Annotated in this window: 47 protein-coding genes and 3 pseudogenes (2 of these 50 only partly in view); 14 read left to right on the plus strand and 36 right to left on the minus strand. The window is 68.1% G+C overall.

Going from position 1 to position 57,492, the window contains the following annotated elements; genetic code table 11:
- A protein-coding gene (locus LF41_RS14715; RefSeq protein WP_036171344.1) for an ABC transporter ATP-binding protein crosses the window boundary here: on the minus strand, nt 1-860 show its 5' portion. It extends 61 nt beyond the left edge of the window; 860 of the gene's 921 nt are visible here — the first part of the coding sequence; it begins with the start codon at nt 858-860; its stop codon lies beyond the left edge, outside the window.
- Between the two features lie 196 nt (nt 861-1,056).
- On the opposite strand from LF41_RS14715, the gene LF41_RS14720 reads away from it, so the two are divergent.
- Genes LF41_RS14720 through LF41_RS14735 form a run of 4 tightly spaced genes read left to right on the plus strand, consistent with a single transcriptional unit; the run spans nt 1,057 to nt 5,559 of the window.
- A complete protein-coding gene (locus LF41_RS14720) occupies nt 1,057-2,319 on the plus strand; it encodes an efflux RND transporter periplasmic adaptor subunit (RefSeq protein ID WP_036171347.1) in 1,263 nt (420 codons plus the stop codon).
- Nucleotides 2,320-2,355: 36 nt separating this feature from the next.
- A complete protein-coding gene (locus LF41_RS14725; RefSeq protein ID WP_036171351.1) occupies nt 2,356-3,045 on the plus strand; it encodes an ABC transporter ATP-binding protein in 690 nt (229 codons plus the stop codon).
- A gap of 11 nt (nt 3,046-3,056) precedes the next feature.
- Nucleotides 3,057-4,223 carry an ABC transporter permease gene (locus LF41_RS14730; protein ID WP_036171354.1) on the plus strand — a complete coding sequence of 389 codons (1,167 nt, stop codon included), beginning with the start codon at nt 3,057-3,059 and terminating at the stop codon, nt 4,221-4,223.
- A gap of 10 nt (nt 4,224-4,233) precedes the next feature.
- Nucleotides 4,234-5,559 (plus strand): ABC transporter permease, encoded by a 1,326-nt coding sequence (locus LF41_RS14735; protein WP_202594061.1) that lies wholly within the window; start codon nt 4,234-4,236, stop codon nt 5,557-5,559.
- Nucleotides 5,560-5,610: 51 nt separating this feature from the next.
- On the opposite strand, the gene LF41_RS14740 is transcribed toward LF41_RS14735, so the two are convergent.
- Genes LF41_RS14740 through LF41_RS14755 form a run of 4 tightly spaced genes read right to left on the minus strand, consistent with a single transcriptional unit; the run spans nt 5,611 to nt 8,215 of the window.
- On the minus strand, nt 5,611-5,853 hold the full coding sequence (locus LF41_RS14740; protein ID WP_036171356.1) for a DUF1272 domain-containing protein: 243 nt from the start codon (nt 5,851-5,853) through the stop codon (nt 5,611-5,613).
- Between the two features lie 9 nt (nt 5,854-5,862).
- Nucleotides 5,863-6,795, minus strand: a complete 933-nt coding sequence (rarD, locus tag LF41_RS14745; RefSeq protein WP_052116495.1) for an EamA family transporter RarD — start codon at nt 6,793-6,795, stop codon at nt 5,863-5,865.
- The gene (gene yedA, locus LF41_RS14750) at nt 6,792-7,727 is read right to left on the minus strand and encodes a drug/metabolite exporter YedA (protein ID WP_052116496.1); all 936 of its coding nucleotides are present in this window, start codon (nt 7,725-7,727) and stop codon (nt 6,792-6,794) included. Before yedA ends, rarD begins: the two co-directional genes overlap by 4 nt.
- Nucleotides 7,724-8,215 carry a DinB family protein gene (locus tag LF41_RS14755; protein ID WP_036171359.1) on the minus strand — a complete coding sequence of 164 codons (492 nt, stop codon included), beginning with the start codon at nt 8,213-8,215 and terminating at the stop codon, nt 7,724-7,726. Before LF41_RS14755 ends, yedA begins: the two co-directional genes overlap by 4 nt.
- A 135-nt stretch (nt 8,216-8,350) precedes the next feature.
- Between LF41_RS14755 and LF41_RS14760 the strand changes: the two genes are divergently transcribed.
- On the plus strand, nt 8,351-8,845 hold the full coding sequence (locus tag LF41_RS14760) for an Lrp/AsnC family transcriptional regulator (RefSeq protein ID WP_036171363.1): 495 nt from the start codon (nt 8,351-8,353) through the stop codon (nt 8,843-8,845).
- 7 nt (nt 8,846-8,852) lie between these two features.
- Here the strand turns inward: LF41_RS14760 and LF41_RS14765 are convergent, their stop codons facing one another.
- From LF41_RS14765 to LF41_RS14790, 6 genes are all read right to left on the minus strand, one after another.
- The gene (locus LF41_RS14765; protein ID WP_036171366.1) at nt 8,853-9,698 is read right to left on the minus strand and encodes a methylated-DNA--[protein]-cysteine S-methyltransferase; all 846 of its coding nucleotides are present in this window, start codon (nt 9,696-9,698) and stop codon (nt 8,853-8,855) included.
- Between the two features lie 82 nt (nt 9,699-9,780).
- On the minus strand, nt 9,781-11,967 hold the full coding sequence (locus LF41_RS14770; RefSeq protein WP_036171369.1) for a carboxy terminal-processing peptidase: 2,187 nt from the start codon (nt 11,965-11,967) through the stop codon (nt 9,781-9,783).
- A 199-nt stretch (nt 11,968-12,166) separates the two neighbouring features.
- Nucleotides 12,167-13,972, minus strand: coding sequence for a S41 family peptidase (locus LF41_RS14775; protein ID WP_036171372.1), 1,806 nt, complete (start codon nt 13,970-13,972; stop codon nt 12,167-12,169).
- A 23-nt stretch (nt 13,973-13,995) separates the two neighbouring features.
- Complete coding sequence (gene lipA, locus LF41_RS14780) at nt 13,996-15,003, minus strand: lipoyl synthase (protein WP_036171375.1); 1,008 nt, start codon at nt 15,001-15,003, stop codon at nt 13,996-13,998.
- The gene (gene lipB / locus LF41_RS14785; protein WP_052116497.1) at nt 15,000-15,659 is read right to left on the minus strand and encodes a lipoyl(octanoyl) transferase LipB; all 660 of its coding nucleotides are present in this window, start codon (nt 15,657-15,659) and stop codon (nt 15,000-15,002) included. Before lipB ends, lipA begins: the two co-directional genes overlap by 4 nt.
- Nucleotides 15,647-15,925, minus strand: coding sequence for a DUF493 family protein (locus tag LF41_RS14790; RefSeq protein ID WP_036171377.1), 279 nt, complete (start codon nt 15,923-15,925; stop codon nt 15,647-15,649). The genes lipB and LF41_RS14790 overlap by 13 nt, the downstream gene beginning before the upstream one ends.
- A gap of 125 nt (nt 15,926-16,050) precedes the next feature.
- On the opposite strand from LF41_RS14790, the gene LF41_RS14795 reads away from it, so the two are divergent.
- The 5 genes from LF41_RS14795 (at nt 16,051) to LF41_RS14815 (ending at nt 26,723) form a co-directional block, all read left to right on the plus strand.
- Complete coding sequence (locus LF41_RS14795; RefSeq protein WP_036171380.1) at nt 16,051-18,396, plus strand: winged helix-turn-helix domain-containing protein; 2,346 nt, start codon at nt 16,051-16,053, stop codon at nt 18,394-18,396.
- An 83-nt stretch (nt 18,397-18,479) separates the two neighbouring features.
- Nucleotides 18,480-20,948, plus strand: a complete 2,469-nt coding sequence (locus LF41_RS14800; protein WP_052116498.1) for a YadA-like family protein — start codon at nt 18,480-18,482, stop codon at nt 20,946-20,948.
- 53 nt (nt 20,949-21,001) lie between these two features.
- Entirely contained in the window at nt 21,002-22,819 is a 1,818-nt protein-coding gene (locus LF41_RS14805) for a S8 family peptidase (protein ID WP_036171382.1), read from the plus strand.
- A gap of 137 nt (nt 22,820-22,956) precedes the next feature.
- Nucleotides 22,957-24,996, plus strand: coding sequence for a hypothetical protein (locus tag LF41_RS14810; RefSeq protein ID WP_036171388.1), 2,040 nt, complete (start codon nt 22,957-22,959; stop codon nt 24,994-24,996).
- Entirely contained in the window at nt 24,987-26,723 is a 1,737-nt protein-coding gene (locus LF41_RS14815) for a hypothetical protein (RefSeq protein ID WP_152600045.1), read from the plus strand. Before LF41_RS14810 ends, LF41_RS14815 begins: the two co-directional genes overlap by 10 nt.
- Nucleotides 26,724-26,813: 90 nt before the next feature.
- Here the strand turns inward: LF41_RS14815 and LF41_RS14820 are convergent, their stop codons facing one another.
- The 8 genes and pseudogenes from LF41_RS14820 to LF41_RS14855 all read right to left on the minus strand — a co-directional run bounded on the left by LF41_RS14820 (nt 26,814) and on the right by LF41_RS14855 (nt 36,209).
- The gene (locus LF41_RS14820; protein ID WP_036171393.1) at nt 26,814-28,028 is read right to left on the minus strand and encodes a D-alanyl-D-alanine carboxypeptidase family protein; all 1,215 of its coding nucleotides are present in this window, start codon (nt 28,026-28,028) and stop codon (nt 26,814-26,816) included.
- Between the two features lie 81 nt (nt 28,029-28,109).
- Nucleotides 28,110-29,369 carry a septal ring lytic transglycosylase RlpA family protein gene (locus LF41_RS14825; protein ID WP_036171396.1) on the minus strand — a complete coding sequence of 420 codons (1,260 nt, stop codon included), beginning with the start codon at nt 29,367-29,369 and terminating at the stop codon, nt 28,110-28,112.
- Between the two features lie 83 nt (nt 29,370-29,452).
- Nucleotides 29,453-30,559 (minus strand): annotated as a pseudogene (mltB, locus tag LF41_RS14830) (lytic murein transglycosylase B); the annotation flags it as partial.
- A gap of 56 nt (nt 30,560-30,615) precedes the next feature.
- Entirely contained in the window at nt 30,616-31,728 is a 1,113-nt protein-coding gene (gene rodA, locus LF41_RS14835; protein ID WP_036171399.1) for a rod shape-determining protein RodA, read from the minus strand.
- A 65-nt stretch (nt 31,729-31,793) separates the two neighbouring features.
- Nucleotides 31,794-33,626: pseudogene (mrdA, locus tag LF41_RS14840) on the minus strand (penicillin-binding protein 2); the annotation flags it as partial.
- 10 nt (nt 33,627-33,636) lie between these two features.
- Nucleotides 33,637-34,122 carry a rod shape-determining protein MreD gene (mreD, locus tag LF41_RS14845; protein ID WP_036171402.1) on the minus strand — a complete coding sequence of 162 codons (486 nt, stop codon included), beginning with the start codon at nt 34,120-34,122 and terminating at the stop codon, nt 33,637-33,639.
- Nucleotides 34,122-35,120: pseudogene (mreC, locus tag LF41_RS14850) on the minus strand (rod shape-determining protein MreC); the annotation flags it as partial. The pseudogene mreC and the gene mreD, both read right to left, overlap by 1 nt.
- A 42-nt stretch (nt 35,121-35,162) precedes the next feature.
- Nucleotides 35,163-36,209: a rod shape-determining protein gene (locus LF41_RS14855; protein WP_036171408.1), complete on the minus strand. Its 1,047-nt coding sequence runs from the start codon at nt 36,207-36,209 to the stop codon at nt 35,163-35,165.
- Between the two features lie 237 nt (nt 36,210-36,446).
- On the opposite strand from LF41_RS14855, the gene LF41_RS14860 reads away from it, so the two are divergent.
- Nucleotides 36,447-37,379: a carbohydrate kinase family protein gene (locus LF41_RS14860; RefSeq protein WP_036171410.1), complete on the plus strand. Its 933-nt coding sequence runs from the start codon at nt 36,447-36,449 to the stop codon at nt 37,377-37,379.
- Between the two features lie 4 nt (nt 37,380-37,383).
- On the opposite strand, the gene LF41_RS14865 is transcribed toward LF41_RS14860, so the two are convergent.
- From LF41_RS14865 to LF41_RS14885, 5 genes are all read right to left on the minus strand, one after another.
- Complete coding sequence (locus tag LF41_RS14865) at nt 37,384-37,851, minus strand: aminoacyl-tRNA deacylase (protein ID WP_036171413.1); 468 nt, start codon at nt 37,849-37,851, stop codon at nt 37,384-37,386.
- Between the two features lie 75 nt (nt 37,852-37,926).
- Nucleotides 37,927-38,655 (minus strand): hypothetical protein, encoded by a 729-nt coding sequence (locus LF41_RS14870; protein WP_036171416.1) that lies wholly within the window; start codon nt 38,653-38,655, stop codon nt 37,927-37,929.
- On the minus strand, nt 38,652-39,623 hold the full coding sequence (locus LF41_RS14875) for an alpha/beta fold hydrolase (RefSeq protein WP_036171418.1): 972 nt from the start codon (nt 39,621-39,623) through the stop codon (nt 38,652-38,654). Before LF41_RS14875 ends, LF41_RS14870 begins: the two co-directional genes overlap by 4 nt.
- 3 nt (nt 39,624-39,626) lie before the next feature.
- The gene (locus tag LF41_RS14880) at nt 39,627-41,567 is read right to left on the minus strand and encodes a M1 family metallopeptidase (RefSeq protein WP_036171421.1); all 1,941 of its coding nucleotides are present in this window, start codon (nt 41,565-41,567) and stop codon (nt 39,627-39,629) included.
- 137 nt (nt 41,568-41,704) lie between these two features.
- Nucleotides 41,705-42,259, minus strand: a complete 555-nt coding sequence (locus LF41_RS14885; RefSeq protein ID WP_036171652.1) for a porin family protein — start codon at nt 42,257-42,259, stop codon at nt 41,705-41,707.
- 160 nt (nt 42,260-42,419) lie between these two features.
- Here LF41_RS14885 and LF41_RS14890 point away from each other — a divergent pair, with 160 nt between their 5' ends.
- Entirely contained in the window at nt 42,420-44,672 is a 2,253-nt protein-coding gene (locus LF41_RS14890) for a carbohydrate binding family 9 domain-containing protein (RefSeq protein ID WP_036171425.1), read from the plus strand.
- On the opposite strand, the gene ubiE is transcribed toward LF41_RS14890, so the two are convergent.
- Nucleotides 44,673-45,431, minus strand: coding sequence for a bifunctional demethylmenaquinone methyltransferase/2-methoxy-6-polyprenyl-1,4-benzoquinol methylase UbiE (gene ubiE / locus LF41_RS14895; protein ID WP_036171428.1), 759 nt, complete (start codon nt 45,429-45,431; stop codon nt 44,673-44,675).
- Nucleotides 45,432-45,509: 78 nt separating this feature from the next.
- Here ubiE and LF41_RS14900 point away from each other — a divergent pair, with 78 nt between their 5' ends.
- A complete protein-coding gene (locus tag LF41_RS14900; RefSeq protein WP_036171430.1) occupies nt 45,510-45,992 on the plus strand; it encodes a cupin domain-containing protein in 483 nt (160 codons plus the stop codon).
- A gap of 60 nt (nt 45,993-46,052) precedes the next feature.
- Here the strand turns inward: LF41_RS14900 and hslU are convergent, their stop codons facing one another.
- The 11 genes from hslU to LF41_RS14955 form a co-directional block, all read right to left on the minus strand.
- The gene (gene hslU / locus LF41_RS14905) at nt 46,053-47,396 is read right to left on the minus strand and encodes an ATP-dependent protease ATPase subunit HslU (protein ID WP_152600050.1); all 1,344 of its coding nucleotides are present in this window, start codon (nt 47,394-47,396) and stop codon (nt 46,053-46,055) included.
- A gap of 35 nt (nt 47,397-47,431) precedes the next feature.
- Nucleotides 47,432-47,971 (minus strand): ATP-dependent protease subunit HslV, encoded by a 540-nt coding sequence (gene hslV / locus LF41_RS14910; RefSeq protein WP_036171436.1) that lies wholly within the window; start codon nt 47,969-47,971, stop codon nt 47,432-47,434.
- Between the two features lie 201 nt (nt 47,972-48,172).
- Nucleotides 48,173-49,051 (minus strand): tyrosine recombinase XerC, encoded by an 879-nt coding sequence (gene xerC, locus LF41_RS14915; protein ID WP_036171438.1) that lies wholly within the window; start codon nt 49,049-49,051, stop codon nt 48,173-48,175.
- A gap of 18 nt (nt 49,052-49,069) precedes the next feature.
- Nucleotides 49,070-49,744 carry a DUF484 family protein gene (locus LF41_RS14920; protein ID WP_036171440.1) on the minus strand — a complete coding sequence of 225 codons (675 nt, stop codon included), beginning with the start codon at nt 49,742-49,744 and terminating at the stop codon, nt 49,070-49,072.
- On the minus strand, nt 49,741-50,604 hold the full coding sequence (gene dapF / locus LF41_RS14925; RefSeq protein ID WP_036171443.1) for a diaminopimelate epimerase: 864 nt from the start codon (nt 50,602-50,604) through the stop codon (nt 49,741-49,743). The genes LF41_RS14920 and dapF overlap by 4 nt, the downstream gene beginning before the upstream one ends.
- A 10-nt stretch (nt 50,605-50,614) precedes the next feature.
- Nucleotides 50,615-50,860 (minus strand): hypothetical protein, encoded by a 246-nt coding sequence (locus LF41_RS14930; protein WP_152600046.1) that lies wholly within the window; start codon nt 50,858-50,860, stop codon nt 50,615-50,617.
- 13 nt (nt 50,861-50,873) lie between these two features.
- Nucleotides 50,874-53,018, minus strand: coding sequence for a S9 family peptidase (locus tag LF41_RS14935; RefSeq protein WP_052116501.1), 2,145 nt, complete (start codon nt 53,016-53,018; stop codon nt 50,874-50,876).
- Between the two features lie 21 nt (nt 53,019-53,039).
- Nucleotides 53,040-55,175: a prolyl oligopeptidase family serine peptidase gene (locus LF41_RS14940; protein ID WP_036171448.1), complete on the minus strand. Its 2,136-nt coding sequence runs from the start codon at nt 55,173-55,175 to the stop codon at nt 53,040-53,042.
- 49 nt (nt 55,176-55,224) lie between these two features.
- Entirely contained in the window at nt 55,225-55,407 is a 183-nt protein-coding gene (locus tag LF41_RS14945; RefSeq protein WP_036171451.1) for a hypothetical protein, read from the minus strand.
- A gap of 60 nt (nt 55,408-55,467) precedes the next feature.
- A complete protein-coding gene (locus tag LF41_RS14950) occupies nt 55,468-56,373 on the minus strand; it encodes a patatin-like phospholipase family protein (protein ID WP_036171468.1) in 906 nt (301 codons plus the stop codon).
- Entirely contained in the window at nt 56,373-57,341 is a 969-nt protein-coding gene (locus tag LF41_RS14955; protein WP_036171471.1) for a helix-turn-helix transcriptional regulator, read from the minus strand. The genes LF41_RS14950 and LF41_RS14955 overlap by 1 nt, the downstream gene beginning before the upstream one ends.
- Before the next feature lie 49 nt (nt 57,342-57,390).
- Between LF41_RS14955 and LF41_RS14960 the strand changes: the two genes are divergently transcribed.
- A protein-coding gene (locus LF41_RS14960; protein ID WP_052116514.1) for a molybdopterin oxidoreductase family protein crosses the window boundary here: on the plus strand, nt 57,391-57,492 show its start. 2,781 nt of this gene lie beyond the right edge of the window; only the first 102 of its 2,883 coding nucleotides appear in the window; its start codon is at nt 57,391-57,393; its stop codon lies beyond the right edge, outside the window.

Genomic DNA, 57,492 nt, shown 5'->3' on the forward strand with positions numbered 1-57,492 from the left:
GCCAGGCCCGCTGCGCGGACTTCCAGCCCGCGCAGGTCGGCATCCAGCGCGAGCAGGCGGCGCACCACGTCTTCGGCGTGTTCGGTGCTGATGCACAGGCGGTCGCCTTCATGGGCGATCTCCACGACACCCGGCCACGCGCGGATGATGTCTTCCGGCAACTGCGTGTGGCAGCGCACGCGTTTCATCGCCACGCGCGCGCGCAGCGCATCGACGCTGCCTTCGCTGATGATCCGGCCCTTCGCCATGACGCACACGCGGTCGGCGAGCGCTTCGGCTTCTTCCAGGTAATGCGTGGTCAGCACCACGCCGTTGCCTTCGGCGACCAGGTGGCGGATCGCGGCCCAGAGTTTCCCGCGCGCTTCGATATCCATGCCGACGGTGGGTTCGTCGAGGAACAGCAGCTTCGGGCGCCCGCACAGCGCGAGCGCGAATTGCACGCGCCGTTGCTGTCCGCCCGACAACTTGCCGTACGGCCGCTTGAGCAGATCGGCGACGCCCGCCAGATCCGCGCTTTCCTGCACGCTGCGCGGCGCCGGGTAATAGCTGCTGGCCAGGCGAATCAGTTCGCCGACGCGCAAGGTCGCCGGCAGTTGCGCGTCCTGCAACATCACGCCGATATGGCGGCGGGCGGCGATGTCCTGCGGATCCTGTCCGAACAATTCGACCGTGCCGCCGTCGGCGCGCAACAGGCCCAGGAACAGGCCGATCGCCGTCGTCTTGCCGGCGCCGTTGGGGCCGAGCAGCGCGAGCAGCTCGCCGCCGCGCAGTTTCAGGTCCACGCCGTCCAGCGCGCGGACCTTGCCGTAGGACTTGCTCGCCTGGTGCAGTCTCGCAAGCGCGAGATCGGGGCCGGCCATGTCGACGCTCCTGGTGGATGTGGGACGGATGCTGCGCTTGCACAAGCGCGCGTCCCAGTCAGGGGTTTCATGGAAACGACATGACAGGCGTCAGGTGCGCCGGTGGGCCGCCTTCCGTACGCTGCGCCCCGTATCGAATGGCATCCGCCTGCCCGCTTGGTCACACTAGGCGCCTCCCCCCGTCCTTGGGTCCTCAATGTCCAACGCTTCCGCCGATCTGTTGAAGGAACTGCGCATCGACCGCAGTGCACCGCTGCCCGCGCCGAACAAGCGCAAGCGCTGGGTGTTCGTGGCGATCGGTGCGGGTGTGCTGGCGACCACGCTCGGTGCGTGGGTCGCGCTCGGCCGCGACAAGCCCATCGAGGTCAAGACGGCGGATGTCGTCGCGCTCGGCGACGGCGGCAGCGCGTCGGCCGCGGTGCTCGATGCCACCGGTTACGTCGTCGCGCGTCGCATGGCGACGGTGTCGGCGAAGATCACCGGCAAGGTGCGCGAAGTGCTGATCGAAGAAGGCCAGCATGTCGAAGCCGGCCAGGTGCTCGCGACGCTCGACCCGGTCGATGCGGATGCCGAACGGAATCTTGCGTCCTCGCAGGTCGGCGCCGCCGAAAGCCAGATCGCCGGTGTGCGCGCGCAATTGCGCGAAGCCGAAGCCAACGTCGTGCGCCTGAACGGCCTGGTGAAGCAACAGCTCGTCGCGAAGGCGCAATACGACCAGGCCGTCGCCGAACGCGATTCGTTGCGCGCGCAGTTGCTCACCTCGCAACGCAATGCCCGTGTCGCGGGCGATCGCCTGCGCATCGCCGACCAGGGCGTCGACAACACCGTCGTGCGTGCGCCCTTCGCCGGCGTGATCATCGCCAAGGCCGCGCAGCCGGGCGAGATCGTTTCGCCGATGTCGGCGGGCGGCGGATTCACGCGCACGGGCATCGGCACGATCGTGGACATGGATTCGCTCGAAGTCGAGGTCGAAGTCGGCGAAGCCTTCATCGGCCGCGTGCAGCCAAAGATGCCGGTCGAAGCCACGCTCAATGCGTATCCCGACTGGAGGATCCCGGGCGAAGTCATCGCCATCATCCCCGCCGCCGACCGCGGCAAGGCGACGGTGAAGGTGCGCGTGGCGATCAAGGTGAAGGACGCGCGCATCGTGCCGGACATGGGCGTGAGCGTGAGCTTCCTGGAACCGGGCGCCGACAAGCAGCAGGCGCAGCGGCCGCAGGGCGCGCTCTTGCCGACCAACGCCATCGCGCAACGCGACGGCGTCAAGGTGGCGTTCGTCGCGAGCGGCGACCCGATGGTCGTCGAGCAGCGCACGCTCAAGCTCGGTCGCGCGCTCGCCAACGGGCAGCAGGTGCTCGGCGGCGTCTCCGCCGGCGAGACCGTGATCCTCGACCCTCCCGCCACGTTGCAGGCCGGCGCGCGCGTCAAGCGCGCGCAAGCCGATACCGAACAGCAGTAAGCAGTCTCCATCTCCCCTTCGTCACCGGAGTACCGCATGACCACGCTCGTCAGCATTCGCAACCTGCACAAGACCTACCAGCGCGGCCCGGAAAAGGTCGACGTCCTCCACGGCATCCAGCTCGACATCGCCGAAGGCGACTTCATCGCGCTCATGGGCCCGTCGGGCTCGGGCAAGTCGACGCTGCTGAACCTGATCGGCGGCCTGGACTCGCCCACCGCGGGCGAGATCGATGTCGGCGGCAAGCGCATCGACCAGATGTCCGCGGGCCAACTCTCGCAGTGGCGCAGCGACCACGTCGGCTTCGTCTTCCAGTTCTACAACCTGATGCCGATGCTCACGGCGCAGCGCAACGTCGAACTGCCGCTGCTGCTCACCAAGCTCAATGGGGCGCAGCGCCAGCGCAATGCGGACATCGCGCTCCAGCTCGTGGGCCTGGGCGACCGCAAGGCGCACAAGCCGAACGAACTCTCCGGCGGCCAGCAGCAGCGCGTGGCCATCGCGCGCGCCATCGTGTCGGATCCGCAACTGCTGATCTGCGACGAACCCACCGGCGACCTCGACCGCCAGTCCGCCGAGGAGATCCTGCAACTGCTGCAGTTGTTGAACCGCGAGCACGGCAAGACGATCGTGATGGTCACGCACGATCCCAAGGCCGCCGAGTACGCGCGCCACACGCTGCACCTCGACAAGGGCACCCTCGTCGAACAGACGCAGTACGCCTGAGGGCCGACGCCATGAAATATCTGCATCTGATCTGGGCCGAGTTGTTCCGGCGCAAGACGCGCACCGTGCTCACCCTGTTGTCGATCCTGGCCGCGTTCCTGTTGTTCGGCCTGCTCAACGGCGTGCGTGAATCGTTCAACGACGCGGGCAAGAGCGTGGCGGGCGCCTCGCGCCTGCAAACCGGCTCGAAGCTCTCCTTCATCCAGACGCTGCCGCTGGCGCTGGACCAGCGCATCAAGAACGTCGACGGCGTCGACGCGGTGACCTACGCCAACTGGTTCGGCGGCGCCTACCAGGACCCGCGCAACCAGATCTTCAGCTTCGCGGTGGCACCGAACTACCTGGACCTGTATCCGGAGATCGCGGTCGATCCGGCGCAGCGCGAGAAGTTCAACAACACGCGCACCGGCATCCTCGTCGGCGAACAGCTGATGACGCGCTTCAAGTGGAAGGTCGGGCAGAAGATCCCGTTGCAGTCGACGATCTTCCCCAACCGCGACGGCACGAAGAACTGGGACTTCGAGATCGTCGGCACGATGGCGGCGAAGGACAAGAAGGCCGCCGGCTGGTACGACGGCCTGATCATCATGCAATGGAAGTACTTCGACGAATCCACGCCCTACAACCGCGGCGACGTGGGTTGGTACGTGGTGCGCGTCAAGGACCCGGCGCAGGCCGACCGCGTGTCGAAGGCCATCGATCAGCTCTCGCTCAATTCGCCGAACGAAACCAAGACGATGACCGAGGCGGCCTCCTTCGCCAACTGGATGAAGCAGACCGCGGACATCGGGCTGATCGTCGGTTCGATCATGGGCGCGGTGTTCTTCACGTTACTGCTGCTCACCGGCAACACGATGGCGCAGGCGGTGCGCGAGCGCATTCCGGAACTCGCCGTGCTCAAGACGATCGGCTTCACCAACGGGCAGGTGCTCGGGTTGGTGCTTGCCGAATCGATCCTGCTGGTGGTGATCGGCGGCGTGCTGGGCCTGGGGCTGGCGGCGGTGCTCGGCCCGATCCTCGGCGCGGGTTCGCAGGGGATGATCAACATGCCGCCGGTGGGGCTGGCGAGCTGGACGCTCGGGCTGATGCTGATGGCCGGCATCGGATTGCTGGTGGGGGCACTGCCCGCGATGCGGGCGATGCGTTTGAACATCGTCGACGCACTGTCGGGCCGCTGAGGAGCACGCCATGAACAAGTTGCAACCGTTCCTGTGGGGCCTGTTGATGTTCGTCGTGGTCATCGTCGGCATCGGGGCATGGCTCACGCTGCCCTGGTACGTCTCGGTCGGCCTGTTCGCGCTGCTCGCCGTGTGGATGGCGACGACGCGTCGCGGCCGCCAGGCGGCCTCCGTCGCACAAGTGGGCATCAGCACGATCAAGGAGCGCCTGGGGTCCTCGTCGGTCATCGTGATCGGCATCGCCGGTGTCGTGGCGGTGCTGGTGGCGATGTTCGCGATGGCCGAGGGCTACCGTGCGACGCTCGCGCGCAGCGGCAGCCCGGACACGGCGATCGTGCTGCGCGGCGCATCGGCGTCGGAAGTGATGTCGACGTTGGAGCGCGATAGCCTCAACGCGATCACCGGCACGCCGGGCATCGCGCGCGACGCGCAGGGCCGCCCGATCGCGTCGGCGGAAATCGTCGTCGCTGCCAACCTGCCGCTCATGGGCGGCGGTGAGAACGAGGACGGCAGCGTGCAGTTGCGCGGCGTCGGCGACCAGGCCTTCGCGGTGCGTCCCGGCCTGAAGATCGTCAAGGGCCGTCGTTTCGAAACGGGCCGTCGCGAAGTAATCGTCGGACAGGGTGCGAAGCGCCAGTTCGCGGGCCTGGATGTCGGCAAGCAGATCAAGCTCGGCAGCGAAACGTGGACGGTCGTCGGCGAGTTCGCCTCGGGCGATGCGATGGATTCGGAAGTGTGGGGCGATGGCGACATCGTCGCTTCGACCTACCGCCGTGGCAGCACGCGCACGTCTGTGACGGCAAAGCTGACGAATCCGGCCGCGTTCAAGGCGTTCAAGGCGTCGCTCGACGCCGACCCGCGGCTGGACACCGACGCGATGACCACCAACGAGTACTTCGCCAAGCAGTCCGAGCAGATGGTGAAGATCATCCGCATCATCGGCATCGTCGTCGGCGCGATCATGGCCATCGGCGCGGTGTTCGGCGCGCTCAACACGATGTTCGCCACCGTCGCCACGCGCGCGCGCGAAATCGCCACGTTGCGCGCACTGGGTTTCCGCAGCGTGCCCGTGGTGGTCGCGGTCATGCTCGAGACGATGTTGCTCGCGCTGATCGGCGGATTGATCGGCGGCGTGATCGCCTGGTTGATCTTCAACGGGTTCACCGCCTCGACCATCGCCGGCGGCGTCGGCCAGCTGACCTTCAAGTTCTCCGTCTCGCCGGGCGTGCTGTGGGAAGGCCTGAAGTGGGCGCTGGCGATCGGCTTCGTCGGCGGGTTGTTCCCGGCGGTGCGCGCGGCGCGGATGCCGGTGACCGAGGCATTGCGCGCCGCCTGATCCGGAGTGCAACGGTTGTCACGAAAGCGGCGCTCCGGCGCCGCTTTTTTTTCAGCCGGTCTGCTTGCAGGGTTTCCGGACGCGCTGCACCGACGGCGGGTACTTCCCGAGCAGGTGCGCCGCGCGCGTCGGGCGCGGTGCGAAGGTGCCACCGCAATTGGGGCAGCGGCCCTTGAGGATGCCCGTCGCGCAGTCCGCGCAGAAGGTGCACTCGAACGAACAGATCACCGCGTCGTGCGCGTTCGGCGGAAGGTCCTTGTCGCAGCATTCGCAGTTGGGGCGCATCTGCAGCATGGCGGGATCTCAGCGGGGGGAGTCGTGTGCGGGGACGAGCGTGGCGCGTGCGTTGGCACGGCGCGCGCGAAGCGCGCCATCCACCGCGAAGATCGCCAGCGCGACCCAGATGCAGGCAAAGCCGATGGCGCGGTCGCCGTCGAAGGCTTCGTGGAAGACGAACACGCCGAGCAGGAACTGCATGGTCGGCGCGATGTATTGCAGCAGGCCGACGATCGACAGCGGCACGCGCCGCACGGCGTAGGCGAAGCCCACCAGCGGCAGCGCGGTCAGGCCGCCGCTGACGACCAGCATCGCGCTCATCGCCAGGCCGTAGCCGTCGAAGAAGCCGCCCTGCCCGTGCGTTTCGCTCCACGCGAGCATCGCGGCCACCGGCAGGAACAGGTACGCGCCCTCGACGCCGAGGCCGGAGACCGAATCGACCGCCGCGAGCTTGCGGATCAGGCCGTACAGCGCGAACGACCCGGCGAGCGCCAACGCGATCCACGGCAACTGCCCGAAGCGCAGCGTGAGCCACGCGACGCCGAGCGTCGCGATCGCCACCGACACCCACTGCGCGCGGCCGAGGCGTTCGCGCAGGAACGCAACGCCCAGCAACACGTTGAGCAACGGATTGATGAAATAGCCCAGGCTCGTCTCGACGACGTGCCCCGCGTTGACGGCCCAGATGTACAGGCCCCAGTTGAAGCCGATCAGCACGCCCGAGAGCGCGAGCATCCACCATGTGTGCGGTTTCGACAGCGCCTGCTTCAGCCAGCCGCGACCGTCGCGCCAGAACAGGAACGCGCCGACGATCACCGCGCTCCACAGGATGCGATGCAGCACGATCTGGAACGAAGGCACCGACTTCATCAGGTGCCACCACAGCGGCATGACGCCCCACGCGAGGAAGGCGCCGATGGCGACCCACAGGCCGCGACGATCCAGCGGTTGGTCGCTCATGCCGCGGGCTCCTGCGCTGCCTCGCGCACCGCCGCGGGCACCGGCGGCGCCGTGCGCGCCTTCGCGAGCGTGATCAGCACGACGCCGGCGAGGATCACCGCCATCGCGCCGAGGTCGTGCGTGGTGAACGATTCGCCGCCGATCAGGAAACCGATCAGCACCGCGAGCGGCGGATTGACGTACGCATAGCTGGTGGCGAGCGCGGGCCGCACGTGGTGCAGCAGCCAGATGTAGGCAGTGAAGCCGAAGATCGAACCGGCGACGACGAGATACAACAAGGCGGCGGTCGATTCGACGCTCGGCATCGTCGTGATGCGCTCGCCGGCGACCAGCGCGACGACGACCAGCCACAACGTGCCGACCATCATCTGCCCGGCGGCTGCCATGAACGGCTCCGGCAGATCCTGGTCGCGCGACCAGATCGAGCCCCACGCCCACGCGATGGGCGCGATGATCAGACACACCAGGCCGACCGTCGAACCGGACAACTCGCCGCCCACGCTCAACCAGATCACGCCGAGGAAGCCGATGAGCAGCCCCGCCCATTCCATGCGCGAGGGATGGCGGCCCTTGAGCATCGCGAAGACGCCCGCGAACAACGGCATCGACGCCACTGCGATCGCCGCCAGGCCCGAACCGACTTGCGTCTCGGCCTTGTTCACCAGCGCGTTGGACAGCACGACCATGAAGATCGAAAGCTTGGCGAGCGTGAACCATTGTTTCTTCGTCGGCGCGGGCACGCCGCGCATGCGCAGCACCGCGTACATGATCGAACCGGCGATGGCCATGCGGATCGCGGCCAGCAGGAACGGCGGATAGCCGTGCAGCGCGAAGCGGATCGCGAGGTACGTCGAACCCCACAGGATGTAGACCGACGCGAGCGCCAGGCCGATTGCGAGCGGCGTTGCGGGTTTCAGCGGGGTGCTGCTCATTCTTGGCCCTTGGCGGCCAGCCATTGCAGGCCGGACAGATGTTGGTGGTCGTGGCTGCACAACAGATGCATCAGGCCGCGCACGGTGATGGGCCCGTAGCCTTCGAACTGCGCGGGGCGATCGAGTTGTTCGGCCGTCAACGCGGACAGCATTCCGACGGTGTGCGCACGCGCATCGGCAAATTCGTCGAGCGCCTGTTCCGCGGTGCCGCGCTCGCCTTTCGACGCGGCGAGCGCGTAGCTGTCGATGTCCGCGAGCACGGGCGCGTCTTCCTCCAGCGTGCGGCGGAAGCGGACGTGATAGCCGTCGCGCTCGATGTCGCGCACGTGCCAGAGTTGTTCCAGCGGATCGAAATGCTCGCTCGGACAACCGTCCCAGGTAGCGGGCCGGAAGCGGGCGCGGGCGGGCGGAATCGTGGCGTAATGCGTGCGCAGGTGTTGCGGGAACTGCGCGAGGGCCGCGATGAGCGCGGCGATCGACTGCTGCATGGGGGGTGCCCGACGGGGAGGAGGTCGGAAGCGCACAGCCTATCGGCCCGCCCAGAATCGCGCTTGAAAATTCGTGCGCCTGCGCGCAAGAATCTTGCAAGGCGCGGGAACGCGCGTCACCACTGGCGAGACACGATGTCGACGACGCCCATTGCGCTGGACGAATTCGACCACCGGCTGCTGGAGCTGTTGCAGCACGATGCGGACGCGACGTTGTCCGCGCTCGGCGACGAGGTGGGCCTGTCGGCCAGCGCCGTGCAGCGGCGCATCAAGCGCTATCGCGAGTCGGGCCTGATGCGGCAGGTGGCGGTGCTCAACCCGGCGATGCTCGGGAGCATCACGCTGGCGGCCGTGCTGGTGGCGCTGGACCGCGAGTCGGCGCGCCACCACGCCGCGTTCTACGCGCGCATGCGCAACGCCACCGAAGTGCAGCAGTGCTACGTGCTGGCGGGCGAATGGGATTATCTCGTGATCCTCGCGACCACCGGCCTGCCACACACGCGCGAGGTGGCGGAGCGCTTGTTCGGCACGGATGAAACGTTGAAGCGCTACGAGACGCGCATGGTGTTCGAGCCGATCAAGCTCGGGTTGCAGTTGCCGACGCGGGCGCCGGTGAAGAAGAAAAAGTGATGGCGGACTACGCCGCTTTCTCCCGGCGCAGGATCGCTTCCTTCAGCGGCAGGCCCCAGCGGTAGCCGCCGAGCGTGCCGTCGTTGCGGACGACGCGGTGGCACGGGACGAGGATCGCGATGCGGTTGAGTGCGCAGGCGCGTGCGATGGCGCGTGCGCCTTGCGGCGTGCCGAGCTCGTTGGCCAATTTGGAGTAGCTGCGCGTCTGCCCGCGCGGGATGCGCATCAACGCGTCCCATACCTTCTTCTGGAATGCGGTACCGAGCAGGTCGACGTCCACGTGCGCCTGCTTGCCCGCGAGGACGTCGGCCACCGCGCGCACGCGCGGCGCCAGGAATTCATCGCGGCCGGCATCGACGCGCTCCAGCTGCGCGTGCGGGAACTCGATATGCAGCTTGCGCGCCAGGGCGTCGGCTTCGCCGCCGAGTTCCACCATGCAGATGCCGCGCTGCGTGGTGGCGACCAGCGCCTGCCCCAGCGCAGTGTCGACGATGCTCCAGCGGATCTGTTCGCCCGCGCCGCCGGAGCGGTAGCGCGCCGGCGTCATGCCCAGGCGCGCCGCGCCGGCTTCGTACACGCGCGAGGGCGAGCCGTAGCCCGCGTCGTACAACGCACCACTGACGTCGTCGCCGTCGCGCAACGCAGTCTTGAGCGCACCGAGCTTGCGCTGCGCGAGGTATTGCGCCGGACTGAGCCCGAAGCGCGCGGTGAAACTGCGCTGCAGATGCGAGGCGCTGAGCCCGACGATGTCGGCGAGCGCTTCGAGCGTCGGCTCGTCCGCATCCAGCACGCGACGTGCGTGCTCGAGTTTGCGGATGGTGATGTCGCTGGCCTTGGTCGCGGTCATGTCCATGGGGGAAAACGATACGGGCGCCCGAAGGCGCCCGCTATCCGATTCTTGCCCGCCGCGATGTCGGGAAACCCCGACATCCGACTCATTCCGACCAGTGGCCCATCGTGCGCGAGGCCGGCAGCACCTGCTGCGAGAGCTTCTGGTCGTTGGTGAGCAGCGTGAGCGCGTCGGCGAGGATCGCGGCGGACTCGCGCAGCAGCGGATCCGGGCGCTTCTCTTCGAGCTTCTCGCGCTTGGCGTCTTCGGCGATGTTGCGCTCGTTGGCCTGCAGGCCGTCGTCCTTGTCCTCGGCGAAAGGATCCAGCGGCAGGCCCAGCGCCTTGCGTTCGGCCTGGCGCTGCTTGCGCTTGGCCTCGAACTTGTCGCGTTCGGCGCGGCGCTCGGCCTCGTTGAGCGAGACGAACTTCTTCTCGGACTCGGCGCGGAACTGCGCGACATCCTCCGACCACCACTGGAATTCCTTGTCCTTCGCCACGCGCGCGGTGTGCAGCGCATCGAGGCGCGGGATGATCGGCGCGAAGTTGCCGTACTGCGTGTGGTCGACCGCCTGGATGCGCGACCACGGCAGCGCGTTGTCGTACGTGCTCTCGCCGAACTCGCTGGCATCCACCGTCACCGGGAAGCGGATGTCCGGCACCACGCCCTTGTGCTGCGTGCTGCTGCCGCTGATGCGGAAGAACTGCGCGATGGTGAGCTTCACCTGGCCGTACTTGTCGCCGTCGTTCTGCGGCCAGCGGTCGAGGTCGATCAGGTTCTGCACCGTGCCCTTGCCGAAGGTGGTCTCGCCGATGACGAGGCCGCGGCCGTAATCCTGGATCGCGCCGGCGAAGATTTCCGACGCCGACGCCGAGCCGCGGTTGATCAGCACCGCGAGCGGGCCGTCCCATGCCACGCCCGCGCGCGTGTCGTCCTCGACGACCACGCGGCCGCCGGATTCGACCACCTGCACCACCGGGCCGCGATCGACGAACAAGCCGGTCAGCTCCACCGCTTCGGTGAGCGAACCGCCGCCGTTGTTGCGCAGGTCGAGCACCACGCCGTCGACCTTCTGCACCTTCAGCTGTGCGAGCAGCTTGGCGACGTCGCGCGTGGCGGAAGCGTAATCGTTGGCGTTCTTCCGGCGTCCCTCGAAGTCCTGGTAGAAGGCCGGCAGCTTGATGACGCCGATCTTGCGCGACGCGCCGCCAGCGACGCCCGGCACGGTGATCGTCTGCGCCTTCGCGGCCTGTTCTTCCAAGCGGATCTTGTCGCGCGTGAGCACCAGGCGCGAGGGCTTCGAATCTGCGGGCATCTCGGCGGACACGACATCCAGGCGTACCGGCGTGCCCTTCTTTCCGCGGATCTGCTCGACGACATCGTCGATGCGCCAGCCGACCACGTCCTTCATTTCGCCCGACGTGCCCTGGCCCACGGCGACGATGCGGTCGCCCGGCTTGAGCTTGCCGCTGCGCGCGGCCGGGCCGCCGACGATGATCTCGCGGATCACGACGGTTTCGTCCTGCTTCTGCAGCACCGCGCCGATGCCTTCCAGCGACAGCGACATCGTCAGGTTGAAGTTGGCCGCGGTGCGGGGATTGAAGTAATCGGTGTGCGGATCGATCGAGTTGGCGTAGGAGGTGAGGAACGTCTGGAAGATGTCCTCGCCGTTGAGATCGTCGATGCCGTTGACGAGGTTGGCGTAACGCTTGTCGAGCGTCTTGCGGATGTCGTCCGGCGCCTTGCCGGCGAGCTTCAGGCGCAGCCAGTCGTTGCGCACCGACTGCGTCCAGATCTTGTCGAGCGTGGCCGCATCGGCCCACGGGGCATCCTTGCGCTCGTAGTCGTAACGGTCGCTGCCGCTGAAATCGAACTTGTCGGTCTTCAGCACCTTGCGCGCATACGCGGTGCGCTCGGCGACGCGCTGCTTGTACACGGCGAACATCGCGTACGCCGCGTCCATCTTGCCGCTCTTGATCGCATCGTCGAGCTGCGTCTGGTACGGCGCGAACTTCGCGATGTCCTGCGCGGTGAAGAACAGCTTCCCCGGATCCATCGCCTCGAGGTAACGCTTGTGGATGTCGCGCGAGAGCGTGTCATCGAGCGCGCGCGGCCGATACGCGAAGCGGCTGTCGGACAACAGGCCGTAGACGAGTTCGGCCGTCTTGGCCTGCGCGGCGCTGGGTGCGCCGGCCAGCGTCGCATCGTCGTCCGCGCCACGCGCGAGCAGCGCGATCGGCGCGGTGAGCGCGAGGGCGAGGGAGATGACAGGCAGGGTCTTGCTGAGCTTCATGGGCGCATCCGGGCCCGGTGGGGCGGGCCTTCAGGGGGAACAACGGGGTGCCGCGGTTACGACGGCACGGCCAGACTGCTGCCAGCGTCGATGGGTCGACAGTGCCGAAAGTTTCCGCGATGCGCCAGAGAGGACACGTGAGACTGTGTGTTCAGGATTCGGCCGCGGTTCAAGCTGCGGACGAAATGTTCGCGAGTCGTTAACGCGAAACGGCCGCTGCGATCTCCGCGGCCAAAGCGGCGGCGGCCCCCAGCGTCGGGTCGGTTTGCGACGGCGTGGCCGCCGGCAGCGGTCGCTGGCCGGCGAACCGGGCGCGGTCGACGACCGGGCGTGCGATGTCCACCTTCGTGGAGATCCGTGGACCGACGAGCACGTGCCGCGTACGCGGTTCGCGCGGTTGCGTGGACGCGAAGGCCACATCGGGTTCGACCCCTTGTTCCAGGGTCGCGCCGTTGACCCGGTACATCGCCGCGATCGTCATCTTGAGCTGGCCCATGCGCTTCGTGCCGGGTGAGGGCCAGCGATCCAGGTCGATGAGGCTCTGGATCGTGCCGCGGCCGTAGGTGGGCTCCCCCGCGATCACCGCGCGGCCGTGATCCTGGAGGGCCGCCGCGATCAGTTCGGCGCCCGAGGCGGTGCCGCGATCGACGAGCACGACCAGCGGGCCGTCCCACGCCGCGTCCACCTTGGCGACTTCGTTGGAGGTGCGCCCGCCCTGTTCGTGGATCAGCACCATCGTCCGCTTGCCGGCGAACGCCCCCGCCATGTCGATGCCTTCGCTCAGCGCGCCGCCGCCGTTGTTGCGCAGGTCCAACACGACCGCGTCGACGCCGGCCGCCTGCATCTCGCCGAGCAGGCGGTGGACGTCGCGCGAGGCGGACGCATAGTCCGGCTGCTTGCGGGCCCGCGCATCCCAGTCCACGTAGAGCGAGCCCGGACGCAGCACGCCGATGGTTTTCCCGTCGAGGTGCAGCGTCGATTGTTCGGTTTCATAACCGAGCGGGTTCGTCGGCGACTTCGCACGCCCGACATCGACGACCCGGATCAGCCCATCGGAATCCTGGAGGCGCATGCGCACTTTCGAACCTGCGGGGCCGCGCAGGCGTTCGATCGTCTTGTCCAACGGCTCGCCGAAGACATCGACGAACGCGCCGCCGGGGCCATCGGCGATTTCCAGCAAGCGATCGCCGCGCGCGATGCCCGCGAAGTGCGCGGCGCTGCCCGGAAGCGCCGATTCGACGCGCGTTTCCAGCCCATCGCTGCGCAGCACCAGGCCGATGCCCAGGTCGCTCCACTTGGATTGCTTCAACTCCGCCATGTCCGTGGCGCGCGGTGGCGGCATGAAGTCGGCATCGGGATCGACCGCGTTCGCGTACGCATCGATGAACCCTTCGATGATGTCGTCCGAGCCCAGTCCGCGGATGCGCGTGGCGGCTGCGTCGTAATAGCGGCGCAGCACATCGCGCACTTGTGCGTCCTGCTGCCCGGTCTTCCGCAGGTCGCGCACCTGGTGGCGCAGCTTGCGCGCCCACAGCACATCGAGCGCGGCCGCATCGGGCGCGCGCGGCGAATCGGCGGTGCGCGCGCTCCAGTCGTCGGCGGCCTTGTCCGCGATCGCGGCATCGATCCCGGACTTCGCCGCTTCGAGCCGTGCGATGGCGAGCGCCTTCATCGCATCAGCGAGCGACAACGCCGCGGCGAAGTCTTCCTTTTTCGCGACCTGCAGCAGTGCATCGCGCCGGTCCTGCAGCGGCGCGAGGTCGGCGGTGCTTGCGTACATCGCGTTCGGGTCGAACGTTTCGATCCACAGGTCGAACAGCCGTTGCGCGCGCCCCTCCTGCGGTCGCCCGGCGAAGTAGTCGAATCGGGTGTCGCTCACCAGGCCATGGACCATCCGGATCGCCATCCCCGGATCGAACGTCTTTTCTTCGGGCACCTGTGCGAGCGCCGCCGAACACGCGAGCACGAGCGACAGCGCGGAGACCGCGCCGAACCGATTCACCATGTTGTCCCCCTGGAGCGAACCGCTTACGCGGCGACGAAGCCGGCGTCGATGGCCTGGCGATCGGCATGGTACGACGAACGCACCAACGGGCCCGAGGCCACGTGGGTGAAGCCGAGCGACATGCCGAAAACTTCCAGCGCCTTGAATTCGTCCGGCGTCCAGTAGCGCAGCACCGGGTGGTGGTGCGGGCTGGGCTGGAGGTACTGGCCAATGGTGACCATGTCGACGTCGTGTGCGCGCAGGTCGCGCAACGTCGCTTGCACCTGTTCCATCGTTTCACCCAGGCCGAGCATGATCCCGGACTTGGTGGCGACGTTCGGATGCTGCGCCTTGAACTTCTTCAGCAGGGTGAGCGACCAGGCGTAGTCGGCGCCGGGGCGGACGTTCGAATAGAGGTCCGGCACCGTCTCGACGTTGTGGTTGAACACGTCCGGCGGATTGGTGGCGAGGATCTCCAGCGCACGGTCCATGCGGCCCTTGCCGCGGAAGTCGGGCGTGAGGATCTCGATCTTCGTGCGCGGGCTGTGGTGGCGCACGGCGCTGATGCAATCGACGAAGTGCTGGGCGCCGCCGTCGCGCAGATCGTCGCGATCCACCGAAGTGATGACGACGTACTTCAGGCCCATGTCGGCGATCGTCGTCGCCAGATGCAACGGCTCACCGGCGTCCGGCGGCTTCGGGCGGCCGTGGGCCACGTCGCAGAACGAGCAGCGGCGCGTGCAGACCTCACCGAGGATCATGAAGGTCGCGGTGCCGTGGCTGAAGCACTCGTGGATGTTCGGGCAGCTGGCTTCCTCGCACACCGTGACCAGGCGGTTCTCGCGCAGCTTGGCCTTGAGGTTGGCCACCGAGTTGCCCGACGGGATGCGCACGCGGATCCAGGACGGCTTGCGCAGCACCGGCGTGTCGGCGAACTGCACCGGCGAGCGCGCGATCTTGTCGCCCGCCACTTGCTTCACGCCCGGCACGAGCGATGGCGCGCTGTCGCCGACGATGGTCAGCGGGATGGCCTTGGACTCGGTTTCGCTCATGGGGTCGCTGCCGCGAATAGCTCAGGGGAGGCGGGCTGGAGCCGCAGGCCGAATTGTACGGCGAGGTGCTCCAGCAACCGGGGTTTGACGGCGTCGAGGTTGCCGGGGCCGCCGAGATCTTCCATCGCGACCACCTGCAGCCCCGCGTATCCGCAGGGATTGATGCGGTGGAAGGGTTCCAGGTCCATCGCGATGTTGAATGCGAGGCCGTGGAAGGTGCACCCGCGCCGGACGCGGATGCCCAGCGCGGCGACCTTGGCGTCGTTCACATAGACGCCCGGGGCGCCGTTGCGGCGCGCCGCCACGATGTTCCAGTCGCCAAGCGTGTCGATGACGGCCTGTTCGATGCGATCCACGTATTCGCGCACGCCCACCTTCAGCCGCTTCAGGTCGAGCAGCGGGTAGGCCACGATCTGGCCGGGGCCGTGGTAGGTGACCTGTCCGCCGCGATCGACGTGGATCACGGGGATATCGCCGGGCATCAGGACGTGTTCGGGCTTGCCGGCCTGGCCGAGGGTGAACACCGGATCGTGCTCGACCAGCCAGATCTCGTCGGGCGTGTCCTGCGTGCGCGCGTCGGTGAAGGCCTGCATCGCGCGCCACACCGGCTCGTAGGCCATGCGGCCCAGGTCGCGCACGTAGCTCACAGCGTCCACTTCACCTCGGGGTGCGCACGCAGGGCCGCGTGCGCGGCGTCGTACTGCTCGCGCGAATCGGCCTTGAAGGCGATGCGCACCGAGACGTACTTGCCGTTGGACGAGTGCTTCCAGCTCACCGATTCGTGCACGACGTCGATGCCCGCGGCCATCAACAGCTTCGGGAGCTCCGCCTGCAGGTCCTTGTCGGCCGCGCCCATGGCGGAGAGCTCGAAGGTGCCGGGGAACTGGAAGCCGTGGTCGGGGTTGTCGGACTTGATCTCCATCGGCGGATTATGGGTCCGCTCCCGGGCGAACCCAACCCTGTCCGGGAGCGTAACGATTTAATTATTTCGCGGGCATTCGGGGCGCCCAGCCCATAGGATCGGGCGCTCATCCGCAGCCTGCCGCCATGCGACACCGTCCCGAGCCTGCCGCCGCCCGCTACCGTTTCGGTGCGCGCGTGCTGGACCTGGCGCAACGCGAACTCCGCCTGGACGGCATCCCGCAGCCGTTGCCCGCGCGCGTCTTCGAGTGCCTGCAGACCCTCATCGAACACCGCGATCGCGCGGTGGGCCGAGACGAACTGGTGCGCGCGGTGTTCGGCCGTCCCGACGTGTCCGATGCGCAACTCGCGCAAGTCGTGCTGCGCGCGCGCCGCGCCATCGGCGACGACGGGCAGGAGCAGCGCGCGATCCGCACGGTGCCGCGGTTCGGCTTCCGCTGGGCGATGGACATCGAGGAAGTCGGCGAAGAAGTCGCGCCGGTGGAAGCGGCAGTTGTCGAACCGGAGATCGAAACGCCGACGCCGCCGCCCGTCGCCGCGAACGACGACGATGCGCCGAAACCGATCCGCGTCGTCGCCACGCGCGCGCCGCGTCGTCGCCGCTGGCCGTTCGCACTGGCCGCGGTCATCGCGTTGTGCGCGATCGCCTCCGTGTTCGCATGGCCGCAGTGGCGCGCGATGCATGCGGTCGCCAGCACGGCGCAATCGCGCGGGGCCATCGTCGTGCTGCCGATGCAGGTCGAAGGCGACGACTCGGCCGCCTGGGCGCGCCTGGGCATGATGGATTTCGTCGTCGACCGCCTGCGCCGCGCGAACCAACCGGTGTGGTCGAGCGAAGCGACGCTGGCGCTGTTGCGCACGCAGGGCGACACGCCCGACGCGCAACGCGTGCGGCGCGATTCGCCGGCCGCGTGGATCGTCGAATCCCGTGCGCGCAACGTGCGCCAGCGCTGGGACGTCGCGCTCACGGCGCTCGATGCGAAGGGCCGCACGATCACCGGCCGCGCGAATGCCGCCGACCTCGTCGGCGCGACGCGGCAGGCGACGGACCGCTTGCTCGCGGCCATCGGCGGGACCTCGCCGCGCGTCGCGCACGACGCGCCCGATTTCGAAGAACGCTTGCAACGCGCGCAATCGGCGTTGCTGGCGAACGACCCCGACACCGCGCGTCGCTTGCTGCACGATGCCCCGCTCGCGCAACGGCAGACGCCGCAACTGCAATATCGCCTCGCGCAAGTCGACTTCGCCGACGGCCGCCACGCCGACGGCCTGGCGAAGACCACGCACCTGCTGCGGCTGCCGGCGGTGCAAGGCGATGCCACGCTGCGCGCGCAACTCGAATCGCTGCAAGGCCGGTTGCTCATGCGTCTGGATCGCTACGCCGACGCCGAGCGCAGTTTCGATCGCGCGATCGCCGCATTCGTGCCGACGCCCAACGCCAGCGAACTCGGCCGCGCCCTCATCGGACGCGGCACCGCGCGGATGGCGCAAGGGCGTTTCGACGAGGCGCTGTCGGACCTGGGCAGCGCCCGCGTGCAATTGGTGCGCGCCGGCGATCGCCTGTCGGTGGCGAAGGTCGACGGCAACCTCGGCGTGCTGGAAATGCAGCGCGACCGCCCGCGCGAAGCGGCGCAAGCCTTCGAGAAGGCCGAACGCGACTTCAAGGCGCTCGATGCGACGGTGGAGTTGTCCGGCGTGCGCAACATGCTCGTCGCGATGCACCTGATGTTGTTGCAGCCGGAACAAGCCGTCGCGGTCAGCGACCGCGCCTGGGCCGTGCGCGAACGCTTGCGCGACCCCGCACACGTCGCCGACCTGGTCCTCGCTCGCGCCGAAACCCTCATCACCCTCGGCCGGCTCCAGGAAGCCGACGCACTGCTGCGCCTGCCGCAATCGCGCGCGTCCTCGCCCGGCGATTTCCACCGGCACGAATACCTGGAAATGGAACTCGCGCGGCAGCGCGGCGACGCGGCGGCGGTCGCGCGCATCGGGACGCAGGTCCTGCGCGATTGGCCCGCGCAACGCAACGGCCGCTTGCGCGCCTGGGTCGCCTGGCGGGCGCACGAAGCCGCACTCGACGCGGAGCTGCCGACGCCGCCGAACGCGAGCGCGCTCGACGCCGATGCATTGACGAAACAACTCGGCATCGCCGTACGCCACCGTCGGGAAGGCGACTTCAACGCCGCCGACACCGCGTACAAATCCGCCATCGCGATCGCCGAGGCCAGCGGCGTGCCGGGGATGATCGCCAACGCGGTGATCGCGCGCGCGCATTTCCTGCTCGCGCAGGACCGCGTCGACGAAGCCACCGCGCTCGTCGGCCGCGTGGCGCCGTGGGCCGACCGCGATTTCGAACTCGCCTTGTTGCAGGTGGCGCTCTATACGCACCTGCGACAGGCCGGCCAGCAGCAGGCCGCGCTCGCCCTTGCGCGCAGGTTGGCCGGGGAACGGCCGGTGATAACGCGCCTGTAAAGCGATCGTCACGTGTTTGGAATGGCGCGCGGCGGGGACGGTGACAGCGTCGGGGATTCACCCCGGCAGCGAGAACCACCCCGATGCACCGCACGAAGTTGTACGCCGCACTGCTGTTGATGATCGCCACGCCGCCCGCCGCGCTCGCGCAGCAGGCCGCACGACAGGACGTCGAAACCACTGGCACCACGCGCGACGATTGTCGCGTCGTCGAATCCGCCGAACCCGACGCCCAAGGCATCTATCGCGCAGTGCTGGAATGCACGCGTGCGCCGGCGGCGTCGGTCGGCAACGCGCCGCTTCCCGTCGCCGCGCTCAAGCCCCCGCCGGGCGAAGGCGGTGGCCCGACGCCGATCCCCGACGGCGACGGGCTCGATTACTACTCCTCCAACGGCACCAGCGACGGCACGGACATCACCCTCGCCGGCTGGGGTTCGGTGGCCGGCGGCCCGTACACCTCCGCACTCGGCAACCAGGCCGTCGCGTTCGGCTGGGGGTCGATGGCCAATGGCGAATGGACCGTCGCGCTCGGCTACGCCGCGCAGGCGATGACCTCGCGCGACATCGCCATCGGCCAGATGTCGGTCGCCTCGGGTAACGGCGCGGTCGCCATCGGCGGCGCGACGAACTGGGTCGCGGGCTGGCACAACACGCAGGCCACGGGCGCATTGGCCGTCGCGGTCGGCACCGGCTCGATCGCCTCGGGCAACTTCAGCACGGCGCTCGGCACCGGCGCGGTCGCCGATGGCGAGGATGCGGTGGCCGTCGGCGAAGCGGCGGTCGCGCGTGGCGAACAGGCCGTCGCGATGGGCCTGGCGAGCTACGCCTCCGGCATGGCCGCCACGGCGATCGGCGTTGGCGCGTCGGCGTCCGGCGAGAGCGGCACGTCGATCGGTTCGTTCTCCGAAACCCGCGGCAACTTCAGCAGCGCGATCGGCACGAGCGCGTTCGCACAGTGGGATTACGCCAACGCGTTCGGTTCGTTCGCCGAAGCCGATGGGTTCGCATCCACGGCGCTCGGCGTCGGCGCGGTGGCGCTCAGCGCCAACAGCACCGTGCTCGGCGGCGCCTACTTCGTCGGTGCGTCCGACGACGGCAGCGTGTGGGGTGGCGAACTGGTGCGCTCGATGGCCGACGGCCAGGGTGCGACCGCGGCCGGCGCAGGCGCGCAGGCGATGGCGGACCAGGCCACCGCGGTCGGCACGTTGAGCCAGGCCTTCGGCCTGGACAGCATGGCCCTGGGCGCGATGTCGCTCGCCGACAGCGATCAATCGACGGCTGTCGGCACCTACAGCAACGCACTCGGCACCGGTTCCACCGCGGTGGGCAACGGCGCGATGGCGCGCGGCGAATACGCGACGGCCAACGGCTACAACGCCGCCGCCATCGGCGACGACGCCACCGCGATGGGCAACGGCAGCGACGCCAGCGGCGCGGCGAGCACCGCGCTCGGTGCGCACGCGAGCGCGACGGCGGACAACGCGATCGCGCTCGGCGCCAATTCGGTCGCCGACCGCGCGGACAGCGTCTCGATCGGCAGCGACGGCTACGAGCGCCAGCTCACGCACGTCGCCGACGGCACCGAGGATTTCGATGCGGTGAACGTGCGCCAGCTGCGCGCGGCGGGCCTGGTCGATGTCGACGGCAACACGATGCACGCGGTGACCTACGACTCGATGGCGTCCGATCGCGTGAGCTTCGGCGGCTTCGGCGGCACGGTGTTGACCAACGTGCGTGCCGGCGCGATCAGCGCGACCAGCACCGATGCGGTCAACGGCGCGCAGTTGTACGCCTTCGGCCAGAGCTATCTCGACCAGCTGAGCGCGCTCGATTCGCGCGTGACCACCCTCGAGAACGCGACGCCGACGCCGGGCACCGGCGGTGGCGACGACAGCCATGTCGACGTCGACGGCGGCATGCCCGGCACCGACGACGCGCACGCGGCCACGGGCACGGGCGGCGTCGCGATCGGTTCGAACGCGAATGCGGCGAGCACCGGCAGCGTCGCCGTCGGTTCCGGCGCGACGGTCACGTCGAACGCGACCAACAGCGTCGCGATCGGCCAGGGCTCCGTCGCCGATCGTGCCAACACCGTGTCGATGGGCGCACAGGGCGAAGAACGCCAGGTGACGAACGTCGCCGCCGGCACGGCCGACACCGACGCGACCAACGTCGCGCAGATGAACGCCGCCGACGCACGCACGCTCAACGATGCACGCGCGTACACCGATGCACGCTTCGCCGATCTCGTCGCCGCGCCCATGCAGGCGATCGACGACCTGCGTAGCCAGGTCAACAAGCGATTCGACGACACCGACGAGCGCATCGACAAGATGGGCGCGATGAACGCCGCGATGCTCAACATGGCGACGAGCGCGGCCGGCGTGCACCAGGTCAATCGCGTCGGCGTGGGCGTCGGCTTCAGCGGCAACTCGCAGGCCTTGTCGATCGGCTATCAGCGCGCGATCGGCGACAAGGCGACGATCACCTTCGGTGGCGCGTTCAGCGACGACGAAGCGTCGGCCGGCGCCGGCATCGGCTTCGGCTGGTAATCCCTTCCCTGACTGGGGCCAGGGATCGGCCCCTTTTTTTCCGGAGTTCCCCAATGCGTATCCGTCTTTCCACCCTCGGTGCGTGCGCGCTCGCCACCGCCGTGTCCCTCTCCCTGATCGGCGTGCATGCGACCGCCGCCGGCGTCACCGTGCGCGTGCACGAAGCCACGCCGGCCCCGACCACGCAAGCACCGCAGAAGCGCTTCATCGTCCGCTATCGCACCGGCACGCTGCAGCGCGCGAGCACCACCGCCGCGCTCGACGCGGCGCGCGCCGCCGTCGTGCGTTCCGGCATCGGCGCGTCCCTCCCCGGCCTCACCGTGCGCCACGTGCGCCGCATGGGATCGGGGAGCGATGTCATCGCACTCTCGCGTTCGCTCGATGCCGCCGCGACCGCGTCGTTGCTCGGCGCGCTCGCCGCCGATCCCAACGTCGCGTCCGTCGTGCCCGACCGCCGCATGTACCACACCGGCATCGGCGCACCGTCGTTGATGCCGAACGATCCGATGAGCCAGCAATACCAGTGGCATTTCTACAACTCGGTCGGCGGCATCAAGGCGCCGGCGGCGTGGGACAGCGCGAACGGCGCGGGCGTCGTCGTCGCGGTGCTCGACACCGGCGTCACCGACCACCCCGACCTGGCGCCGAACCTGCTGCAGGGTTACGACTTCATCTCCGATGCCTTCGTTTCGCGCCGCGCAACCGACGAACGCGTGCCCGGCGCGCACGACTACGGCGACTGGAACGATGACTTCTCGCAGTGCGAGTTGAGCGACAGCAGCTTCCACGGCACGCACACGGCGGGCACGGTCGGCGAAGTGTCGAACAACGGTCTCGGCCTGGCCGGCGTGGCGCACGGCGCGAAGGTGTTGCCGGTGCGCGTGCTCGGCCGCTGCGGCGGCTACACCTCCGACATCGCCGACGGGATCATCTGGGCTTCGGGCGGCAACGTGCCCGGCGTGCCCGCGAACGCGAACCCCGCCGAAGTGATCAACATGAGCCTCGGCGGCCAGTTCGCGTGCGACGAGGTGTTGCAGGGCGCGATCGACACGGCGGTGGCCAACGGCACGACGGTCGTCGTCTCGGCGGGCAACAGCAATGCCAATGCCTCGCAGTTCTCGCCGGCGAGCTGCGCCAACGTCATCACCGTCGGCGCCTCGCGCGTCAACGGCGGCAAGGCGTTCTATTCGAACTTCGGCAAGACCGTCGACCTCTCCGCACCGGGCGGCGGCGGTGGCCAGGACGGCAATCCGAACGGTTACGTCTGGCAGACGCTCAACGACAGCGCGACCGCACCGGAACTCGGCAGCCCCGCGTACGGCGGCATGGCCGGCACGTCGATGTCCGCACCGCACGTCGCGGCCGTGGCCGCGCTCGTGCAGAGCAAGGCGCGCACACCGCTGACGCCCGCGCAGATGGAAGCGATGTTGAAGGCGACCGCGCGCCGCTTCCCCGTCGCGATCCCCGCCTCGCAACCGATGGGCGCCGGCATCCTCGATGCGAAGGCCGCGCTCGCCACCGTGTTGCCGCCGTGCCAGGGCCCGGACTGCGATTCCGCCGCGCGCCCGCTGCTCAACAAGACGCCGGCGAGGAACCTCGCGGGCGCGACGGGTGCGCAACTGTCGTACGTCATCGACGTGCCGGTCGGCGCGACCGGGCTGAGCTTCCTGTCGTACGGCGGCACGGGCGACGTCACGCTGCTCGTGCGCTACGGCGCGGTGCCGACGCCCACCGAGTACGACCTCGCCTCCGTGCACGCGGGCAACAACGAAACGATCCGCGTCCCCGTGACGCGCGGCGGCTTGTACTTCGTGAAGGTCGTCGGCGCGAAAGCGTTCGCCGGCGTGACCCTGGAAGCGCGCCACAACTGATCGACGCTGGGAGAGGCGGCCGACTCGCGCAGGACGCGCGACCGGCCACCGGCACGCCCGGCGGAACGTGCAGCTCCGCGTTCCGTCGGGCGTCGCTTTATGCACCTAACGACATTCATCAACAGGGGGAGTTTCGGATGAATTGGCAAACCACGACACGCGGCGTGCTGTGCATCGCCGCACTATCCATCCTCGCCGCATGCGGTGGCGGGAATGCGGGAAGTCCGCAGCCCAGGAAGAAATCCACGCCCGTCGCCGCCGCGCCGGCATGGTCGCGCCCGAGCATCCGCACGGGCGGCGGACACCAGAAGCAACCGGTCACCAACTTCGGATTCGTCGGGGAAGACTTCCCGAACCTGCGCGAATCGCGCACGGCCGCCAACTGCGACCCGGCCCATCCCGACAACGCGAACTTCGCGGCCAACGTCATCGACGTCGGGCCGACGCAGTCGCTCACCAACCTCACCCAGGTCGCATGGGAATCGCTGCCGGCGCACACGATGGTGCGCATCCATCCCAAGGCGACGCCGTACAACGAGCGCATCTTCATCGTCACCGGCGATATCAAGGTCTGCGGCATCCGCGACGCCAACGGCGCGCGCCCGAAGATCTCGGGCCTGAACGGGCGCGTGCGCAACAGCAGCGCGCTGCAAAGCCTGATCGGCACGCCGGCGCAGGAATACTCGACCGTCAATCGCGGCATCGTGGCTATCGCGCGCGACAGCGGCATCCGCAACATCGCCGTGGAGGGCCTGAACCTCACGGCCACGATGTCGCCGCCCTATTCCGGCGACGACCACGCGGCCAGCTACATCGGCATGGACAACCAGCCGCACCTGTACAACAACCACACCGGTTGCCTGTACGTCTCGCGCGCGCAGGACGTGACGATCCGCGACAACGAGTTCTCGTTCTGCCCGGTCGGCGTGTACGTCATCAGCCGCGGGCTCGACTACGGCGGCGACCACTACCTGACGCGCAATTTCATGCTGGAAGGGAACTTCTTCCACGACAACGGGCTGGTCGACGACTACAACGTGCACCAGGCCTACATCCAGGGCGTCAACTTCATCGTCCAGTACAACTACTTCGGCAACCCGATCCGCTGGGACATCGACAATAGCGGCACGATCGACACCGACGAGGCGTCGAACGGCAACGACCTGAAGATGCGCACCGTCGGCGAGCTGGTGCGTTACAACTATTTCGAGAATGGCGCGCACGCGATCGACCTGATCGACATCGAGGACTTCCGTCCTTCCGTTTTCCCGTGGCTCTTCGACCTGCTCGCCGACCAGCAGCCGGCCGTCGCCACGGCCGCGGCGCGCACGCAGATGCAGCGCGACTGGGCCAAGTACGACGCCGGCAGCTACATGTACGGGAACATCTTCCGCCGCGACGAGAAGGTGCACGAGCAGACGATGGGCGCCTCGATGGTGCACTTCGGTTCGGACAACAGCCCGATCGACGGCCGCCGCGGCACGCTGCGGTTCTACTTCAACACCATCGTCACCAGCCTGGACAAGCATTCCAGCTCGGGCGCGGCGACGTTGTTCAGCTGCTGCCTGGACAACGCCGACTCGTACGTCTACTACGACGGCAATCTCGTGCTGGATCCCAACCAGGTCGACTTCCGCATGGTCGTCGGCGGCAAGAATTACGGCGTGGTCCGTCGCCGCACGCCGAACGAGTTCTGGGGCCGCTACATCGCGGTCAACAACGCCGTGCAGGTGATGAGCGCGACCAACACGCTCGCCAACGCACAGCCCTTCCACTGGAACACGTACAAGGGCGAGCAGATCGAGCTGCGGCGCAACTTCGTCACCAGCAACTGGAACCAGCCCTTGTGGACGGGCTACCCGACGCCCGGTTACGGCGACAACGAAGTCGCGATCCCTGACTTCAGCTACCCCGGTGCGCACGATATGCACCACGTCACCGGTGCGGCGAACCTGCTGGTCGGCGGCCTCGCGCTCGACGTGCGCACCACTGCACCCCTGACGGGAAGCGCCGTTTGCAACCAGGCGGTCGCGTGGACGAACGACATTCCGTCGGCGGTGCGCCCGAACTACCAGGTCCGCCTGCAGGACAACGGCGCCGGCGGTTGGACGCCGGGCGTGCTCGTCGTCAGCGCACGCAGCGCGCACACGACGCTGGGGGCGAGCCAATGCAATTGATCTCGATCATGCGCAACGCGACCTTCATCGCTGCACTGATCGCCCTCGCCGCCTGTGGCGGCGGGGGCGGAGGTGCGCCAAAGCCGCAACGCACCGCCATCGCGCCGCGCGCACCGGTCACCGCGCCGGCGCCGCCGTGGTCGCGTCCCACGATCCGCACGGGCGGGCCCAATCGCGCGACCAACGTGCGTCGCACCGGCATCGGCGGCAATGGATACCTCGACTACGGTTGCATCAGCGATGCAACGCGGCCTGCGGGCTGGAGCAGTCTCTTCGTGCGCGCCGGCGCGGCGGGCAATGGCACGCGCGGGAATCCCTACGGCACGATCGGCCAGGCCATCGCGGCCGGCGGCGATGCGAAGACGGTGGTGTGCGTCGCGGCGGGCACGTACGTGGCGAACATCCACCTCGGGATGCGCCGGAACCACATCCTCGTCGGCGGGTTGAATGGCAACTTCACCGCGCGCGATCCCATCGCGTGGCGCACGACGACGATGCCCACGGACCTGGCGCGACCCGTCATCGACGCCGAAGCGCCGGTCGAACTCGTGATCGACGGTTTCGTCGTGACCGGCACGCACGCGCGCGGGATCCTGGCGACGACGTGGGACGCCAGCGAGCGCATCACGTTGCGCAACAACCACGTGCATCACAACGGGTGTTCGACGCCGACCGCGAGTTCGGATTGCGGCGGGATCGAAGTGGGTGGCGGGCGCACGGTCGCGGTGGAAATCGCGAACAATCTCGTCGAAGAGAACGGCGGCGGCCACCACGGCGGCGGCATCGACGTCGGCGGCGCGACCGAGAACCTCGGGTTCCTCGACCAAACGACCGGCGCCAACGATGGTTTCGGCACCGTCGTGACGATGACCGGGCTGGTGGCGAACGTGCACCACAACGTCATCCGCAACAACCGTCTGTACGAAGAATCGTTACCGCACGGCGCGGGCATGGCCATCGGGATGCACGGCGACGTGCACCACAACGTGTTCTTCGGCAACGACACGGTGAGCGACGGCGATCATTACGGCGTCGGCGCGGGCCTGATCGGGCAGCACGATCGTGGTGGCAGTGCGTCGGTGGCGTTGCTCGTGGTGCGCAACAACTGGTTCGAAGCCAACCGCACGACCAAGCTCGGGTCGGCGATCTTCCTGGACCAGTACACGGTGGGCTACGTCTACAACAACGTCGTCGTGCGCAACTTCGGCACGGGCGCGATCATCGTGGACGGCAACTGCGGGGATACGTGCGCAGGCCCGAACGGCAACCAGGGCCGCAATTTCGCGACCATCGTGAACAACACGGTCGCCGACAACGACGGCGCGGGCCTGGCGGTGCAGGACAGCACCGCGCACGTGTACTACAACGTGTTCTGGCGCAACCGCGATGCGGATGTCGACGGCGATATCGAATCGCTCAACGGTTCGCCGGGCGCCGACAACCGCATCCGCGGCGCGTACAACATCATCGACTTCGATCCGGCGCAATTTCCGTTGCTGACGAACTCGGTCAGTGGCGAGGCGATCCCGAACCTGCTGCGTTCGCTGGCGAACAAGGACTATCGCCTGACCGATCCGGACAACGCGCTGCAGCCGTATCGCTTCGACCAGGCATTCGTCCCGGCGATCGCGCTGCCGACGGCGTTGCAGCCTCCGGCCGACGATTACGACGATGTGCCGAGGCCCGACGGACAGGGGCGCTACTTGTACGGCGCGTACGGACGATAGCGCGTCAGTTCGTCGCCGCTTCCCCTTCGCCAGCCCGCGCTGCTCGCGCGGGCATTCCTGACGCCACGCGCCAGTGCCGCGCAAGCGGCGTCAGGAATCCCACCACATCATCAACTCATCCCACATGCGCTTGAAGAAGCCACCTTCTTCCACCGCATTGAGCGCGACGAGCGGGCGTTGCGCGACGACCTTGCCGTCGAGCGTGACTTTCACGCTGCCGATCTTCTGGCCTTTCGCGATGGGCGCGACGAGGGTCTTCGGAATGTCCATGCTGGGCTTGAGCTGCGCGTACTTGCCGCGCGGGGTGCTGACGAGCATCGGCGCGTCGACGCCGAGTTGCACTTCGTCGGCCGCGCCCTTCCACACCTTCTGCTTCGAGATCGCCTTGTTGGCCTCGTACAGGCGGTGCGTTTCGAAGAAGCGGAAGCCCCAGTTGAGCAGCGCCTGCGAATCCACGGCGCGCTGGTTTTCGCTCGTCGAGCCCATGACGACCGAGATCAGGCGCTGGTCGCCGCGCTTGGCCGAGGCCATCAGGCAGTAGCCGGCGCCGCTGTGGTGGCCGGTCTTGATGCCGTCGACCGACGGATCGCGCCACAACAGCAGGTTGCGGTTGCGCTGCGTGATCGGGCCGACGGTGTATTCCTTGATCTTGTTGTACGAATACGCTTCGGGGAAATCGCGGATCAATGCGCGGCCGAGCATCGCCAGATCGTGCGCGGTCGAGACGTGGCCCGGCTGCGACAGGCCGTGCGGGTTCTCGAAATGCGATTGCTTCATGCCGATGCGCTGCGCATAGGCGTTCATCAGCGAGGAGAATGCGTCTTCGCTGCCGGCGACGTGTTCGGCGAGCGCGATGGCCGCGTCGTTGCCCGACTGCACCACCATGCCCTTTTCCATCTCGACCAGCGGCGCGGTCTTGTTCACTTCGAAACCGCTGTAGCTGCCTTCGGTGCCCGCGCCGCCTTCGCGCCAGGCGTGCTCGCTCATCATCACCGGGTCGGTGCCCTTCACCTTGCCGGACTTCATTTCGGCGGCGACGACGTAGCTGGTCATCACCTTGGTGATGCTCGCCGGTTCGACCTGCATGTCGGCGTTGTCGCCCGCGAGGATCTGGCCCGTCGCGAAATCCATCAACACCCAGGCCTTGCCCTGGATCTGCGGCGGCGGCGGGACCGGCAACGAATCGCTCAGCGCGGCGGGCGCGGCGGGCGTCGCGACGGGGGCCGGCGTCTGCGCGAGCGCGAGGCCGATGGCGGACGTGGCGAGGGCCGCGAGCGTGAGGGCGGCAAGGGGACGGACGTTCATGGGCAAGGCGGCTCCGGGAATGCGAGCGGAAAGGGGAAAGACGGGGATTCTAGAGGTCCCGCGCGGACGCGGGCGTGGATTTCAATCGCGCACGACGTTCGGGCGTCCGAAACCGAGACCGGCGACGGTCGCGCTGAGTTCCGCGACGCGCTCGCTGGCGACGGGGCCGACGCGCAGGCGCCACACCTTCTGCCCGGAGGCATTGGCATCGAGCAGGCGTGCATCGCGAATGCCCGCGCCTTCCAGCATCGCCAGCGCGCGCTCTGCATTGGCGCGCGCGGCGAAGCTCGCGACCTGGAGCACGACGTCGTCGCCCTTCACCGCGGGCGCGGGTCTGGTTTCGTTCGAAGCGGCCGTATCGACGCGCGGCGGCGGCTTCACCGGTGCGACGGGCGTGTCGGCCTGGCGCTTGTCGGGCGTGCCCGACTTGCCGGTGGCGACGCGCACCTGGCGCTCCTTCATCCACTTGTCGAACTCGTCGGCCGTCATCGCCTTGCCGTCCTGGCGCATGTCGAAGCGCCAGGGGCCGGGCGGCGTGGGTTCGGGTTCGTTGCTCGCGGCTGCCGGTTTGCGTTCGCCCGCTTCGGCACCGGCGATCGGCAACGCGGCGACCATGCGGTCCATCGCGCTGGGCGCAACGGGCGGCGGCGCCGGATCGGGTGCGGCGACGCGCATGTCGGGGCCGCGATCGTCCACGGTCAGTGCGCGCACTTCCACGCGCGCGGTGCCGGCGGGGTACACGCCGAGTTTCACCGCCGCGGCGTAACTCAGGTCGATGACGCGTCCATCGTGGAAGGGACCGCGGTCGTTCACGCGCACGATCACCGACTTGCCGTTCGCCAGGTTGGTCACGCGCGCGAACGAGGGCAACGGCAGGGTCTTGTGCGCCGCGCTGAAGGCGTACATGTCGTACACCTCGAGCGACGAGGTGCGCCGGCCGTGGAATTTCTGGCCGTAGAACGAGGCCGTGCCGCTTTCGACGTAGCCCGACGGATCGTCGAGCACGTGGTACTGCTTGCCGAGCACGGTGTAGTCGCGGTTGCCGTACCGCGAACGCGGCTCGGGGACGACGTCGGGTTCGGGGATCAGGTGCACGTCGTCGATCGGCGGCGGCGCGCTGTCCTTCACGAGCGGCGCGTACAGGCCGCCGGCGGTGTAGTCGCCGCGCTTGGACGTGTCTTCCTGCGCGGGCGCGTACGGCGAACGGCGCTGCGCGCCCGATGCGCTCGCGGGCGCCCTGGAACCGCTCGTCGACGCGGACTGCGACGGGGGCGGCGACTTGCTCGGCGCACCGGAACATGCGGCGAGCAACACGCACACCACCGGCAGCGCGCGCTTCATGGAGGCGTGGCCTGCAGGGGCGTGGACGGCGTGGGCATGGACGTCACGGGCGCGACGGGCACGGTGGCCTGTTGCGTCTGTTGCGCGACCAGCGCATCGCGCCCGGCAATGGATTCGGCGAGCTGGTGCACGGCCGTGGCGTACAGACGCGAGGTGTTGTACTTCGTGATCGCGCGGAAGTTGCCGAACACCATCCAGTACTCGGTGCCGCCCGCGCCGTCGAAGCGCACGACCTGCGCGGGCGTCTTCGCGGCCAGCGGGATGTTGGTCGAATACCCCAGCGGCGCGAACATCTCGTAGGGCTGCATCACGTCGATGTCGGTGGCGCTGTAGTCGGCCGCCGACGAAGCGCGCAATGCCGGCGCCATCACCGGGCCGCCGCGCGTCCACCCGCCCTTCTTCTGGAAGTAGTTGGCGACCGATTCGGTGACGTCGTCGATGTTGTCGAACAGATCGCGCTTGCCGTCGTTGTTGCCGTCGACCGCGTACTGGCGGTAACTCGACGGCATGAACTGGCCCCAGCCCATCGCGCCGGCATAGCTGCCCTTGAGCTGCGTGATGTCCATGCCCGTTTCCTTGCCGAGCGCGAAGAACTGCCCCAGCTCGTCGCGGAAGAAGGCTTCGCGCTGGTTCTCGCGCGCGACCTTGGCCGGATCGCCGGTGCGCGGGTAGTTGAAGGCGAGCGTGTACAGCGCATCGATGACCGGATAGCTGCCCTTGTTGCCGCCGTAGCTGGTTTCCACGCCGATGATCGCGGTGATGATTTCCGCCGGCACGCCGAACCGCGCTTCAGCGCGCGCGAGTGCGTCGGCGTTCTTCGCCATGAACGCCTTGCCGCCGTCGATGCGGCCCTGCGTGATGAAGATCGGACGGTAATCGCGCCACGGCTTGGCCTCGGCCGGGCGCGACATCGCGGCGATGATGCCGTCGCGGATCTGCGCCTTGCCCAGGACCGACTCGATGTACGCCGGATCGATGTCGTACTTCGCGGCGGTCAGGCGCACGAAGTCCGCGCGCGCGGCGGTGATGTCGCGCATCTGCGGCGGGATCGGCGCGGCCGGCGTCGCGGGCGCGGGCGCCACGCGCGTGGCGGCGGGCGGCGGCGTCGTCTGCGGAGAAGGCGGGGCCTGGGTCGCGCACGCGGTCAGCGCGGCCAGCGGAATGAGCAGTGCTGCACGAAAATACGTCATCGCGCCGGAATGTAGCGCAGAAACAACACGATGCAAACCGGATCGAAGGGTGCGCTTCAGGTCGTGTGCCGTGGGCGATGCGCACCGACGGCCATCACCAGCCCCAATCCGGCGAGCAACGACACCGCCGAGGTGCCGCCGTAACTCAGGAGCGGCATCGGCACGCCGACCACGGGCAACATCCCCGAGATCATCCCGCCGTTGACGATCACGTACACGAAGAACGACAGGCCCAGCGCGCCCGCCAGCAGGCGCGAGTAGCCATCGCGCGCTTCGGCCGCGATCCACAGGCAGCGCCCGATCACGAACAGGTACAGCGCGAGCACCGTGGCCACGCCGATCCAGCCGAACTCCTCGCTGAGCACCGCGAAGATGAAGTCGGTCGTGTGTTCGGGCAGGTAGTCCAGGTGCGATTGCGAGCCCTGCCCCCACCCCTTGCCCGTCATGCCGCCCGCGCCGATGGCGATCTTCGACTGGATGATGTTCCAGCCGGCGCCGAGCGGATCGGATTCGGGGTTGAGGAAGGTCAGGATGCGTTCCTTCTGGTACTCGCGCAGCATGAAGAACCACGCGGCCGGCGCCACCGCCGCCACGCCCGCCGCCGCGGCGACGAACCACCACCACGACAGCCCCGCGAGGAACAGCGCGAACACGCCGCTGGAGGCCACCAGCATCCCGGTGCCGAAGTCCGGCTGCAGCAGGATCAACCCGAGCGGGATCGCGATCAGCGCGCCGGAGACCAGCACGACGCGGACGTTCGGCGGCAGCGGTTCGCGCTGCAGGAACCACGCGACCATCATCGGCAGGCTGAGCTTGATCACTTCCGACGGCTGGAAATAGAACACGCCGAGGTTGATCCAGTGGTTGCCGTGCTTGCCCTGCCCGATCGCGAGCACGAGCAGCAACGGCAGCAACGACACGCCGTACACCAGCGGCGACCAATGCCGCAGCCGCGTGGGCGGAATGCGCGAAAGGCCCCACATCGCCGCCAGGCCCACCGCGAAGCGCGCGCCCTGCGCGTAGACCAATCGCGGCGTTTCAGCGCCCGCGCTATACAGCACGGCCAGGCCGATGCCCATCAACGCGAGCAGCGCGCCGAGCAGCCACGAGTCGACCGTGCGCATGATGCGCGCGAACAGGTCGACGCCGATGCGCAGGATCGCGTTCATCGCGCGGGCGTGGGCACGGACGTGGCGGCCGCGGCGACCGGCACCTGCGTCGTCGGCTTCGCTTCGGGCTGCTTGCCGAGCAGGTACGCGTCGAAGATCTTGCGCGCGATGGGGCCGGCGGTGCTCGCGCCGAAGCCGCCGTGTTCGACGGCCACGGCGACCGCGATCGTCGGGTTGTCCGCGGGCGCATAGCCGACGAACAACGCCTGGTGGCGCAGGTGGAACGGCAACTGGTGCGGGTCGACGCTCGCGCCGCCGCGCCGGCTGATCTTCTGCGCGGTGCCCGTCTTGCCCGCCATGAGATACGGCGCGCCGCGCACGAGGCTGAAGCCCGTGCCGCCCGGCTGCATCGTCATCATCATCCCTTCCTGCACCGCGCGCAGGTTGTTCGGGTTGTCGGTGATGCGCGGCGCTTCGGGCTGCGGGATCGGCAGCCACGGTGTGTCGTAGCCGTCGCGGCGCGATGCGGCCAGGTGCGGACGCACCAGCCGCCCGCCATTCGCGATCGCGGCCACGCCGCGCGCGAGCTGCAGCGTCGTCGCCACCCAGTAGCCCTGCCCGATGCCTGCGATCACCGTTTCGCCGGGATACCAGCGTTCCTTCGACCGCGATGCCTTCCATTCCTGCGAAGGCACGATGCCGCCGTTCTCGCCGGACAGGTCGATGCCCGACGGCGCGCCGAAGCCGTACTTGTGCATGTAACCGGAGAACCGGTCGATGCCCATGTCGTAGGCGAGCTTGTAGTAGTAGAAGTTCACCGACGCGGCGATGGACTTGCGCAGGTCGGTCCAACCCGCGCCGCCGTGCGCGTCGCGATAGCCGCGGCGCTGGCCGGGAATGTGGAATTCGCCGGTGGAGAACACCGCGTCTTCCGGGCGGCGCAATCCGCTGTCGAGGCCCGCGAGCGCGATCAGCGGCTTCACCGTCGAACCGGGCGGCCCGCCGCCGAGCACGTTGCGGTTGAACAACGGGCGCGACGGGTCGTCCATCAACGCCTTGTAGTCGGTGTGCGAGATGCCGTTGACGAACAGGTTGGGGTCGTACGAGGGCAGGCTCACCATCGCGAGGATTTCGCCGGTGCGCGGGTCGATCGCGACCGCCGAGCCATCGTGGTCTTCGAACGCGGCGACCATCGCCTTCTGCAGATCGAGGTCGATCGACAGCTTGAGATCCGCGCCCGGCACCGCGGGCACCTGGCCGAGGCGCCGCAGCGCGCGGCCTTCGACGTTGGTCTCGATCTTCTCGTAGCCGACCTTGCCGCGCAGCGCTTCTTCGTAATAGCGCTCCAGGCCCGTCTTGCCGGTGTGCGTCAGCGCGGCGTCCACCTCGCCCATCTTCGCCAGGTCCGCCTGGTCGATGCGGCCGACGTACCCGATGATGTGCGCAAGCTCGGGGCCGTACAGATAGTGGCGATTGAGGTATGGCACGAGCTCGACGCCGGGGAAGCGCCAGCGGTCGACGGCGAAGCGCGCGGCTTCTTCTTCGCCCACGCGCATCTTCAGCGTGATCGGTCGCCAGCCGTGGCGGGCCTTGCGTTCGACCTCGAAGCGTTCGATGTCTTCCGGATCGAGCGCGACGATGCGCGAGAGGTTGGCGACGAGTTCCTTCGTGTCGCCCGCTTCGTCGGGCACGACGTCGAGCCGGAACGCGGGCACGTTCTCGGCGAGTACGCGGCCCTTGCGATCGAGGATCAGCCCGCGGCCGGGCACCACGGGGCGCGGCTTGATGCGGTTGGCTTCCGAGCGCGTCGCGTACTCGTCGTGTTCGAGGACCTGCAGGCGGAAGTACCAGCCGCCGAGGCCGAGCAGCGCGAGCGTCACCGCCCCGAACGCGATCAGCGCGCGGTTGCGGAACTGCATCGCCTCGGCGAATGCGTTCTTCAGCTGGCGGCGGCGCATGCGATGGCCTTCAGCGGTTGCGCCACGCCCGCAGGCGCAGCGTGTCGAACAACAGGAACAGCGGCGCCCACAGCACCATGCCGATGGCCGGCGCCACCCACGACAGCAGCGGCACGGCCGGTTCGCCCAGGGCGAAGTGGAGCGCGGCGGTCACGATGCGATCGTTGAGCAACAGCGCGCCGATCGCCAGTGCCTGTTGCGACAGCGGGAAGAAGCGCAAACGCGCGCGGAAGCGTTGCAGGATGAACGCGAGGATGGTCAGGCGCAGCGCCTGTTCACCGAGCAGGTTGCCGAAGCACAGGTCGGCGATCAGGCCGACGATGAAGGCGAAGCCGAGCCCTGCGCGATCGGGTTCTTCGAGCACCCAGTACGCCACCGCGAGCGCGAGCCAGTACGGCCGCAGCGGCGCGATCGCCGGCGGCAGCGGCAGCAGGCCGAGCAGGAGCGCGACGACGATGCTGACGGGCAGGACCCAGGCGGCGCGTTCGCGGCTCATGGCTGGCGTGCTCGCGTCGACGGCGGGGCGGGTTGCGTGGCGGCCGCGGGTGCGCGCGCCTGCGTTCCCGCCTTCGCGGGAACGACGACGGACGCCGGGTTGGCGATCGTCGATGCACTCGGCGCCGAAGTCACCGTCGCGGGGCCGATCACCGGGCGTTCGGGGGCGCTGCGCAGCAGCAGAACGTCTCGGCCGCGGTCGAGTTGCGCGGCGGGCGTGACGTCGCCGACGAGGAACGCGCGGCTGTCGTCGGGCCGCAGCGCGGAGATCGTGCCGACAGGGAAGCCCGCGGGGAACCGCTTGCCGAGGCCCGAAGTGACGACGACATCGCCGACCTTCACGTCGCTCGACAAGGGGATGCTCGCCAGCGCGAGGCGATCACTGCGCCCCGTGCCGTAGGCGACCAGGCGCACGCCGTTGCGCATGACCGCGACGGGCACCGCGTGGTCCGGATCGGTGAGCAGCAATGCGGTGGAATGCATCGGCGTGGTGGCGATGACCTGGCCGACGACGCCGCCGGCATCGATGACGACCTGGCCGACGCGCACGCCGTCGCTGCTGCCGGCATCGAGCACGAGGCGCTGGCGCGTGGGATCCAGGTCGATGTCGAGCACGGGCGCGAGTTGCACCTGCAACCCGCCGCGCTGCACGACGCCGAGCATGCGGCGCAGGCGGTCGTTGTCGGCGGCGGCTGCCTGCAGGCGCGCCATGCGCGCACTGTCGACGAGCATCTGGTTGCGCAGGCGGCGGTTCTCGGCGATCAGCGAGGTGCGCGTGCCCGCGTCGTCGCTGATCGAATCGATCACCGCGCCGGGCCATCCGGCCACGGCCCAAAGCGGCTGCACGAAAGCTTGCGCTTGCCCCCGCGCCTGCGAGAGCCAGCCGCCGCGATGGTCGAGCAGGATCAGCGCGAACGCGGCGGCCAGGTACGCCAGCAGCCGGAGCGTGCCGGCGATATCGCCGGGGCGGGCAGCTGCGGGACCGGCGTAGGACGGCACGAGGGCGGCGAGGATGGAGGCCTGGCGGAGGTGTGGGCTCGCTTATTCCGGCGCGAAGAACTCGTTGCCGTGCATGTCGAGCATCTCGAGCGCACGGCCACCACCGCGCGCAACGCACGTCAGCGGATCGTCGGCAACCTGCACGTGCAGGCCGGTTTCTTCGGTCAGCAGTCGATCCAGGTCGCGCAACAGCGCGCCACCGCCGGTGAGCACGATGCCGCGCTCGGCGACGTCGGCGCACAGTTCCGGCGGGGTCTGCTCCAGCGCCTGCTTCACCGCGGCGACGATGCCGGCGAGCGGCTCGCGCAGGGCTTCGAGGACTTCGTTGGAGCTGATGGTGATCATTTTCGGCACGCCCTCGGCGAGATGGCGGCCCGAGATCTCCATGGTGCGCACGTCCTTCGGCGGGTACGCGCAGCCCAGTTCGAGCTTGATGCGCTCGGCCGTGGCGTCGCCGATCAGCATGCCCTGCGTGCGGCGCACGTAGGCGATGATCGCTTCGTCGAAGCGGTCGCCGCCGATGCGCGCCGACTGCGAGTACACGATGCCGTTCAGGGCGATGACCGCGACTTCCGTCGTGCCGCCGCCGATGTCGACGACCATCGAGCCACAGGCTTCGGTCACCGGCATGCCGGCGCCGATGGCGGCGGCCATGGGTTCCTCGACGAGGTGGACCTCGCGGGCGCCTGCTTCCTCGGCCGATTCCTTGATCGCGCGGCGCTCGACCTGCGTCGAACCGCACGGCACGCACACCAGCACGCGCGGGCTGGGGCGCAGCAGGCGCGACTTGTGCACCTTGCGGATGAAGTGCTTGAGCATTTCCTCGGTGTAGGTGAAGTCGGCGATGACGCCGTCCTTCATCGGCCGGATCGTGCTGATGTGGCCCGGGGTGCGGCCCAGCATCTGCTTGGCCTCCGTGCCCACGGCGGCGACGGACTTGGTGCCGCCGCCCATGCGGTCCTGCCGGACCGCGACCACGGACGGCTCGTTGAGCACGATGCCCTGCCCGCGGACGTAAATGAGGGTGTTGGCCGTGCCCAGATCGATGGACAGGTCGCTGGAGAAGTAGCGGCCGAGGAACTTGAACATTCGGGGGAGTTGCCTGCGTATGGGCGGCACGCTGGAAATCGTGCCGCGAAGGGTCGCTAGCCTATCCTTCCCCCTGCCCCCCAGCAAGCACGTTGTGCGCGTTTTTTCCGGGGATTTCGGGCAATTCGACGGCGTCCGCAGATTCGCGCGCAAACCCGCCCGCGCTGGCCTTGCGGGCGGGCTGTCGCTACCCTGTGCGCCCCGCGGGCCAAGCCCGGCCCCAACGCAAGGTTTCCGATGTCCGCCCTGATCTGCGGTTCCCTGGCCTACGACACCATCATGGTGTTTCCCGACCAGTTCAAGAACCACATCCTTCCGGACAAGGTGCACATCCTGAACGTGTCGTTCCTGGTGCCGAGGATGCGCCGCGAGTTCGGCGGCTGCGCGGGCAATATCGCCTACAACCTCAAGCTGCTGGGCGGCGATCCGATCCCGATGGCCACCGTCGGCCAGGATTTCGGCCCGTACCGCGAATGGTTCGCCGAGCAGAACATCCGCCTGGACCAGGTCAAGGTGATCGAAGAGCTGTTCACGCCGCAGGCCTTCATCACCACCGACCACGACAACAACCAGATCACCGCGTTCCATCCGGGCGCGATGATGCGCAGCTACGAAAACCACGTGCGCGACGTCAAGGGCGTGACCTTCGGGATCGTGAGCCCCGATGGCCGCGAAGGCATGATGCAGAACGCGAAGGAATTCGCCGACGCCGGCATCCCCTTCATCTTCGACCCGGGCCAGGCGATGCCGCTGTTCAACGGCCAGGAACTGCGCGAGTTCATCGAGCTCGCCGACTACGTGACCGTCAACGATTACGAATCCAACCTGCTGCAGGAGCGCACGGGCTGGAACGAGAAGGACATCGTCTCGCGCACGAAGGCCTACATCTGCACGCGCGGTCCGCTGGGCGCGCAGATCCACACGCCGGGCAAGTCCTACGACGTTCCGCCCGCTCATGAACGCCGCGTCACCGATCCCACCGGTTGCGGCGATGCGTTCCGCGCGGGGCTGATCTTCGGCATCGAGAAGGGCGCGGACTGGATGACCATCGGCCGCATCGGCAACCTGATGGGCGCGCTGAAGGTCGAACACCCGGGCACGCAGAACCAGCGCTTCGATTACGACGAATTCGCCGAGCAGTTCCGCCAGCAGTTCGGGTACGCGCTGTAACGCCTCACATCACGTGCGCCAGCCAGAGCAACTCCGGCTGCGCGAGACGCTCGAACTCCTTGTACGGCATGCGCACCGCATCGGTGTGCGTGCCCGCGTTGAACGCGATCTCCGCTTGTCCGGCAAGTCGTGAGTCGACGAACACCGGCATTCCGTAGAGATTCCCGAACGGCGGCATCGCGCCGGTCTCGCAATCGGGGAACGCATCCTTGAATTCGTTCTCCTCGGCCAGCTCGGCGATGCGGCCGCCGAGCGCGCGCGACAAACGCGTCAGGTCCACGCGATACGCCGCCGGCATCACCATCATCGCCAGCGTGCCGTCGACTTTCAGCATCACGGTCTTCGCGAACAATTGGCGGCTGACGTGCGCGGCCGATGCGGTCTCGTGCGCGGTGACCGTGCGATCGTGCGTCAGCGTGGAATAGCTGGAATGTTGTTGGTCCAGGAAGTTGTGCAGGCGCGGTGACAGCATGGTCGCCTCCGCTCCGGTCGGGAGAATCGAGCTTAATCCCGTCGCGCTAACCCCGCGTGATCGCCCGTCGGGGCGTCAACGCCACGCGGGCAATTTGTCCTTGTCGGCGCCACCGGTTTCGAACACCGCCGTGCGCGTGCCGCCGGCCTTCACGGGGAACTCGATGGCCATCGCCGTCTTCGCCTGCTGCGCCATGCGCCACAGCGCGCGGTGGTCGGTGATGAACATCGCGATGGCCTCGTCGGTCTTCGGGCGCGAGGCCGCCATCGATTTCGGCTTGCCGTCGTCGAGGGTCACCTTCACCTTGCAGCCCGAATAGCAGTCGAAGTCGCCCTTCTCCAGGACGAGGTACGCGCTCTTCCCCCATTCGGGATGGTCGCGGAAGATCAGGCGCACGGGGCGCTTGCCGCCGCCGGTGTCGACCGGGTCCTTCGAGTAGATCGCCGCGGAAATCTGCGTGCCGCCCTTCGCCGGCTGCGTTTGATACGCCCACAGCGCGATGCGTCGGCGCTGGTTCTCTTCGTCGCGGATGTGCGAACGCGCTTGCTCCAGTTTCGGCGCGATGCGCTTGGCCGCGGCCGAATCCGGATAATCCATCTGCAGCGAATCGCCGTAGCCGCGCGCGAGTTTCCAGTCGCTGCGCGCGTACGCGTCGTCGAATTCCTTTTCCTTCGCGTCGGCGATTTGTTGGACGCGCGCGGTTTCGGCCGCGGCGGCCTTCGCGGCGGCCTGCGGATCTTCTTTCGGCCCGCACGCGGACAACGCCAACGCCGCGGCGAGGGAGCAGGCAATGCGCGTGTTCATCGGGGCCGTCCTGTCTGGATGAGTTGGTCGATGGCGGCGGCCACGTCTTCGGGCCGCTCCATGATGGACATGTGGCCGCAGTCGTCGAGCAACACCGACATCGCCTGCGGGATGCGTTCGGCGTAGAGGCCGAGCGCGCTGGGATCGACCACCGCGTCCTGCCGGCACCAGAGCAGCAGCGCCGGCTGGTCGATGCGTGCGGCTTCGAGACCAGGCAGGAAGCGTTCGTCGCCCCGGCCGATCGCATCGAGCACTTGCTGCTCGAACGCCGCATCGTGCGTACGCCGCGCGATGTATGCCTTGTCGGCCGGCCACGGCATCCAGGGCCTCGCGTCTTCGCGATGGAACACGGTGGCCATGAAGCGGTCGAGGCTCGCACGGTCGTGCACCGCATAGGGATTGCGCCCGGCGACGACCTCCTTGCCGAACGCGTTGTCGTGGAAGCGCACGCCCGCCGCGTCGATCAACGCGACGCGCGAAACCAGTTCCGGGTGTTCCGCGGCGACGAGCGCCGCGATGCCGCCGCCCATCGAATGCCCGACGAGCACCACGGGCCGCTTCGGCGAGACGTTGCGGATGAACGCGGCCAGCCGTTCGCTCTGCGCGAGGTAACCGTAGCTCTCGCGCGGCAGGCGCTGGCTCTCGCCCCACCCCGGCAGGTCGGGAATCACCAGGCGATATTTGCCGCCGAACGACAGCGCGACCTTGTAGAAGTTTTCCTTGCTCCCCGCCAGGCCGTGCACCAGCACGATCGTCGGGGCGTCGGCCGTCTTCGCGTCGCGATACGCATACACCCAGCGATGGCCGGCGACCTCGCGCACGTCCTTCGACAACTTCGCCTCGTGCCGCTGTCGCGCGAACTCCGTGCGCAGCAGTGCGTCGGGTTCGACGATCACGTACGCGCAGAACGCAAGCAACGCGGCCGCCACGAGGGCGGCCGCGAGGGCGACTTGTTTGCGTCGCGTCATGCCTTACTTCGACTTCGCGCCGTCGATGGCCGCCTGCACCGAGCCCGTCGTGATCGGGTGGTAGCCGGGCTTGGCCTTCGCGAAGGTCTCCTCGGCGAGCTTCAGGCCTTCGGGCGTTTTCACCAGTTCGTTGTACGTCGGCATGATCAGCTTGCGGCGGCCGATCTTCTGCAGGAACGCGGAAATCGCCGCGTTCGCCTGCGTGTAGCCGCTGCGCACCGCGAGCGGATACCAGCGCTGCGCGATCTCGCCGTTGGGCGTGCCGGTGAACTTGTACGCCGCGTCGAGGGCTTCCATCTGCTTGGTGTTGAGCGTGGTCGGCATGCCTTCGATGAAGTGCACCCATTCCTGTGTCGTCCACTTGGCGGTCATGTCGCCGGCGGGCAACGTGCCGTCCTCGAGCCAGGCCTTGCGCGCGGTGTCGATGGCCGTGAAGCGCGGCGAGACGATCTGCGGCGCGGTGGCCGGAACGCCCGGTTCGTACAGCCACTGGTCGAACTCGGCCTGCGTCACCTTGCCCGGGTATTTCTCGAGCAGGTTGGTCTTCGCGTAGTCGGCGAACTGCTGCGAGGAGATCGACTGGAACGCGAAGTGGTCGAAGTAACCGCGCAGGAACGCATCGAAGTCCGCGCGGCCGAAGCGCTGTTCCAGGAACTGCATGAACCACGCGCCCTTGGTGTAGACGGTCGAGCTGAGGTTGTCGTCCGGATCCTTCAGTTCGCCCGGCTTGCCGGCGAGTTTCTGCAGCGGCTTGTTCGCGTCGGTGTACTCGGCCTTCAGCTCGTTGCGGTTGATCACCAGCTCCATGTCGGAGCGGTCCTTGCCGTACAGCGACTCGATGATGCGGTTCTCGACGTAGCTGGTCACGCCTTCGTTGAGCCAGGCGTCCTTCGCGGTGGAGAAGGTCACCAGGTTGCCCGACCAGCTGTGCGCGAGTTCATGCGCGACCAGCGAGACGAGCGACTTGTCGCCAACGATGACCGTGGGCGTGGCGAAGGTCAGGCGCGGATTTTCCATGCCGCCGTACGGGAACGACGGAGGCAGCACGAGGATGTCGTAGCGATCCCAGCGATACGGGCCGTACAGATGTTCCGCGGTATCGATCATCTTGCCGGTGTCGGCGAATTCGGTCGCCGCCGGCTTCACCGTCGAGGGTTCGGCCCACACGCCGGCCTTGTCGGTGATCGGCTGGAAGACCAGGTCGCCGGCCGCGATCGCGAGCAGGTACGACGGGATCTTCTGCGGCATCTTGAAGCTGTAGTCGCCGTCGCGCGCAGCCTTCGGGTCGTTGTCGGCGCTCATCAGCACCATCGCGTCCTTCGGTGCGGTCACGTGCGCGGTGTATGAGAAACGCACGATCGGCGTGTCCTGCAACGGCACCCACGAGCGCGCGTGGATCTGCTGCGACTGGCTGAACATGAAGGGCTGCCGCTTGCCCGAGGTCATCGACGGTTCGAGCCACTGCAGGCCCGAGGCATTCGGCGAGGTCGCGTACGTCACGCGGACCTGCTTCGGGCGCTCGGGCGTTTCGATGGTCAGCTTCGTGCCGAGCACCTTGTCGGCCGTGCCGTCCAGGCGATATTCGACGGGCGCCCACTGGCCGTTCGCACCGAGGGCCTCGGCCTTCGAGATCGTCAGGTCGCGCGTGTCGAGCACGAGTTGCGTGGCGTTGGCATCGAGCCAGTCGAGCGAGTACGTCGCCGTGCCGGAGATCGTCTTCTTCGCGAAGTCGATCGCCAGGTCGAGCGCCAGGTCGGTCGTGCGCACCTTGTCGGGCTGCGCGTAGGAGTGTTCATCGGTCACGGCGGCGGCCTGCGTGGCGGGGGCGGCGGCGGCGGTGGAAGCGGCGGCGGGCGCGGTGGCCGGCGCGGCCGTTTCGTTCTTCGCGCAGGCCGACAGCGCGAGCGCGGCGGCCAGGGACAGCATCAGCGGGGTGTGGCGCATGGGGTTGGCGATCTCCGGAACGCAGTTGGGGCGCAAGGCGGCCGATATTAGCCGTGGCGGCGCCCGGGCGCGCAATGGTTCCGCAAAACGCGCGAAGCCCGGCAAGTGCCAGGCTTCGTGGGCGGGATCGGGCCGGGTTACCAGCTGAAGCGCGGGCCGACGAACCACTGGGTGTCGCCGCTGATCAATTTCACGTCGCCGGCCAGGCCGAAGTGCTTGCCGAACTTGGCCTGCGCGCCGAGGCGGCCGTAGAACTCGCCGTTGCCCGCATCGACGTCGCCGTAGCCGGCCAGCGCCCAGGTCTCGAAATGCGCACCCATCGCGGCGCGCACGCCGGCCTCGGCGGAGACCCCGTCGTATTCCTTCGTCTGCGCGGTATCGACCGAATTCCACGCCAGGCGCGCGACGAGATCGACGTTGTCTTTCACCGAATGGTGGAATCCCGCCCCCACCGACCACTGGCGCAGGTCCACGCCGTTGAAGCGGTCGGAGTTCTGGTCGACGTAACTGCCGAAGAGGTTGAAGCGCTCGTCGATGGAGACCGAACCGGTGATGCCGTAGCCGCTGGCATCGTCGCGCGAATCGGACTTCACGTAGCCGGCTTCGACGTAATCGTAGGACAGGACGTCCGTCGCGCTCGCGGTGAACGGGGCGGCGGCGAGCAGGACGAGGGCGAACAGGGAGCAACGCATCAGGAAAACCTCAGGGTGGATGTGGGCGCGATGCTGCGCGCCGCGGCGCATGCGAAAAATCGGCCTTTGGTGAGGCCGGGTGCCGAACCGGACGCAATGTGTCCCTGCCCCGACTTCCGGCACGGTCGCCGCGCCGCGCGAATCGCCATGCTCCGCGCCCATGCCTGTCCTGTCTTCGTGCGGCCCGCTCCGGCGCGCCCTGCTCTCCCTCGTCGTGCTCGCCGCGGCCCCTTCTGCCTTCGCGCAAACCGCGGCCACCGTCGCGCCCGCGACGCAAACCGTCGTGCGCGACATTCCGCGCGCGGCGTCCGACATCGTCGTCGACGGCGTGCTCGACGAGGCCGCCTGGGCGGCCGCGACGCCGATCGAACTGGCGTTCGAAGTCACGCCGAACGACAACACGCCCGCGCCGGTGAAGACCACCGCGCGCATGGCGTACACCGACGACGCGCTGCTGGTCTCCTTCCACGCGGAGGACCCCGATCCGTCGAAGCTGCGCGCGTTCCTGCGCGACCGCGACGCGCTGTACAGCGACGACTTCGTCGGCGTGATGCTCGATACGTTCGACGACCAGCGCCGCGCGTACGAATTCTTCGTCAATCCCTTCGGCGTGCAGGCCGACCTGATCAAGGAAGAGTCGACCAACACCGAGGACGACAGCTGGGACGGCCTGTGGGAAAGCGCGGCGAAGGTGACCGCGGAGGGCTACGACGTCGAGATCCGCATTCCCTTCGCCACGCTGCGCTTCCGCGACACCGACGGCACGCGCCGCTGGGGCGCGACGTTCCTGCGCGTGCGCCCGCGCGATTTCCGCTACCAGTACTTCAGCAACCGCGTCGAGCGCGGTTCGAAGTGCCTGACGTGCACGTTCGACAAGGTCGACGGCTTCATCGGTGTGAAGCAGGGCAAGAACCTGGAGATCACGCCGACGCTGACGATGCTGCGCGCCGAAGAACGCGCGCGCCCCGGCGCACCGTGGACGAACGAGGGCACCGACATCGAACCGGGCCTCGACGTCGCCTGGGCCCCGAGCCCGAACCTCACGCTCAACGCGACGCTCAACCCCGACTTCTCGCAGGTCGAGACCGACCAGGCGCAGCTCGACCTCAACACGAGCTTCGCGCTGTTCTTCCCCGAGAAGCGCCCCTTCTTCCTCGAAGGCGCGGACTACTTCACCACGCCGCTGCAGGTGCTCTACACGCGGCAGATCGCCGATCCCGACGGTGGCTTGCGCGTCACCGGCCGCAACGGCGGGCAGGCGTATGGCGCGATCCTCGCGCGCGATGCGACGACGCAGTTGCTCGTACCGGGTCCGCTCGGCTCGTCGTTCCGCTTCCTCGAACAATCGGCGGACGATTTCGTCGGGCGCTATCGCTACGACATCGACGCGTACACCAGCGTCGGTGCGATCGCGACCTATCGCGCGGGCGAGGGGTATCGCAATTCGGTCGGCGGCGTGGACGCGCGCTGGCAGAAGGACGAACACACGCTGATCGGCCAGTGGCTGGGCAGCGATTCGACGTATCCCGACGGCCTGGCGTTGCGCGACACCGCGCCGAAGGGCGACGCGCTGTACCTGAAGTACGGGTTCGCCAACCGCAACTGGCGCTTCAACGCGCAGCACCAGAAGCTGGACGACGGCTTTCGCGCGGACCTGGGGTTCATCACGCAGGTCGGCTACGACAAGCAACTGCTCGGCGGAGGCCACACGTGGTTCCTGCCGAAAGGCTCGACGATCAGCCGCGTGGAGTTCAACGGCGATTGGGACATCACGCATCGCTTCGACGGGCAATTGCTCGAGAAGGAGATCGAGGGGTATCTCTCGGCGCGCGCATCGCGGCAGGGCTATTACGAACTCGGCGGGCTGACGCGCACGCGTTTCTGGAACGGCCGGATGTTCGACGAGAAGTGGGGCACCGCCTACTTCGAACTGGTGCCGTGGGCGCCGATCAAGGTCGGCAGCTTCTTCAAGGACGGCGATGCGCTCGACCTGCTCGCCTCGCGCACCGGGCATCTGTTCGACGCCGAGCCGTTCGTGCAGCTCGACATCGGCCGCGGCATCAACGTCAATCTCAATTACACGATGCAGCGGCTGGATCGCGACGGCGGTACGGCGTACGACGCACGCGTGTTCGACGGACGCCTGAGCTGGCAGTTCGACCCGCGCCAGCGCATCCGCCTGTCGGTGCAGAGCAGCGACATCGACCGCCACCCCGCGCTGTACGACGCGCCGGTGCTGCGCCACTCCAGCGACCTGGCGACGCAGTTGCTGTATTCGTACAAGCTCAATCCGCGCAGCGCGCTGTACGCGGGTTATTCGGAAGGCGGGTTCGAAGACGACGAAGTGCGCCAGATGTTCACCAACACGCGCAGCCTGTTCGTGAAGATCAGTTACGCCTGGCAGCCGGGTTGATCAGACCTTGTAGCCGGTGTGCACGGCGACGATGCCGGCGTTGAGGTTCTTGTAGGAACACCGCGAGAACCCCGCCGCCTCCATCATCTCCTTCAACGCGTCCTGCGGCGGATGCTTGCGGATCGACTCGGCCAGGTACTGGTAGCTGCCCGCGTCCTGCGCGAACAACTTGCCGAGCTGCGGCAGTACCTTGAAGGAATGGAAGTCGTAGATCGGCTTGAACCATTCGGCCTTCACTTCCGAGAACTCGAGCACGCGCACCTGCCCGCCGACCTTCAGCACGCGATGCATTTCGCGGAGCGCGGCGTCCTTGTCGGTCACGTTGCGCAGTCCGAAGGCGATGGTGACCAGGTCGAAGCTCGCATCCGGGAACGGCAAGGCCTGCGCATTGAGTTGCACGTACGACAGGCCGCGCACGTTGCCGCGGTCGGTCATGCGGTCACGGCCCACGCGGAGCATCGCGCCGTTGATGTCGCCGATCACCACCTCGCCCGCATCGCCGACGCGATCACGCAGCAATGCGGCGATGTCACCGGTGCCGCCCGCGAGGTCGAGCACGCGGTCGCCGGGCTTCACCTGCGCGGTCGCGACGAAGTAGCGCTTCCACACGCGATGGATGCCGAGCGACATCAGGTCGTTCATCAGGTCGTACTTGCCCGCGACCGACGAGAAGACTTCGCCGACGAGCTTCTGCTTCTCGCCGACGGGAACGTCGCGGAAGCCGAAATGGGTGGTGTCGCGGTCGTTGGGCTGGCTCATGCGGACGATTATCGCTGACGAAGGCCGGTTCCATGCGCGCGGCGCGTTGGCGGGGGCACACCCCAACGGGAGAGCCCCGTGAAGACCACCGCCCTGTTCACACTCGTCCTGGTGCCGGCGTTCGCGCTGGCGCAGACCGCATCGACGCCCGGCGCCGGCGCGGAACACAAGATGGTCAAGGCCTCGGAGACGCAGTGGGGCGAAGGCCCGGCATTCCTGCCCAAGGGCGTGCAGGCCGCCGTGCTGTACGGCGACCCGAGCAAGGCGGGCCCGTTCGCGATCCGGCTGAAGGCGCCGGCGGGCGGGAAGATCCCGCGGCATTGGCATCCGACCGATGAGCAGGTGACGATCATCGAAGGCGACCTCCACCTGTCGATGGGCGAGGCGGCCAGCGCGCACGACGCGGACTTCGCGCCCGGCGATTACGTCAATCTCCCCGCGAAGATGCAGCACGAAGCATCGACGAAGGGCGGCATGGTGGTGCAGGTCAACGCGATGGGGCCGTTCGAGATCACGTACGTCGATCCGAAGGACGATCCGCGCAAGGCGGCGGCGAAGTAGACGACGACGCGTCTGCGCCCGCGCAATCCCTCCCCTGCCTTCGCAGGGGAGGGAGCGCGATCAGAGGATGTAGCGGGACAGATCCGGATCCTGCACCAGGTCGCCCAGGTGCTGGTCGACGTAGGTGCGGTCGATCGTCAGCGACGTGCCGTCCTTGTCCGGTGCCTCGAAGCTCAGCGTATCCAGCAGGCGTTCCATCACCGTGTGCAGGCGGCGCGCGCCGATGTTTTCCTGGCGGTCGTTCACTTGCTCGGCGATGTCGGCCAATCGGTCGACCGCATCCTGCGCGAAGCGCAGCGTCACGCCTTCGGTCTTCAGCAGCTCCACGTACTGGCGCGTGAGCGCGGCGCGCGGTTCGGTGAGGATGCGGACGAAGTCGTCCTTGCTCAGTGCCGAGAGCTCGACGCGGATCGGGAAGCGGCCCTGCATTTCGGGGATCAGGTCGCTCGGCTTGGCCAGGTGGAACGCGCCGGACGCGATGAACAGGATGTGGTCGGTCTTCACCGGGCCGTACTTGGTACTGACCGTCGAGCCTTCCACCAGCGGCAGCAGGTCGCGCTGCACGCCTTCGCGCGAGACGTCCGCGCCGTAGCCTTCCGAACGCTTGGCGACCTTGTCGATCTCGTCGATGAACACGATGCCGTGCTGCTCGCACGCCTCGATGGCGGCGGCGCGCACGTCGTCTTCGTTGACGAGCTTGCCCGCTTCCTCTTCGATCAGCAGCGGGCGCGCCGCCTTGATGGTCATGCGCTTGGTGTGCGTCTTGCCGCCGGCGACCTGCGAGAACATCTGGCGCAACTGCTGCCCCATTTCCTCCATGCCGGGCGGCGCCATGATGTCGACGCCGACGTTCATCGCGACCTCGAGTTCGATCTCGCGCTCGTCGAGCGTGCCGGCGCGCAACTGCTTGCGCAGCTTGGTGCGCGTTGCGGTTTCCTCCGGCGAGACCTCCTCGGCGTTCTCCTCGCTGGTGAAACCGAACACGGTCGCCACCTGGCGTTTGGGCAGCAGCGATTGCATCAGGCGGTCTTCGGCGCGCTCCTCGGCCTGCGTGCGCACGCGCTGCTTGGCCTGCTCGCGGTACAGCTTGACGGCGGTGTCGGCCAGGTCGCGCACGATCTGCTCCACGTCCTTGCCGACGTAGCCCACTTCGGTGAAGCGCGTGGCTTCCACTTTCACGAAGGGTGCGTTGGCGAGCGTGGCCAGGCGACGGGCGATCTCGGTCTTGCCGACGCCCGTGGGGCCGATCATCAGGATGTTCTTGGGCATGACCTCGTCGCGCAGGTCCGGCTCCAGCTGCATGCGGCGCCAGCGGTTGCGCAGCGCGATGGCTACCGCGCGCTTGGCCGCCTGCTGGCCGACGATGTGCTTGTCGAGCTCCTGCACGATCTCGCGCGGCGTCATGGTGGAGGAGGTTTGCACGGTTGCGAACTTGTTCATCAGAGCTCTTCCACCACGATGTTGCGGTTCGTGTAGATGCAGACGTCGCCGGCGATGTTCAACGCTTCGGTGACGATGGTCTTCGCATCGAGCGTCGTGTGCGCGATGAGCGCGCGCGCCGCGGACAATGCGTACGGCCCGCCCGAACCGATGGCGATGATCCCGTCCTCCGGTTCGATCACGTCGCCGGTGCCGGAGACGATGAGCGAGGTCTCCTTATCGGCGACCGCAAGCAGCGCCTCGAGTTTCCCGAGGCGGCGCTCGGTGCGCCAATCCTTGGCCAATTCGACCGCGGCACGGGTGAGTTGGCCGTGTTTTTCCAGCTTGGATTCGAACAGTTCGAACAAGGTGAACGCGTCGGCGGCAGCGCCTGCGAAGCCGGCGAGCACCTGCCCGCCGCGGCCAAGGCGGCGCACCTTGCGCGCGTTGGCCTTCATCACCGTGTTGCCGAGCGTGACCTGGCCGTCGCCACCGACCGCGATCTTCCCGTCGCGGCGGACGGAAACGATGGTGGTGGCGTGGAAGCGATTGGGATCCATGGATCGGGGGTTCCAGTGGGTTGTCCAGCTGAGTTGGGGATGCACGCGGGCGGATCAAGCGGCAACCCGTGCGGCCTGTCGCCCGTCAGATAGCGACGGTTCTGCCAGATCGAGGTCGCGCTCTCCGGCCGGCGCCGCGGCTACGGCAATGTCATCCATGTCGCGCATTCCGGGCGTGATCGCACCACGGATCCGGGACGGCTAACCCTTCTTCCGCTTCGCGCGCGGATGCGCGGCGTCGTACACCTTCGACAGGTGGCCGAAGTCCAGGTGCGTGTAGATCTGCGTCGTCGAGATGTCCGCGTGGCCGAGCAGCTCCTGCACGCCGCGCAGGTCGCCCGAGGATTCCAGCACGTGGCTGGCGAAGCTGTGGCGCAGCAAGTGCGGATGCACGCGCTTGAACAAGCCTTGCCGCTGCGCGAGCGTGCGCAAGCGCAACTGCACCGCGCGCGACGTCAGCGGGCCGTTGCGGCCCGGGAAGATGAACGCATCGTCGGCGGACGGGCGCTGGTCTTTTTTCCATTCACCGAGCGCCGCGCGCGCGTACGAACCGACCGGCACCGTGCGCTGCTTGCTGCCCTTGCCGAGCACGGTGACCATGCCGCCGGTGAGGTCGAGGTCGCGCCAGCGCAGTGCGCACAGTTCCGACAAGCGCAGGCCGGAGGAATAGAACAGTTCGAGCAGCGCGCGGTCGCGCAGGCCGAGCGGCGCGTCGGTCGGCACTTCGACCAGCGCCTTGGCTTCATCCGGATCGAGTACCTGGGGCAACTTGCGCGGCGCTTTCGGCGCGCGGATCGGCTGCGCGGGGTTGGCGGCGATGCGGCCATGGCGGAGCAACCAGCGATAGAAACTGCGGCACGCCGACAACCGTCGCTGCAAACTCTTCGGCGAGAGGCCGCGGCGATGTTCCGACGCGATGAACGCGCGGAGTTGCTCGGTATGCAGCGTGTCGACGTCCAGGCCCTGCGCGGTGGCGTACGCCTGCAGGCAATCGAGATCGCGGCGATAGCCATCCAGCGTGTGCGGCGACATGCGCCGCTCCACTTCCAGGTGCGCGAGATAGTCGGCGACCGAGCCCATGCGGTTGCCGCGCGTCCGTCAGCCGGGGAAACGCTGCAAGGCGACCGACAAGGCTTCGCCCATCATGCGCAGGAACAGCGTGCCCATTCCGGGGAAGAAACGGTTGGCGTCGCGGCTGCCGACCGCGACCAGGCCGATGCCCGGCACCGACAGCAGCGCGGTGGATTGCACGTCGTCCGCGCGCACGCCGTAAAGCAGCGCGTGCTTGTCCGGATGCAGGCGGCCGCAGATCGGTTCGCCGTCGGTGATCGCGTCGCGGAACGGCGCCAGGCGCGGGTCGCCGGCGGGAACCGACTGCCACCACTCCGCATCGTCGAGGCCCGCGACGGGCGCGAACGTCAGGATGCGCACGAGGTCGCCCTGGAAATCCTCTTCGAGCGTCGCGGCCATCGCGCGCAGCGTGGCCGCCGGCGTGTCCTGGCGCATGAGGTTCAGCGCGAGCTGGTGCGTGCGTACCGCGAGGCGCTCGTTCTCCTGCGCGTTGCCGAACAATTCCTGCAGGCGTCGCGCGAGTTCGCGGTTCTTGTCGCGCAAGACTTCGAGCTGGTAACTCGCCAACGACGCGGCGGGGCCTTCCTCGCGGGGCACGACCAGGCTGATCGCCAGGTCGGGAAACTGCTTGAGGAACGTCGGATGCCGGCGCAACCAGGCGGCGACTTCATGCGCACCGAGTTTTTCGGTCGTCTCGATCATGGCAACCACTCCCCTTCGAACACGAATGCGGCCGGACCGGCCATGGTGACCGGGCTGGCCGCGTCGGGCCAGGCGATCTGCAATTCACCGCCCGGCAGGGCGACGACGACTTCGCGATCGATGCGGCCGCGCCGCATCAAGATCGCCGCGGCGGCGCATGCGCCACTGCCGCAGGCGAGCGTCTCGCCGACCCCGCGCTCGTACACGCGCAAGCGAATGCGGTCGCGCGCGATGACTTGCGCGAAGCCGACGTTCACCGATTCGGGGAACGCCGCGCTGCGCTGCAGGGCCGGGCCCTGCAGGCCGACGCGCGCGGTGGCGATGTCGTCGACTTCGATCAAGGCATGCGGGTTGCCCATCGAGGCCGCGCCGATGTGCAGCGACTGACCGTCCACGTCGACGTCATAGGCGTCGCGCGCGTCGTCGCCGCACCCGGCGAGAGGCACGTGCGCCGGCACGAAATCGGGCACGCCCATCGCGATGCGATAGCGGTTGCCGGGCAACACGTCGACCGCGTGCGTGCCGGCCGGGCTGTCGAGCGCGAAGCGCGCGCCCTGCGCGGTGCCGTCGCGGACGACGAACGCGGCCACGCAGCGCGCGCCGTTGCCGCATTGCTGTGCGTGCGAGCCGTCGGCGTTCCAGATGCGGTAGCTCGCGGCCGAGGTGGCGTTGCGCGGCGCTTCGATCGTGATGATCTGGTCGCACCCTACGCCCGCATGGCGGTCGGCGAGCGCGCGGCACAGCGACGCATCCGGCACCGGTTGCCCATGCCGCAGGTCGACCATGACGAAGTCGTTGCCTGCGCCGTGCATTTTCGTGAAGCGCAGGGAGCGGCCGCCGGCCGCGTGCGGCTGGGTCATCGCATCGGCTTCAGCGCGGCGTTCCGGATGTCCCATAGGTGTTCGCCGGCGGCGTGACCGACGTCTCCGGCGGCGCAAACGTCGCAGGCGACGGTGGCGCGACGGTGGCGGGCGATGCGATCGAGGAGGATGCCGCGGCGACTTCCGGCGGCATCTCCTGCGGTTTCGGATTGAGGATCAGCTGCCCCTTGTTGCCGCAGCCGGCGAGCGGCAAGGCGGCAACGAGGGCGATGGCTGCGAGGCGGACTGGGCTCATGGACGCCAGTGTGTCACTTCGCGGCCGCGGTTTGCACCTTGCCGCCGTCCGCCCCGAGCTGGTTGAGCAGGAAGGCGTACATCTCCGACAGCTCGCGGTAGCGGCGGAAGCGCCCCGACTTGCCGCCGTGGCCGGCATCCATGTTGATGCGGAACAGCACTGGGCGGTCCGGGCCGGCGGTGTCGAGGTCGCGCAGGCGCGCCACGTACTTGGCCGGTTCGAAGTACTGCACCTGCGAATCCCACAGGCCCGTGCCGACGAACATCGCCGGATACGCCTGCGCCTTCAGGTTGTCGTAGGGCGAGTACGACAGCATGTAGTCGTAGAAGTCCTTCTTCTCCGGATTGCCCCACTCGTCGTACTCGTTGGTGGTGAGCGGGATCGACGGGTCGAGCATCGTGGTGACGACGTCGACGAAGGGCACCTGCGAGAGGATCACGCGGTACTTGTCCGGCGCCATGTTGGAGATCGCGCCCATCAGCAGGCCGCCGGCGCTGCCGCCGTAGGCCGCCACGCGATCCTTCGACGCGTAGCCTTCCTTGACCAGGAAGTCGGTGACGTCGATGAAATCGGTGAAGGTGTTCTTCTTCTTGAACAGCTTGCCGTCGTCGTACCACTTGCGGCCCATCTCCTGGCCGCCGCGGATGTGCGCCAGCACGTACACCATGCCGCGGTCGAGCAGGCTCACCGCCGGCAGGTTGAAGCCCGGGTCGGTCGAGGAGCCGTAGCTGCCGTACGCGTATTGCAGCAGCGCGGCGGTGCCGTCCTTCTTGAATCCCTTCCTGTAGACGACGGACACCGGGATCTTCGTGCCATCGCGCGCCGTGGCCCACAGGCGTTCGGTCGTGTACTTGTCCGGGTCGTAGCCGATGACCGGATCGCGCTTCATCAGCTTGCGTTCGCCGGTCTTCGTGTTCAATTCGTACACGGTGGCCGGTGTGGTCATCGACGTGTAGGTGTAGCGCAGCCAATCCGTATTCGGTTCGGCGTTGGTCGACAGGCCCATGCCGTACGCCGGTTCGTCGGCCTTGACGTATTCGGACTTGCCGTCGGCGCGCATCAGGCGCAGGCGTTCGAGGCCTTCGCTGCGTTCGGCGACGGCGGTGAAGCCGTCGAACAGCTCGAAGCCGTCGATGAAGACGTCCTCGCTGTGCGGGATCCAGTCCTTCCAGTCCTTGCGCGAGGTGCTGCCGTCGGCGGCGGTGACGACCTTGTAATTCTTCGCGCCGTCGGCGTTGGTGCGGATCACCCAGCGGCCGCCATGGTGGTCGGCTTCGTATTCCACATCGCGCTCGCGCGGGGCGAGCACGGCGAAGGCCTTGGGATCGGCGGCCGGCGCGCAGCGGAATTCGCTGGAGACGGTGCTGTCCACTTGGATGCAGAGGAACTTGTCGTCGCGCGTGCGGCCCACGCCCATGTAGAAGCTGTCGTCTTTCTCGGTGTAGACGACTTCGTCGGCGCTCGCCGGCGTGCCGAGGACGTGCTTCTGCACGCGCGTGGTGAGCAGCGTCTTCGGATCGTTCCAGACGTAGAAGAGCGTCTTGTTGTCGTCGGCCCAGACGAGGTTGGGCGCGACGCCGGTCACTTCGTCGGCGTAGGTCTCGCCGGTGGCGAGGTTCTTGATCTTGATCGTGTATTGGCGGCGACCCACGGCGTCCTCGGCCCACGCGAGGAGCGTGTTGTCCTGGCTGACTTCCCAGTCGCCGACGCTGAAGTAATCCTTCCCGGCAGCCATCACGTTGACGTCGAGCAGCACTTCCTCCGCTGCATCCATCGCGCCCTTGCGGCGGGCGTGGATCGGATAGTCCTTGCCCGTTTCGAAGCGCGAGTAGTACCAGTAACCGCGCTCGCGGTACGGCACGGAGGCGTCGTCCTGCTTGATGCGCCCGACGATTTCCTCGTAGAGCGTCTCCTGCAGCGGCTTCAGCGGCGCCATGAACGCGTCGGTGTACGCATTCTCGGCGTTGAGGTAGGCGAGCATGTCCGGGTTCTTGCGCGTGTCGTCGCGCAGCCAGTAGTACTCGTCGTTACGCTCGGCGCCGAACGGCGCCTTGACGACGTGCGGCTTCTTGGCGACGTCGGGCGGTTGCGGGAGATCGGCGGCGGAAGTGGTCGAGGTCATCAGCGTCAGTGCGAGGAGGCAAGGGGTGAGTTTCATGTCGGGTCCGTTAGCGTCGGGTCACTTCGACAGTTCGTTCCAGAGGAAGGTGTAGGCGAGCGCGTTCATGTGCGCCGACTGCGCATTGTTCGCCGCGCCGCCGTGGCCGCCTTCGATGTTCTCGTAGTAGCGCACGTCCTTCTTCGCCTCGAGCATCTTCGCCATCATCTTGCGGGCGTGGCCGGGATGCACGCGGTCGTCGGCAGTCGAGGTGGCGAACAACACCGGCGGGTAGGTCTTCGCCGGGTCGAACAGGTGGTACGGCGAGAAGGTCTTGATGAACTCCCAATCGGACGTATCCGGATCGCCGTACTCGGCCATCCAGGATGCGCCGGCGAGCAGGTGGCTGTAACGCTTCATGTCGAGCAGCGGGACCTGCACGACGATCGCGCCGAACAGCTCCGGATACTGCGTGAGCATGTTGCCCATCAGCAGGCCGCCGTTGCTGCCGCCCATGATGCCCAGGCGCTGGTGCGTGGTGAGCTTCGAGGCGACGAGGTCGTTGGCGACGGCGGCGAAGTCTTCGTACGCCTTGTGGCGGTTGGCCTTCAGCGCCGCCTGGTGCCAGCGCGGACCGTACTCGCCGCCGCCGCGGATGTTGGCCACCGCATACGCGCCGCCCTTCTCCAGCCAGCCCTTGCCGACGCCGCCGGAATACGCAGGCGTCATCGAGACTTCGAAACCGCCGTAGCCGTAGAGCAACGTCGGCGTCGAACCATCGCTCTTCGCGTCCTTCGGCTTGACGAGGAAGTACGGGATGCGCGTGCCGTCCTTCGACGTGGCGAAGTGCTGTTCGATGACGTGTTTGGTGGCGTCGAAGAACTGCGGGTTCGACTTGAGGACTTCGGGCGCGGCGTCCTTGGAGACATCGGCGATCGCGAGCGTGGTCGGCGTGAGGTAGTCGGTGGCCGTGATCCACACCGCATCGCTGTCGTCGGCGTCGACCGCACCCACGCTCACCGTGCCGATGGTCGGCGCGCCCGCGAGCGGCTTGCGCGTCCACGCGCCATCGCCCGGCGTCAGCACGCTGAGCTTGTTCTTGACGTCTTCCATGACATTGAGGACCAGGCGGTCCTTCGTCCACGAAAACCCGGCAAGCGAGGTGTTGTCGGTGGGCGCGAACAGCTCGGTGAATTCGCGCTTGCCCGCCATGAAGTCGTCGAACTTCGCCGCGATCAATGCACCGGCCGGCCAGGTCTTGCCGCCGGCTTCGTAGGCATCGCGCAGTTCGAGCAGCAGCCACTGCTTGTGGACGGACTTGTTCGCCGAGTTCGGCGCATCCACCTTCGCGAGCTTGCCGTCGGCGCCGCGCAGGTACAGCTCGTCGTTGTAGAAGGCGATCGTGCGATACACGAAGTCGCGCTTGAACCCCGGCGTGAGATCGCGCGCCGCGGCGATGTACATGTCCTGCGCCTGGCCTTCGTACACCTGCGTGGCCTTCGCCAGCGGCGTGCCGCGCGACCATTGCTTGACGATCCGCGGGTAGCCCGACGGCGTCATGGACCCTTCACCGAAATCGGTGAACACGTACGTGGTGTCGCGGTCGATCCAGCCCATGCCGCCCTTGGCTTCGGGACGGAAGAAGCCGTCCTTCACCCAATCCTTCGTCGACAGGTCGAATTCGCGCGTGACGTCGGCGTCCGAACCGCCGCGCGAGAGCGCGATCAGGCAACGCGTGTAATCGGGCTTGAGGCAATCGGCGCCGTGCCAGACCCAGTTTTCCTTCTCCGCGCGGTTGAGCGCATCGAGGTCGAGGACGGTTTCCCACTTCGGATCCGCCTTGCGGTACTCCTCGAGCGTCGTGCGGCGCCACAGGCCGCGCTCGTGGTTCGCGTCCTTCCAGAAGTTGTAGTAGTACGCGCCGATCTTCTCGACGCCCGGGATCTTGGCGGTCGAATCGAGGATGGCGCGGATGTCGGATTCGAGCTTGCGGAACTGCGGCGTGGCGGCGAGTTCGGCTTCGCTCTTCGCGTTCTGCTCGCGGACCCAGGCGATCGCCTTGTCGCCCTTCACGTCCTCGAGCCATTGGTAGGGGTCGTTCGCCACGGCGGGCTCCTGCTGCGCGGGGGACCCATCGGCGGCGATCACGATGCCGCTGGTCGCGGCGAGCCCGAAGGCGATCCCTGCAACAAGAAGGACAGGCGAACGCTTGGGCATGACGGCTCCGGCTTGGATGGGCGGGCCGTCACGCTATCACGGGCGCGGATTACCCCGCGCGCACCCGGCGCAGGGCCCACAGCGCGCTCGCCGGCATCGCGATCAGCCACAGGGGAAGGAAACCGAGGGGCGTGTTGTCGCGCGCGGCGGGGAGCAGGAGGACGGCGAGGACGCCGACGGTGAGGGCGATGCGCAGGAGGCTGGCGAGGCGGGTGATTTGCGCGTGGTGCATGGCGTTCGCTCCGTTGACGTTGGAGCGGAGCTTCGGGGGCGGTGATCTCAGGAGCTGCGATCAATAGCCGGCGGCGTCGAGGGCCTTGTCGGCTTCCTTGCGGCCGATGTCGATCAACTCCTTCGCGCGCCAGAATTCGTAGAACTGGCAGGCGTCGCGCGGGATGCGGACGACGAGCTCGGGCGGGTCGAGCGCGAGCTGCACGCGGGCGATCTGCGCCTGCATCGTGTCGAGCGAGCGCGCCATCAGGTCGGTGAAGCCCAGGCGCGTGCGCGCGGCTTCGGCCGAGGCGTCGGTCGCGCGCGTGTGCATCCATGCGGTGAGCCAGCTGCGCGGCGTCGGCCCCGAGGGTGCACCCTGTTCGGCCGGTTCGCCCGGCGGACGTTGCGGCCACCCGTGCATGTCCACCGCGATGAGGCGATGGGCATCGGACAAGCGCGTGGCCGCGATCGGCAGCGGCGCGAGCAATCCGCCATCCACCAGCGCGCGCCCGTGGATCATGTGCGGGGTGAACAAGCCCGGGATCGCGAACGACGCGCGGATCGCATCCCACATGTCGCCCTCGCGCAACCACACCTCGCGTTGACGCAGCACGTCGACCGCCACCGCGGTGAAGTCGATCGACAGGTCCTCGATCTTCGGCGAGCCCGCGATCTCCCGCAGCGCGGCGATCAGCCGCGTGCCTTCGAACAACGCCGACCGGCCGAACCCCGGATCGAGCAGGCGCAGCATCGTGCGCCGATCCATCGACAGCAGCCAGTCGCGATACTCCGGGAGCTTGCCCGATGCATGCAGCCCGCCGACCAGCGCACCGCTCGACGACCCGGCGATCGCGACGATGTCCATGTCGCGCGCCTGCAGGGCTTCGATCACGCCGATCTGCGCCAGGCCGCGCGCGCCGCCGGCGCCCAGGACGAGCGCGACCTTTTCCCCGCTGCGGATCTTCGGCGGATCGGCGGGCGTCATCAGCGCTCGTAGTTGGAGATGGCGAGCGCGAGCAGCGAACGCGCCTGTTCGCGCAGCACCGGCGGCTCGATGATTTCCGCATCGCTGCCGTAATGCAGGATGTCCATCAGCAGCTCGCGCGAATTGCTGTAGGGCAGTTTCAACTCGTAGCGCCCGTCGGGCAGGAAGCGCCCCTGCTGCTGCGAATGCCAGCGTTCGTCCGCCACCCAGCGCGCGGCCTTCGGGCTGAACACGATGGTCGCCCAGTTCTTCGGCGGGCCGGAGAAGATGCCGTAGCTCGAGGCCAGGTGTTCGTCGAGTTGTGCGTCCTCGATGTCGCGCGCCGCGCCGTCGAGCATCTTGGCCGCGCCGATGCGATCGACCGCGAAACTGCGCAGGCCTTCGCGATCCTCGTCCCACGCATCGACGTACCAGTTGTCGCGATAGTGCGTGATGCGCTGCGGCGACACGGTGCGCCGCGTCTTCTCATCCGTGGACCGCGCGCGATAGTCGAAGGCGAGCTTGCGGCGACCGAGCACGGCCGAGGCGACGACGCGGAAGACGTGTTCGTCCAGGCGGCGCGGGCGCGAGGCGATGACGCGCACGCGCTCCACCGGCCACTGCTTGCCGCCGGCCTGCTCCTCCAGCAGCTTCTCCACGCGCGACTGCAACGGCGCGAGCGCGGTGGACAGCAACCCGCCCCCGCTGCGCGCCAACAACTGCTGCGCGGCCAGCAGCGCGTGCAACTCTTCCGAATTCAGCCACAGGCCCGGCAGTTCGAAGCGGTCGTCCTCGTTGGCGTCGTACTTGAAGCCGGCCTCGCCGTCGCCCACCACCGGCGCCATCAGCCCGTCGCGGAGGAAGGCCAGGTCGCGGTAGACGGTGGCGCGCGAGCACCCGAGCTCGTCCTGCAGCCGCGCCACCGTCACCGGGTAGCGCGCGGCCTTGAGGAGGCGGTGGAGGGCGTTGATGCGTTCGTAGCGGTCCATGGCACAGATTAAAGCAGATGCGGGGGTGCGCTTCTTCTACAATCGCCGCATGCGCGAGCCCCAGCTCAATCCGTCGCCCTCTCCCGGCGACGCGGTCCATGCCACGACCTGCTACATGTGCGCATGCCGTTGCGGCATCAAGGTGTGGACG

Origin of the sequence: Lysobacter dokdonensis DS-58 (assembly GCF_000770795.1) — a bacterium.
In the GTDB taxonomy this organism is placed as follows: domain Bacteria; phylum Pseudomonadota; class Gammaproteobacteria; order Xanthomonadales; family Xanthomonadaceae; genus Noviluteimonas; species Noviluteimonas dokdonensis.

Excerpts from the sequence above, each read along its gene's own strand:
- LF41_RS14720 (WP_036171347.1), top strand. The coding sequence starts at position 1,057 with ATGTCCAACGCTTCCGCCGATCTGTTGAAGGAACTGCGCATCGACCGC.
- LF41_RS14725 (WP_036171351.1), top strand. The coding sequence starts at position 2,356 with ATGACCACGCTCGTCAGCATTCGCAACCTGCACAAGACCTACCAGCGC.
- LF41_RS14730 (WP_036171354.1), top strand. The coding sequence starts at position 3,057 with ATGAAATATCTGCATCTGATCTGGGCCGAGTTGTTCCGGCGCAAGACG.
- LF41_RS14735 (WP_202594061.1), top strand. The coding sequence starts at position 4,234 with ATGAACAAGTTGCAACCGTTCCTGTGGGGCCTGTTGATGTTCGTCGTG.
- LF41_RS14740 (WP_036171356.1), bottom strand. The coding sequence starts at position 5,853 with ATGCTGCAGATGCGCCCCAACTGCGAATGCTGCGACAAGGACCTTCCG.
- rarD (WP_052116495.1), bottom strand. The coding sequence starts at position 6,795 with ATGAGCGACCAACCGCTGGATCGTCGCGGCCTGTGGGTCGCCATCGGC.
- yedA (WP_052116496.1), bottom strand. The coding sequence starts at position 7,727 with ATGAGCAGCACCCCGCTGAAACCCGCAACGCCGCTCGCAATCGGCCTG.
- LF41_RS14755 (WP_036171359.1), bottom strand. The coding sequence starts at position 8,215 with ATGCAGCAGTCGATCGCCGCGCTCATCGCGGCCCTCGCGCAGTTCCCG.
- LF41_RS14760 (WP_036171363.1), top strand. The coding sequence starts at position 8,351 with ATGTCGACGACGCCCATTGCGCTGGACGAATTCGACCACCGGCTGCTG.
- LF41_RS14765 (WP_036171366.1), bottom strand. The coding sequence starts at position 9,698 with ATGGACATGACCGCGACCAAGGCCAGCGACATCACCATCCGCAAACTC.
- LF41_RS14770 (WP_036171369.1), bottom strand. The coding sequence starts at position 11,967 with ATGAAGCTCAGCAAGACCCTGCCTGTCATCTCCCTCGCCCTCGCGCTC.
- LF41_RS14775 (WP_036171372.1), bottom strand. The coding sequence starts at position 13,972 with ATGGTGAATCGGTTCGGCGCGGTCTCCGCGCTGTCGCTCGTGCTCGCG.
- lipA (WP_036171375.1), bottom strand. The coding sequence starts at position 15,003 with ATGAGCGAAACCGAGTCCAAGGCCATCCCGCTGACCATCGTCGGCGAC.
- LF41_RS14790 (WP_036171377.1), bottom strand. The coding sequence starts at position 15,925 with ATGGAGATCAAGTCCGACAACCCCGACCACGGCTTCCAGTTCCCCGGC.
- LF41_RS14795 (WP_036171380.1), top strand. The coding sequence starts at position 16,051 with ATGCGACACCGTCCCGAGCCTGCCGCCGCCCGCTACCGTTTCGGTGCG.
- LF41_RS14800 (WP_052116498.1), top strand. The coding sequence starts at position 18,480 with ATGCACCGCACGAAGTTGTACGCCGCACTGCTGTTGATGATCGCCACG.
- LF41_RS14805 (WP_036171382.1), top strand. The coding sequence starts at position 21,002 with ATGCGTATCCGTCTTTCCACCCTCGGTGCGTGCGCGCTCGCCACCGCC.
- LF41_RS14810 (WP_036171388.1), top strand. The coding sequence starts at position 22,957 with ATGAATTGGCAAACCACGACACGCGGCGTGCTGTGCATCGCCGCACTA.
- LF41_RS14815 (WP_152600045.1), top strand. The coding sequence starts at position 24,987 with ATGCAATTGATCTCGATCATGCGCAACGCGACCTTCATCGCTGCACTG.
- LF41_RS14820 (WP_036171393.1), bottom strand. The coding sequence starts at position 28,028 with ATGAACGTCCGTCCCCTTGCCGCCCTCACGCTCGCGGCCCTCGCCACG.
- LF41_RS14825 (WP_036171396.1), bottom strand. The coding sequence starts at position 29,369 with ATGAAGCGCGCGCTGCCGGTGGTGTGCGTGTTGCTCGCCGCATGTTCC.
- rodA (WP_036171399.1), bottom strand. The coding sequence starts at position 31,728 with ATGAACGCGATCCTGCGCATCGGCGTCGACCTGTTCGCGCGCATCATG.
- mreD (WP_036171402.1), bottom strand. The coding sequence starts at position 34,122 with ATGAGCCGCGAACGCGCCGCCTGGGTCCTGCCCGTCAGCATCGTCGTC.
- LF41_RS14855 (WP_036171408.1), bottom strand. The coding sequence starts at position 36,209 with ATGTTCAAGTTCCTCGGCCGCTACTTCTCCAGCGACCTGTCCATCGAT.
- LF41_RS14860 (WP_036171410.1), top strand. The coding sequence starts at position 36,447 with ATGTCCGCCCTGATCTGCGGTTCCCTGGCCTACGACACCATCATGGTG.
- LF41_RS14865 (WP_036171413.1), bottom strand. The coding sequence starts at position 37,851 with ATGCTGTCACCGCGCCTGCACAACTTCCTGGACCAACAACATTCCAGC.
- LF41_RS14870 (WP_036171416.1), bottom strand. The coding sequence starts at position 38,655 with ATGAACACGCGCATTGCCTGCTCCCTCGCCGCGGCGTTGGCGTTGTCC.
- LF41_RS14875 (WP_036171418.1), bottom strand. The coding sequence starts at position 39,623 with ATGACGCGACGCAAACAAGTCGCCCTCGCGGCCGCCCTCGTGGCGGCC.
- LF41_RS14880 (WP_036171421.1), bottom strand. The coding sequence starts at position 41,567 with ATGCGCCACACCCCGCTGATGCTGTCCCTGGCCGCCGCGCTCGCGCTG.
- LF41_RS14885 (WP_036171652.1), bottom strand. The coding sequence starts at position 42,259 with ATGCGTTGCTCCCTGTTCGCCCTCGTCCTGCTCGCCGCCGCCCCGTTC.
- LF41_RS14890 (WP_036171425.1), top strand. The coding sequence starts at position 42,420 with ATGCCTGTCCTGTCTTCGTGCGGCCCGCTCCGGCGCGCCCTGCTCTCC.
- ubiE (WP_036171428.1), bottom strand. The coding sequence starts at position 45,431 with ATGAGCCAGCCCAACGACCGCGACACCACCCATTTCGGCTTCCGCGAC.
- hslU (WP_152600050.1), bottom strand. The coding sequence starts at position 47,396 with ATGACGCCGCGCGAGATCGTGCAGGAGCTCGACAAGCACATCGTCGGC.
- hslV (WP_036171436.1), bottom strand. The coding sequence starts at position 47,971 with ATGGATCCCAATCGCTTCCACGCCACCACCATCGTTTCCGTCCGCCGC.
- xerC (WP_036171438.1), bottom strand. The coding sequence starts at position 49,051 with ATGGGCTCGGTCGCCGACTATCTCGCGCACCTGGAAGTGGAGCGGCGC.
- LF41_RS14920 (WP_036171440.1), bottom strand. The coding sequence starts at position 49,744 with ATGATCGAGACGACCGAAAAACTCGGTGCGCATGAAGTCGCCGCCTGG.
- dapF (WP_036171443.1), bottom strand. The coding sequence starts at position 50,604 with ATGACCCAGCCGCACGCGGCCGGCGGCCGCTCCCTGCGCTTCACGAAA.
- LF41_RS14930 (WP_152600046.1), bottom strand. The coding sequence starts at position 50,860 with ATGAGCCCAGTCCGCCTCGCAGCCATCGCCCTCGTTGCCGCCTTGCCG.
- LF41_RS14935 (WP_052116501.1), bottom strand. The coding sequence starts at position 53,018 with ATGAAACTCACCCCTTGCCTCCTCGCACTGACGCTGATGACCTCGACC.
- LF41_RS14940 (WP_036171448.1), bottom strand. The coding sequence starts at position 55,175 with ATGCCCAAGCGTTCGCCTGTCCTTCTTGTTGCAGGGATCGCCTTCGGG.
- LF41_RS14945 (WP_036171451.1), bottom strand. The coding sequence starts at position 55,407 with ATGCACCACGCGCAAATCACCCGCCTCGCCAGCCTCCTGCGCATCGCC.
- LF41_RS14950 (WP_036171468.1), bottom strand. The coding sequence starts at position 56,373 with ATGACGCCCGCCGATCCGCCGAAGATCCGCAGCGGGGAAAAGGTCGCG.
- LF41_RS14955 (WP_036171471.1), bottom strand. The coding sequence starts at position 57,341 with ATGGACCGCTACGAACGCATCAACGCCCTCCACCGCCTCCTCAAGGCC.